Origin of the sequence: Neobacillus fumarioli NBRC 102428, assembly GCF_001591485.1 — a bacterium.
GTDB lineage: Bacteria > Bacillota > Bacilli > Bacillales > Cytobacillaceae > Neobacillus > Neobacillus fumarioli.
Window position 1 is genome coordinate 1 of the sequence record NZ_BCUZ01000010.1, and the last position, 51,906, is coordinate 51,906.

The 51,906-nt window shown below is 40.9% G+C and carries 51 protein-coding genes, 1 pseudogene and 2 riboswitches; of the genes and pseudogenes, 8 read left to right on the forward strand and 44 right to left on the reverse strand.

All coding sequences use genetic code 11. The features are described 5' to 3' along the window. Nucleotides 1–142 precede the first annotated feature (142 nt). The 6 genes from BFU02S_RS03475 to BFU02S_RS03500 all read right to left on the reverse strand — a co-directional run bounded on the left by BFU02S_RS03475 (nucleotide 143) and on the right by BFU02S_RS03500 (nucleotide 5,253). Complete coding sequence (locus tag BFU02S_RS03475) at nucleotides 143–1,306, reverse strand: thiolase family protein (protein WP_066366597.1); 1,164 nt, start codon at nucleotides 1,304–1,306, stop codon at nucleotides 143–145. A 67-nt stretch (nucleotides 1,307–1,373) separates the two neighbouring features. Beyond that, nucleotides 1,374–2,147 carry an SDR family oxidoreductase gene (locus tag BFU02S_RS03480; protein ID WP_066366599.1) on the reverse strand — a complete coding sequence of 258 codons (774 nt, stop codon included), beginning with the start codon at nucleotides 2,145–2,147 and terminating at the stop codon, nucleotides 1,374–1,376. Between the two features lie 183 nt (nucleotides 2,148–2,330). Next, nucleotides 2,331–2,732, reverse strand: a complete 402-nt coding sequence (locus tag BFU02S_RS03485; protein WP_066366601.1) for a MaoC/PaaZ C-terminal domain-containing protein — start codon at nucleotides 2,730–2,732, stop codon at nucleotides 2,331–2,333. After that, entirely contained in the window at nucleotides 2,729–3,178 is a 450-nt protein-coding gene (locus BFU02S_RS03490) for a MaoC family dehydratase N-terminal domain-containing protein (RefSeq protein WP_066366605.1), read from the reverse strand. Before BFU02S_RS03490 ends, BFU02S_RS03485 begins: the two co-directional genes overlap by 4 nt. Nucleotides 3,179–3,200: 22 nt before the next feature. Beyond that, complete coding sequence (gene fabG / locus BFU02S_RS03495; protein WP_066366608.1) at nucleotides 3,201–3,965, reverse strand: 3-oxoacyl-ACP reductase FabG; 765 nt, start codon at nucleotides 3,963–3,965, stop codon at nucleotides 3,201–3,203. A 109-nt stretch (nucleotides 3,966–4,074) separates the two neighbouring features. Next, the gene (locus BFU02S_RS03500; protein WP_066366609.1) at nucleotides 4,075–5,253 is read right to left on the reverse strand and encodes an acyl-CoA dehydrogenase family protein; all 1,179 of its coding nucleotides are present in this window, start codon (nucleotides 5,251–5,253) and stop codon (nucleotides 4,075–4,077) included. A gap of 217 nt (nucleotides 5,254–5,470) precedes the next feature. On the opposite strand from BFU02S_RS03500, the gene BFU02S_RS16235 reads away from it, so the two are divergent. The 3 genes from BFU02S_RS16235 (at nucleotide 5,471) to BFU02S_RS03510 (ending at nucleotide 8,074) form a co-directional block, all read left to right on the forward strand. Next, the gene (locus BFU02S_RS16235; protein ID WP_084360972.1) at nucleotides 5,471–5,626 is read left to right on the forward strand and encodes a YpzG family protein; all 156 of its coding nucleotides are present in this window, start codon (nucleotides 5,471–5,473) and stop codon (nucleotides 5,624–5,626) included. Between the two features lie 186 nt (nucleotides 5,627–5,812). After that, complete coding sequence (locus BFU02S_RS03505; RefSeq protein WP_174520324.1) at nucleotides 5,813–6,319, forward strand: GNAT family N-acetyltransferase; 507 nt, start codon at nucleotides 5,813–5,815, stop codon at nucleotides 6,317–6,319. Nucleotides 6,320–6,412: 93 nt separating this feature from the next. Next, complete coding sequence (locus BFU02S_RS03510; protein WP_066366611.1) at nucleotides 6,413–8,074, forward strand: PAS domain S-box protein; 1,662 nt, start codon at nucleotides 6,413–6,415, stop codon at nucleotides 8,072–8,074. A gap of 17 nt (nucleotides 8,075–8,091) precedes the next feature. Here BFU02S_RS03510 and BFU02S_RS03515 read toward each other — a convergent pair whose 3' ends face one another. Genes BFU02S_RS03515 through BFU02S_RS03525 form a run of 3 tightly spaced genes read right to left on the reverse strand, consistent with a single transcriptional unit; the run spans nucleotide 8,092 to nucleotide 12,029 of the window. Further along, entirely contained in the window at nucleotides 8,092–9,207 is a 1,116-nt protein-coding gene (locus tag BFU02S_RS03515; protein WP_066366614.1) for a GerAB/ArcD/ProY family transporter, read from the reverse strand. Nucleotides 9,208–9,228: 21 nt separating this feature from the next. Next, nucleotides 9,229–10,437 (reverse strand): Ger(x)C family spore germination protein, encoded by a 1,209-nt coding sequence (locus BFU02S_RS03520; protein WP_066366618.1) that lies wholly within the window; start codon nucleotides 10,435–10,437, stop codon nucleotides 9,229–9,231. Further along, nucleotides 10,434–12,029: a spore germination protein gene (locus tag BFU02S_RS03525; RefSeq protein ID WP_066366745.1), complete on the reverse strand. Its 1,596-nt coding sequence runs from the start codon at nucleotides 12,027–12,029 to the stop codon at nucleotides 10,434–10,436. Before BFU02S_RS03525 ends, BFU02S_RS03520 begins: the two co-directional genes overlap by 4 nt. Nucleotides 12,030–12,181: 152 nt before the next feature. On the opposite strand from BFU02S_RS03525, the gene BFU02S_RS03530 reads away from it, so the two are divergent. Next, nucleotides 12,182–12,412, forward strand: coding sequence for a YczF family membrane protein (locus BFU02S_RS03530; protein WP_066366621.1), 231 nt, complete (start codon nucleotides 12,182–12,184; stop codon nucleotides 12,410–12,412). A gap of 267 nt (nucleotides 12,413–12,679) precedes the next feature. Here BFU02S_RS03530 and BFU02S_RS03535 read toward each other — a convergent pair whose 3' ends face one another. Continuing rightward, the gene (locus tag BFU02S_RS03535) at nucleotides 12,680–13,738 is read right to left on the reverse strand and encodes an MDR family MFS transporter (protein ID WP_268872887.1); all 1,059 of its coding nucleotides are present in this window, start codon (nucleotides 13,736–13,738) and stop codon (nucleotides 12,680–12,682) included. A gap of 235 nt (nucleotides 13,739–13,973) precedes the next feature. Next, a complete protein-coding gene (locus BFU02S_RS03540) occupies nucleotides 13,974–14,240 on the reverse strand; it encodes a phage holin (protein WP_066366638.1) in 267 nt (88 codons plus the stop codon). A gap of 189 nt (nucleotides 14,241–14,429) precedes the next feature. On the opposite strand from BFU02S_RS03540, the gene BFU02S_RS03545 reads away from it, so the two are divergent. Next, complete coding sequence (locus tag BFU02S_RS03545; protein WP_066366640.1) at nucleotides 14,430–16,529, forward strand: transglycosylase domain-containing protein; 2,100 nt, start codon at nucleotides 14,430–14,432, stop codon at nucleotides 16,527–16,529. An 18-nt stretch (nucleotides 16,530–16,547) separates the two neighbouring features. Here BFU02S_RS03545 and BFU02S_RS03550 read toward each other — a convergent pair whose 3' ends face one another. The 26 genes and pseudogenes from BFU02S_RS03550 to BFU02S_RS03670 form a co-directional block, all read right to left on the reverse strand. After that, complete coding sequence (locus BFU02S_RS03550) at nucleotides 16,548–17,264, reverse strand: ATP-binding protein (protein WP_066366642.1); 717 nt, start codon at nucleotides 17,262–17,264, stop codon at nucleotides 16,548–16,550. Further along, entirely contained in the window at nucleotides 17,264–17,773 is a 510-nt protein-coding gene (locus BFU02S_RS03555; protein ID WP_066366645.1) for an ECF transporter S component, read from the reverse strand. The genes BFU02S_RS03550 and BFU02S_RS03555 overlap by 1 nt, the downstream gene beginning before the upstream one ends. Next, nucleotides 17,770–18,219, reverse strand: coding sequence for a bifunctional adenosylcobinamide kinase/adenosylcobinamide-phosphate guanylyltransferase (locus BFU02S_RS03560; RefSeq protein ID WP_066366648.1), 450 nt, complete (start codon nucleotides 18,217–18,219; stop codon nucleotides 17,770–17,772). The genes BFU02S_RS03555 and BFU02S_RS03560 overlap by 4 nt, the downstream gene beginning before the upstream one ends. After that, complete coding sequence (locus tag BFU02S_RS03565) at nucleotides 18,171–18,782, reverse strand: histidine phosphatase family protein (protein ID WP_066366757.1); 612 nt, start codon at nucleotides 18,780–18,782, stop codon at nucleotides 18,171–18,173. Before BFU02S_RS03565 ends, BFU02S_RS03560 begins: the two co-directional genes overlap by 49 nt. Continuing rightward, complete coding sequence (gene cobS / locus BFU02S_RS03570; protein WP_235841973.1) at nucleotides 18,740–19,534, reverse strand: adenosylcobinamide-GDP ribazoletransferase; 795 nt, start codon at nucleotides 19,532–19,534, stop codon at nucleotides 18,740–18,742. Before cobS ends, BFU02S_RS03565 begins: the two co-directional genes overlap by 43 nt. 40 nt (nucleotides 19,535–19,574) lie before the next feature. Beyond that, complete coding sequence (locus BFU02S_RS03575; RefSeq protein ID WP_235841974.1) at nucleotides 19,575–20,150, reverse strand: bifunctional adenosylcobinamide kinase/adenosylcobinamide-phosphate guanylyltransferase; 576 nt, start codon at nucleotides 20,148–20,150, stop codon at nucleotides 19,575–19,577. Next, nucleotides 20,129–21,208 carry a threonine-phosphate decarboxylase CobD gene (gene cobD / locus BFU02S_RS03580; RefSeq protein ID WP_066366661.1) on the reverse strand — a complete coding sequence of 360 codons (1,080 nt, stop codon included), beginning with the start codon at nucleotides 21,206–21,208 and terminating at the stop codon, nucleotides 20,129–20,131. The genes BFU02S_RS03575 and cobD overlap by 22 nt, the downstream gene beginning before the upstream one ends. Continuing rightward, nucleotides 21,165–22,148, reverse strand: coding sequence for an adenosylcobinamide-phosphate synthase CbiB (gene cbiB, locus BFU02S_RS03585; protein ID WP_066366665.1), 984 nt, complete (start codon nucleotides 22,146–22,148; stop codon nucleotides 21,165–21,167). The genes cobD and cbiB overlap by 44 nt, the downstream gene beginning before the upstream one ends. Continuing rightward, nucleotides 22,145–23,611: a heme ABC transporter ATP-binding protein gene (locus BFU02S_RS03590; protein ID WP_066366666.1), complete on the reverse strand. Its 1,467-nt coding sequence runs from the start codon at nucleotides 23,609–23,611 to the stop codon at nucleotides 22,145–22,147. Before BFU02S_RS03590 ends, cbiB begins: the two co-directional genes overlap by 4 nt. A 3-nt stretch (nucleotides 23,612–23,614) precedes the next feature. Then, entirely contained in the window at nucleotides 23,615–24,676 is a 1,062-nt protein-coding gene (locus BFU02S_RS03595) for a FecCD family ABC transporter permease (RefSeq protein WP_066366669.1), read from the reverse strand. Then, nucleotides 24,642–25,607: an ABC transporter substrate-binding protein gene (locus tag BFU02S_RS03600; RefSeq protein ID WP_066366671.1), complete on the reverse strand. Its 966-nt coding sequence runs from the start codon at nucleotides 25,605–25,607 to the stop codon at nucleotides 24,642–24,644. Before BFU02S_RS03600 ends, BFU02S_RS03595 begins: the two co-directional genes overlap by 35 nt. A gap of 328 nt (nucleotides 25,608–25,935) precedes the next feature. Then, a riboswitch (cobalamin riboswitch) is annotated at nucleotides 25,936–26,128 on the reverse strand. A gap of 81 nt (nucleotides 26,129–26,209) precedes the next feature. Then, a complete protein-coding gene (gene ribH, locus BFU02S_RS03605; protein ID WP_066366674.1) occupies nucleotides 26,210–26,677 on the reverse strand; it encodes a 6,7-dimethyl-8-ribityllumazine synthase in 468 nt (155 codons plus the stop codon). Between the two features lie 27 nt (nucleotides 26,678–26,704). Further along, the gene (locus BFU02S_RS03610) at nucleotides 26,705–27,898 is read right to left on the reverse strand and encodes a bifunctional 3,4-dihydroxy-2-butanone-4-phosphate synthase/GTP cyclohydrolase II (RefSeq protein WP_066366678.1); all 1,194 of its coding nucleotides are present in this window, start codon (nucleotides 27,896–27,898) and stop codon (nucleotides 26,705–26,707) included. A gap of 15 nt (nucleotides 27,899–27,913) precedes the next feature. Continuing rightward, complete coding sequence (ribE, locus tag BFU02S_RS03615) at nucleotides 27,914–28,573, reverse strand: riboflavin synthase (RefSeq protein WP_066366762.1); 660 nt, start codon at nucleotides 28,571–28,573, stop codon at nucleotides 27,914–27,916. Next, on the reverse strand, nucleotides 28,573–29,664 hold the full coding sequence (ribD, locus tag BFU02S_RS03620) for a bifunctional diaminohydroxyphosphoribosylaminopyrimidine deaminase/5-amino-6-(5-phosphoribosylamino)uracil reductase RibD (RefSeq protein WP_066366680.1): 1,092 nt from the start codon (nucleotides 29,662–29,664) through the stop codon (nucleotides 28,573–28,575). Before ribD ends, ribE begins: the two co-directional genes overlap by 1 nt. A gap of 234 nt (nucleotides 29,665–29,898) precedes the next feature. Beyond that, nucleotides 29,899–30,051, reverse strand: a riboswitch (FMN riboswitch). A gap of 139 nt (nucleotides 30,052–30,190) precedes the next feature. Then, nucleotides 30,191–30,661: a GyrI-like domain-containing protein gene (locus tag BFU02S_RS03625; protein ID WP_066366691.1), complete on the reverse strand. Its 471-nt coding sequence runs from the start codon at nucleotides 30,659–30,661 to the stop codon at nucleotides 30,191–30,193. A 384-nt stretch (nucleotides 30,662–31,045) separates the two neighbouring features. Continuing rightward, the gene (locus BFU02S_RS16625) at nucleotides 31,046–31,225 is read right to left on the reverse strand and encodes a hypothetical protein (RefSeq protein WP_157075843.1); all 180 of its coding nucleotides are present in this window, start codon (nucleotides 31,223–31,225) and stop codon (nucleotides 31,046–31,048) included. A 206-nt stretch (nucleotides 31,226–31,431) separates the two neighbouring features. Continuing rightward, complete coding sequence (katA, locus tag BFU02S_RS03630) at nucleotides 31,432–32,892, reverse strand: catalase KatA (protein ID WP_066366694.1); 1,461 nt, start codon at nucleotides 32,890–32,892, stop codon at nucleotides 31,432–31,434. Nucleotides 32,893–33,083: 191 nt separating this feature from the next. Further along, a pseudogene (locus BFU02S_RS03635) lies at nucleotides 33,084–33,859 on the reverse strand (Cof-type HAD-IIB family hydrolase). A gap of 75 nt (nucleotides 33,860–33,934) precedes the next feature. Further along, the gene (gene pssA, locus BFU02S_RS03640; RefSeq protein ID WP_084360974.1) at nucleotides 33,935–34,642 is read right to left on the reverse strand and encodes a CDP-diacylglycerol--serine O-phosphatidyltransferase; all 708 of its coding nucleotides are present in this window, start codon (nucleotides 34,640–34,642) and stop codon (nucleotides 33,935–33,937) included. 25 nt (nucleotides 34,643–34,667) lie between these two features. After that, nucleotides 34,668–35,330: a phosphatase PAP2 family protein gene (locus BFU02S_RS03645; protein ID WP_066366697.1), complete on the reverse strand. Its 663-nt coding sequence runs from the start codon at nucleotides 35,328–35,330 to the stop codon at nucleotides 34,668–34,670. 111 nt (nucleotides 35,331–35,441) lie between these two features. Then, the gene (locus tag BFU02S_RS03650) at nucleotides 35,442–37,130 is read right to left on the reverse strand and encodes a DUF6044 family protein (protein ID WP_066366701.1); all 1,689 of its coding nucleotides are present in this window, start codon (nucleotides 37,128–37,130) and stop codon (nucleotides 35,442–35,444) included. Between the two features lie 95 nt (nucleotides 37,131–37,225). Beyond that, entirely contained in the window at nucleotides 37,226–37,930 is a 705-nt protein-coding gene (locus tag BFU02S_RS03655; RefSeq protein ID WP_066366703.1) for a polysaccharide deacetylase family protein, read from the reverse strand. Between the two features lie 15 nt (nucleotides 37,931–37,945). After that, entirely contained in the window at nucleotides 37,946–39,193 is a 1,248-nt protein-coding gene (locus BFU02S_RS03660; RefSeq protein ID WP_066366766.1) for an MGDG synthase family glycosyltransferase, read from the reverse strand. A gap of 75 nt (nucleotides 39,194–39,268) precedes the next feature. Beyond that, nucleotides 39,269–39,964 carry a response regulator transcription factor gene (locus tag BFU02S_RS03665; RefSeq protein ID WP_174520325.1) on the reverse strand — a complete coding sequence of 232 codons (696 nt, stop codon included), beginning with the start codon at nucleotides 39,962–39,964 and terminating at the stop codon, nucleotides 39,269–39,271. Next, entirely contained in the window at nucleotides 39,933–41,408 is a 1,476-nt protein-coding gene (locus tag BFU02S_RS03670) for a sensor histidine kinase (RefSeq protein ID WP_235841976.1), read from the reverse strand. Before BFU02S_RS03670 ends, BFU02S_RS03665 begins: the two co-directional genes overlap by 32 nt. Before the next feature lie 249 nt (nucleotides 41,409–41,657). Here BFU02S_RS03670 and BFU02S_RS16240 point away from each other — a divergent pair, with 249 nt between their 5' ends. Continuing rightward, nucleotides 41,658–41,831: a hypothetical protein gene (locus BFU02S_RS16240; protein WP_084360975.1), complete on the forward strand. Its 174-nt coding sequence runs from the start codon at nucleotides 41,658–41,660 to the stop codon at nucleotides 41,829–41,831. 58 nt (nucleotides 41,832–41,889) lie between these two features. Next, complete coding sequence (locus BFU02S_RS03675) at nucleotides 41,890–43,965, forward strand: peptidoglycan D,D-transpeptidase FtsI family protein (RefSeq protein WP_066366716.1); 2,076 nt, start codon at nucleotides 41,890–41,892, stop codon at nucleotides 43,963–43,965. 40 nt (nucleotides 43,966–44,005) lie between these two features. On the opposite strand, the gene BFU02S_RS03680 is transcribed toward BFU02S_RS03675, so the two are convergent. The 6 genes from BFU02S_RS03680 to BFU02S_RS03705 form a co-directional block, all read right to left on the reverse strand. Further along, nucleotides 44,006–44,458 (reverse strand): (2Fe-2S)-binding protein, encoded by a 453-nt coding sequence (locus BFU02S_RS03680; protein ID WP_066366719.1) that lies wholly within the window; start codon nucleotides 44,456–44,458, stop codon nucleotides 44,006–44,008. A gap of 20 nt (nucleotides 44,459–44,478) precedes the next feature. Then, a complete protein-coding gene (locus BFU02S_RS03685) occupies nucleotides 44,479–45,315 on the reverse strand; it encodes an FAD binding domain-containing protein (protein ID WP_066366722.1) in 837 nt (278 codons plus the stop codon). Beyond that, complete coding sequence (locus BFU02S_RS03690) at nucleotides 45,302–47,632, reverse strand: xanthine dehydrogenase family protein molybdopterin-binding subunit (protein ID WP_066366726.1); 2,331 nt, start codon at nucleotides 47,630–47,632, stop codon at nucleotides 45,302–45,304. The genes BFU02S_RS03685 and BFU02S_RS03690 overlap by 14 nt, the downstream gene beginning before the upstream one ends. 3 nt (nucleotides 47,633–47,635) lie before the next feature. Then, nucleotides 47,636–48,256: a nucleotidyltransferase family protein gene (locus BFU02S_RS03695; protein WP_066366729.1), complete on the reverse strand. Its 621-nt coding sequence runs from the start codon at nucleotides 48,254–48,256 to the stop codon at nucleotides 47,636–47,638. Continuing rightward, nucleotides 48,238–49,248, reverse strand: coding sequence for an XdhC family protein (locus tag BFU02S_RS03700; RefSeq protein ID WP_066366732.1), 1,011 nt, complete (start codon nucleotides 49,246–49,248; stop codon nucleotides 48,238–48,240). Before BFU02S_RS03700 ends, BFU02S_RS03695 begins: the two co-directional genes overlap by 19 nt. 268 nt (nucleotides 49,249–49,516) lie before the next feature. Then, a complete protein-coding gene (locus tag BFU02S_RS03705) occupies nucleotides 49,517–50,329 on the reverse strand; it encodes an FUSC family protein (protein ID WP_066366736.1) in 813 nt (270 codons plus the stop codon). Between the two features lie 493 nt (nucleotides 50,330–50,822). On the opposite strand from BFU02S_RS03705, the gene BFU02S_RS03710 reads away from it, so the two are divergent. Next, nucleotides 50,823–51,173, forward strand: a complete 351-nt coding sequence (locus BFU02S_RS03710; RefSeq protein WP_066366741.1) for a hypothetical protein — start codon at nucleotides 50,823–50,825, stop codon at nucleotides 51,171–51,173. Here the strand turns inward: BFU02S_RS03710 and BFU02S_RS03715 are convergent. Next, nucleotides 51,166–51,798 (reverse strand): TVP38/TMEM64 family protein, encoded by a 633-nt coding sequence (locus tag BFU02S_RS03715; protein WP_066366742.1) that lies wholly within the window; start codon nucleotides 51,796–51,798, stop codon nucleotides 51,166–51,168. The genes BFU02S_RS03710 and BFU02S_RS03715 overlap by 8 nt on opposite strands. Nucleotides 51,799–51,906 lie beyond the last annotated feature (108 nt).

Here is a 51,906-nt window from a genome sequence, read left to right on the forward strand (position 1 = left end):
TACTAACTAGTTAGTATTTTTGATCACATGAATAGTATACATGAAATTTTTAGAATTTTCAACAATTTGCATCGAGCAAATTTCTTATAAACGCCGGATTAAAAGCAGAGAAGCTAACTCCCCTGCTCATAAAATCAGCATTTCAATCGTGTATTTCACCAATCCTTTCAATAATAGTCGCGTTAGCCATTCCTCCGCCCTCGCAAATGGCCTGTAGACCGTAGCGGCCTCCTGTTCTTTCCAATTCATGCATCATGGTAACCATCAAACGGGCACCGGTTCCGCCTAATGGGTGTCCTAAAGCGATCGCCCCTCCATTTGGATTTAGCTTCTTACGGTCAGCCTTCATTTCATCTAACCAGAGCATCGGAACAGGTGCAAAAGCCTCATTCACCTCATAAGTGTTCATATCTTCAATAGAAAGCCCCGCTTTTTCAAGAACTTTTTTCGATGCGATGGAAGGGCCTGTCAGCATTAAAGTCGGATCAGAACCGACAACAGAACGCGCCACAATACGGAACCGCGGTTTCAGCCCAAGCTTCTCTGCTTTTTCCCGTGACATTAAAAGGAGGGCTGCAGCACCATCACTCATTTGACTGGAATTTCCGGCATGTATTCTTCCACCTTGCATAAAGGCAGGTTTAAGGGATGCCAGTTTATCCAATGACGTATCTCTTCTCGGGCCTTCATCATGCTTGACTACGACCGTAGTTCCATCTTCAAGCGTTACTTCAACAGGCATAATCTCGCGGTCAAAACGGCCTTCATCTTGTGCTTTGACCGCTTTTTGGTGGCTCTCAAGCGAAAATTGATCAAGCTGGCTGCGGCTGTACCCCCATTTTTCCGCAATCCGCTCGGCGGATAAGCCTTGATGAATCATTTCATATTTAGAAGTCAACACGTTACTCCAAGTTGATTCCTTTCTGGATGACCCCATTGGAACTCTACTCATGCTCTCGACACCGCCGGCAATAACCACATCCATATCTCCGCTTACTATTGCCTGAGCGGCAAAATGAATGGCCTGTTGACCGGAGCCACATTGGCGGTCAATGGTCGTTCCTGGAACGTGTATAGGAAAATCCGCCATTAAAGCAGCAGTACGTGCAATATTTAATCCTTGCTCTTCTACCTGAGCAACACAGCCTAGAATCACATCTTCAACTAAACTAGAGGAGATGCCGGCACGATGGACTAATTCTTTCAAAACTTTTGCCGCCAACTCATCTGGACGGACTGAACTAAATAGCCCATTTCTCTTTCCTACAGGGGTACGGACTCCTTCAACAATCACAACTTCTCGCATAACCTATTGCCTCCTATTTACTAAAATTTGGACCATGTGATTCTTTTTTCTAAAAGAACAGTTCCAACTACATTACATGTGCGCCGCCATCGACTACCAGTACGTCTCCGGTCATAAAGTTTGATGCCGGTGCTGCCAAAAAGACTGCTACCCCTTTCAAATCTGAGTCAGAGCCAAATCTTCTTAATGGCGTTCCTTCAAGGATTTGATTTCCTCTTTTTTCAAGTAACACCTTGGATATCTTCGTTGGAAAAAATCCCGGAGCAATGGCATTAACATATATTCCATGATGGCCCCATTTCGTCGCCAGATCCTTTGTAAAGGTAATGACTGCTCCTTTGCTAGTGTTATAACCTATTGCATTCATGACGTTCGGATTGGAACCGCCAAGTCCGGCAGTGGAGGCAATATTAATGATTTTGCCGCCTTTTTGTTGAATCATTACTTTACCGACTTCCTGTGACATTAAGAAAGTGCCGGTGACATTCGTATTCATTACCTTATACCAGGCATCAAGCGGCATCTCTTCCACCGGAGCTCCCCAGGAAGCACCGCTATTATTCACAAGAATATCTATGTGACCAAACTGTTCAAGCGTTTGTTCCACCGTTCGTTTAACGTCTTCCGGATTTGTCACATCGCATTGTAACGCTAAGCTCTCAATGCCAAGCTTTTTCAGACTTTCGCTGACTTCCTCACAGGCCTCCAGTTTTCTTGAGCAGACAACGACATGTGCCCCTGCTTCGGCGAAGCCTTCTGCAATTTGCTGACCAAGCCCCCGGCCTCCGCCTGTAACAATGGCAACTTTTCCAGTTAAATCAAATAGTTCTTTAACGTGCATGAATGATCCTCCTAAGATTATTGGTACTTCCGTCATTCGTACCTACGGCGCACTTCATTCGAACTGTTTTGAAATTTCAATTATTTTTTTAAAACAAAAGATCCTATCCAATTTAGCAATAAACCCAGCATTCATCAGGAAACTTCCTGTTAATGCCGGGCCAATACTGGTCTATCTTTCGTATTAGTAAAGCTGATAAACAACATTGCCCGCTATTGTCACTTTGCCATGTTGATTAACGGCTTTAACAGAAAACTTTAGTGTTTTGTCTTGCTTTTCCTTTAATTCAGCTTTTAATGTTATTACATCATTCAAAAACACCATATTTTTAAAGCGAATAGAATAATCCTTCACAAAACCTTCTTCATAATATTCCGTAAAAAGTTTTGCCAGGTTGCCCATTGTCCACATTCCATGAGCAATAATCCCCGGCAAGCCTGCTTTTGCCGCCTCGTCATCAATGGTATGAATCGGGTTAAAGTCACCGGAAGCGCCGGCATATTTGATTAGGGCAATCCTTGAAACAGGCGCAAGGCTAACTTCATTTAGCGATTGGCCAACCTGTAATTCTGCTAGTCTACTCATTTCGCCAACACCTTCCTTACCGCTTCCGAAATGATGACAGTTGAAGTGGAGCTAAAAATGACCTTTCCTGCTGCATCTTCACCAATGTTCTCAATGACCAGGAATCCCATTTCTCCAAAGCTCCCTTTCTTTTCAAAATAATTCTTTATCGTTGTATAGCAATAAATTTCCTCGCCAACAAACAGCGGACGGTTATAGTGAAAACTTTGTTCCCCATGAATCAAGCCTTTATTCGGCAGGTGCAGACCTTCAATGAAACCGTAATCGAATACCCGCGGGAAGGTTGGCGGTGCAATATTCTTCTTATATCTTGACTTTTCCCCAACCTCTTCATCGTAATAAATCGGATGTAGGTCGCCGATTGCTTCAGCAAATTTCTTGACAACACCCCTTTCGACGATATTTTTGACTTTGGCAGATTTTTTGCCAATTTGATCTTTGAACAATATGCCTCACCTCACTTGTTTTTTAGCATTTAGGTCCACCGGCGACATAGATGACCTGACCGTTGATAAAGGATGATTTCTCATCAGCAAAGAATGCGACTGCGTTTGCGATATCTGCCGGTTTGCCGCTGCGTCCGACAGGAATATTGGCAACGCTAGCTTGAATAAGCTGTTCGAAGGAAATGCCGATTCTTTCTGCTGTTTGTTTTGTCATATCCGTTTCAATAAATCCTGGGGCAACACAGTTCGTTGTTATTCCATAACGTCCCAGTTCAATCGCCAAGGTTTTTGTAAAGCCCTGCAGCCCGGCTTTTGCCGCAGCATAGTTAGCCTGACCGCGATTGCCGAGCGCTGAAGTTGATGAAATGTTGATGATACGACCATATTTATTTTGCACCATATATTTTTGGGCAGCACGGGCAGCATGAAAAGAACCTTTTAAATGCACATCCATTACTGCCTGCCAATCAGAGTCCGTCATTTTGAACAGCAAATTGTCGCGGATCACCCCGGCATTATTCACCAAAATGTCCAAAGATCCAAATGTTTCAACAATTTCCTTTGCGACATTTTCTACTTCTTCAGCATTCACTACATTAGCCACTTTAGCATACACATCATGGCCTTTTTCTCTTAATTCATTGGCTGTTTGGCTTAAAGCTTCTTCATTTAAGTCAATAATCGCCACTTTTGCGCCTTCTTCTGCGAACAATTCCACGATTCCTTTGCCAATTCCCCTACTGCCTCCAGTCACAAATGCCACTTTTCCAGCAAATCTTCCTGCCATTATATCTCCTCCTATAAATCAAATTTTCTTTTTTCGTGATCTCCTATACCGGAAAAACACTCAGTCCACCTTTATTTTTCATTTAGATAACGCTTTTTCAATTTTCGGGTTACACGTATTGATCAATTTTCACATGACCTTTCAGTAAGTTTCGGGAAATGATCATGCGCTGAATTTCGTCAGTTCCATCGTAAATTCTCCACAGACGAGCTTCACGGTACCATCTTTCAATTGGCAATTCTTTCGTGTAACCCATACCTCCATGAATTTGCATGACGCGGTCAACGACACGATTCCCCATATTGGCGCCATACAATTTAGCCATTGATGCAAGGTGACGGTTATCTTCACCATTATCAAGTGTCCAAGCTGCATTTAATACTAACCATTTAGCTGCTTCAATTTCAACAGCAGAGTCAGCAATCATCCATTGGATTGCCTGTCGTTCAGCGATTGGTTTCCCAAAGGTTACCCGTTCTTTCGAATAGTCGATTGCCATTTGCAATAGACGCTCAGCCGTACCGACTGCTCTTGCACCGACAACCCAGCGCGCAAAGCCAATCCATTCAAGTCCCAGATTGTAGCCTTTGTGCAGCTCTCCAAGGATATTTTCTTCCGGGACACGGACATCATCAAACACTAATCCGGCTGGCCCCCATTCACCCATTGTATGTATGAATTCTGATTTCCAGCCCATATCACGGTCGACAATAAAGCAAGTTACTCCTTCGCGTCCTCTTGATTTTTGATGCAGTTCTTTATCCGTAATAGCCATTGCCATAACGAAATCGGCCTCATTTCCACCGGTAATGAAGGTCTTTTCACCGTTTAACACCCATTCATTTCCATCCTTTACAGCGATCATTTTAATATTGCGGGTGTCTGATCCGGCACCAGGTTCGGTCATGGCAAAACATGATTTCTTTTCCCCATTGATGGTTGGAATTAAATATTTTTTCTTTTGTTCTTCATTTCCGTAATAAAGAATGTTATCGGCAGATCCGCCAAAGGAGAATGGAACGAACGTTTTGGCAACTTCCATTAACACAATGGCCATCATCATTTGTCCCAAATTGGCGCCGCCGTATTCTTCCGGTGTATTGATTCCCCAGAAACCAGCTTCTTTTGCTTTTAGTTGTAATTCTTTCAATTTACCTGGAGGCAAGCTTGGTTTCCCTTCCCGTTCATTTCTTAACACATCATTTTCAAGTGGCATTAGCTCTTTTTCCACGAATTTTCTAATTGTTTGCTGCACCATTTTTTGTTCATCCGTCAGACGCAAATGCATACTTTTCACTCCTCTAGGAATCTAATATGTTTTATTTAACATACCCACCGGTTGGTATGTTTACTTTAATTTTATTTCGAACTTTCAGAAAATACAAGTTTTATTTTAAAAAGATTCCAATTCATTTTTCATGACTATTTACTTGAAAGCAAGCAAATGATAATAGTGATATTCATTTGAATATCTCGTTTCAAAGTATCCTACAAGAGGTGATTTGATGAGCTACAGGGACTACTTGGATTCACAGTCTGAGCGTTTTCTCTATACTTGGACAAGACCAAAACGCCAAAAATCTCAAGTAAAAGGCCAAACAAAGCTGTCACATAGCGGAATCATCTTAAGGAGCAATGCCAAAGCCCATCGCTGGGGGTAATGTTTTGGCAATGAAACGAAACACGCGGGATTGTCCGCGAACTTCGAAGCCTTTTTCCGATTCGGGAAAAGGCTTCTTTTTTTCATTGAAACTATTGCTTCAGAAGTTTTCTTGCATAAACATATTGCGCTAACTTGCTGATAACGATAACATATTTCTAGAAACTAGAAATCGGAGTGACAATAATTGAATACATTACACTTGCGCAATGCTGAACTAGAGGATCTGCCGGCTATTGTCGACATTTACAATTCAACGATTCCTAGCAGGATGGTAACAGCTGATACAGAACCGGTAAGCGTGGAAAGCCGTATTCAATGGTTTCATGACCATTCTCCAAAGTTTCGTCCGCTTTGGATAGCAGAATATAATGGCAATATTTGCGGCTGGATCAGTTTTCAATCGTTTTACGGAAGACCAGCCTATCACGCTACCGCAGAAATTAGTATTTATATTCATACGGATTATCGCGGGAAAAAGCTGGGGCCTTTTCTGCTCCAAAAAGCAATCGATGCTTGCCCTGGATTGAACATTAAAACATTACTTGGATTTATCTTTGCCCATAATGAACCAAGTTTAAAGCTGTTTCAGCGCTTTGGTTTTCAAAAATGGGGCCATCTCCCGAACATAGCAGAACTAGATGGGATTGAAAGGGATTTAATTATTTTAGGAAGAAGAATTTCTTCTTTATAACTTTTTCTATTATTTTAAGCTTCCAAACTTATTTATCATCTAGTAAAATATACTATAGTTGAAAAGATTTCCTAAAGGAATTGAAGATTTTACATGCAGAAAAAAAAACTAATTCTATTTTATATTATCTTTAGTATTTTGTGGATTTATGGTTCCAATTATGTAATTAAAGAATTTGTACCCCCTTTTATAGGTAAAATTTTGATTAGTTTAAAAGAATTTCTTTATGTTGTAACTACTGGCTGCTTTATCTACTATTCGATCAATAAATCAAAGCAGCTTCATTCTTGCAAAGAAGATCAAAAACGTTTATCAACGTTAATTAATTCCATGATTGACTTTGTTACGTTTAAAGACGGGGAAGGAAGATGGATTGAAGCAAACGAGTTTGGGTTAAAATTGTTCCAACTTGAAAATGTGGGTTATCGAGGCAAAAAAGACTCAGATTTAGCGGAATACTCACCATTCTATGCTGATGCACTCCGAAACTGTGAAGTAACGGATGAGGAAACTTGGAAAAACGGAACCATTACCCGTGCAGAAGAAATCGTTCCAATGCCGGAAGGTCCACCAAAAACATTTGATACGATTAAAGTTCCGTTGTTTCACACAGATGGTTCACGCCAAGGACTTGTGATCATAGGACGAGATATTACGGAAAAAATCCAATTAGCCAGGCAGCTTGAGGAAAGCCGGCAACAATATAAATCATTATTTGATTACAGCCCTGATATTATTTATATGCTCGATTTACATGGTAATATTATCAATTTAAATCCTCATTTTGAGGTCATCACCGGCTTCAAAAGAGACGAAATGATTGGTAAAAATATAGCAACCATTCTGCCTCAAAAGTATAATCGGCATCTTCATAAATTTATTTCAACCGTCACAAAAGAGAGTAAGCCAGTTATGTACGAGCTTAAAATCCCCGATGCACGAGAGAATATCATGATCCTGCAATGCACCTCTGTTCCGATTGTTGTAAATGGTAACACTACCGGAATTATTGGATATGGCCGGGATGTAACCGAAATGAGAAAGACAGAAGAACGGCTTAGACGAACGGAAAAACTATCTGTTGTCGGAGAACTCTCTGCCAGCGTTGCGCACGAAATTCGTAACCCGCTTACTTCTTTAAAAGGTTTTGTTCAGCTGATGCAGACCGATGATCAAAAACACCAAGCGTATTACCAAATTATGCTAGATGAATTAAATCGGATTAACCATATTGTCGGAGAACTGCTTCTGCTTGCCAAGCCTCAGCACCTTAAATTGAAAACAGCGGTCGTGCAAAACCTGTTAGACGATTGCATTTCATTATTACGCACAGAAGCAAGACTGTATAATGTTCAGATTGAAGCGTTTTTACCTGATGAAGACATTGTGATGGATTGCGAACCGAATCAACTTAAGCAATTATTTATTAATCTGATTAAAAATGCTGTTGAAGCTTCTGTTAATGGCGGGAATGTGATGGTTACCCTCGAACAAGCCGGGACAGATCAGCTACTCATCACCATTAAAGACAATGGATGCGGAATTTCGAAAGAAAGATTAAAGAGACTTGGTGAACCTTTTTATTCATCAAAAGAAAAAGGAACAGGGCTGGGACTAACTGTCAGCTTTAAGATTGTTCAAGCACATAAAGGGACCATCCATTTTGAAACCCAGAAACAGATCGGAACAACAGTTTCCATCTATTTCCCCTTGTCACAATCCGTTGAAAACATTGACAAACTGCCGATCACTTAGAGTTCGGCAGTTTTTTATTATTTAATGGAGACCGCTTCTTGCTGATTGTGACGATTACGAAAATAGGCAACTCCTAATAAAATGAGCGGGATTATAATCTGGAAGGGCCAATGAACATAGATCGGAACAACCCTTAGCCCTTCTTCAATATGTTCTGCGTAATTTTTCGCAATCATCATAGCAGTTAATAGGATGAAAAGGCCAATCGGTAAAGTTAGTTTTTTATGATCCTGAAATTGGAACAGATCCGTTGTTCCAATTATCGCTGCATAAGTGAAGACGGCTACTTTAATAAAACCGGCAATGATTAAATAAAGCATAAACAAGACATCAAGCCGCTCGATGAAATTGGCAAGCTCGATTTTACTGACGGTTGATAGCAGTGGATATGGAGACCGTATAAACAAGCCGGTTCCAAGAGTCGCGATATTGATTACACATGCAATCGTAAAGTTGATTCCGCTTAAGATGATGCCAGAAATACAAACTTTCTTTACTTTCTCCGGCTTATTTAAATAGGGAAGCACCATGGTAAATACGACCATTTCCCCAAACGGAAACGTAAGATTTTGGGTAAGAACACTCTTAAAAATCGGCATCAAGCCATTTTCTAATATCGGCCTTAAATTTTCCAAATGAATTAACCCGGAAAAAATAAGCAAGAAAAAGCCGCCGATCGCTATAAAATACACGACGCCAAAATAAAGCTCCCCTACCCTAGCAAGCACTTCAAACCCTTTATGAAGCGCATAAATAATGGTAAGAATAAGCAATGCCATGAGAAAAAAAAGAGGAGTTTGCGTATATACCGTCGCCGTAAGCAATTCTCCAAAATCTCGCAGCACTCTAGCAGCTAAATAGGCAAAATAAATAATATAGAAAAAGCCGATGAACCGACCAATCCATTTCCCCATAATGAATTGAACATAACTTGTCAGAGGGAGATTCGGATAGAACAAAAATAAACGATAATAGACGAGAAAAAGCAAGATGCCCCCTGCCATGCCAAGCAAAATAGCAATCCAGGCATCCTGTTTCAGTTTTACTGGGTACCCAACCAAAATTGCACTGCCCATTTCAAACAATACTACAAGAACAAATAACTGTCTTGCACTGATTTTGGCTTTTTCCATCGAAATCTCCCCCTTTCCCAATTACTGTTTCAAATCATTCCAAAATGGGTTATTACGTTTTCCTGCAGAACGGTAATGGGCATCAACTTTAACATGAATCTCCATTTTAGCAAATTGAGCATTCCAATCGCCTTTCATTTTCTTCCAGATATTAGGATTTACCCGATGTACATAGTCTCCAAATCCAAAAATATCCGCTTTTAAGGATTGCGCTTTATGGATCGAGCGTTCCACATCTTTCTTGATCTGTTCAGCTGTTTTTTTCTCGATCACATCCATGCTCATTGAATTTGTTACTTCATAAGGGACATTTATTTCACTAAGTTTAAACGAGGTTTCAATCAAGACGTTCATCGAAGGTTTTCCGTTTTTCGTCACTAGGGAAATTTTGGTTTTTGAGATAAAAGGGATTGTGCTGACAGCATCTTTTTTGCCCTCCCAATTAAAATTAATATCTGTCCCTTGCATTTTTTTCATGACCCAAACAGCCCCTTTCGCTTCGTTGCCGGTTAACCAACCCGCTAACTTTCCGCCTTTAAAAACCGCAAGACCATCTGCTGTAACCAACGCAGGAGGTTTTGTCGTAACAACTGATTGCGGTGTTGTCCCTTTTTTCGAATTTCCCGTTAATCTAAAGGCGCTAATGACTGGTTCTTTTCCAGGGTCGATAAGGTTTGCAAGAATATCATCAATACTTACTTTAATATTTTCACCGAGCATTCGTTCTGTTGCTTGTAGCGTTTTGATAAATTTTTGTACCGGAATTTTATCCAGATTTGTCAGCGTTGCGATAAAATCCTCTGCCCTGCCTCCTTTAGCAATCGTTACAAAGGTAGTGGTCCGAAAAACAGCATCTCGGTCCAATGCATCCAACAAATCCAAAATCCCATCTTTTGCCAGTTCCTCACTGATCACAAAGATCTTCGTATGGGCATAATATATTGACCGCGGAATTTGTTTAGCTGCTCTACGGCTCGCTTCTGTTAAATTATTCCCGGAGCTTTTATAAACAATAACGGGTGATCCTTGGCCTCCGCCGCCATTTTGTCCTGATGCCACACTGGCCGGAACGACCACTTGAAGGGAAACATCAAATTTTTCTTTTTTTCCTTTATCAACGCCCATTGCCATCACAAAGGCCAAGTCTGTTAGCTCCTGCTGATCCCAACAGCCACTTAGAAGGGTAACGGTACTAAGAAGCAGCAACACACAAGCAAACAAATTCTTCATGACTTTTTTCCTTCCGAATTTTGTGATTCTTTTACGTTTTGACTCGGCGGGGCTGGTTTTTGATTGGATCCTGTCCTTACGGTATTACCTTTACTAATAAATTGGGGACGATTTTTAAACGCCCAAATTGGAAACCGGATAAATACATCCTGCTGGTTCTCTGTATTAAACGGTGCCAGCGGCGCCATATAAGGCACACCAAAGGAACGCAATGAACAGAGGTGAATCGCCATAATCATAAGGCCAATCATGATGCCATAAAAACCGGTGAAAGCGGCCAGTGCCATCAGGACAAACCGAAGCAATCGTACAGAAATGGCCATTGCAAAAACAGGTGTTGAAAAATTAGCGATCGCTGTAATAGAAACAACAATGACCATCATGGGAGACACGATATTGGCCTGTACAGCTGCTTGCCCGATTACTAGCGCACCTACAATAGAAACTGCCTGACCTACTGCCCTTGGAAGACGCAAGCCGGCTTCCCGTAAAATTTCAAAGGTGACCTCCATGACCAATGCCTCGACAAAAGCCGGAAACGGAACATTTTCCCGCTGTGCAGCAATCGCAATCGCCAGTGTCGTCGGAATCATTTCCTGATGAAACGTTGTGGCCGCAATATACAACGACGGGCCAATCAGCGCAATAAAAAAAGCGATAATTCGTAAAACACGAATACCTGTTGAAAGATCAAAGCGAGAGTAATAATCATCCGGTGCCTGAAAAAACTGGACAAATACCGCAGGGACTGTTAGGACAAACGGACTGCCGTCAACCACGATGGCAATTCTGCCTTCAACAAGCTGCGAAGCTACGACATCCGGTCTTTCTGTATGATAGGTCGTCGGAAAGGAAGTAAAGGTTTGATCTTCAATCGATTGTTCAACATACCCTGAATCTATAATCGAATCAATATTGATTCGATGCAGCCTGTCCCTTACCTCCTGAATGATTTCTTCATTTGCGATGCCTTTTACATAAAGAATCGCAACATCTGTTTGGGTAATTGTACCAATTTTCATTGTTTCCACCCAAAGGTTCGGGCTTTTGATCCGCCTTCGGATTAAGGCAGTATTGGTCCTCAATGTTTCGTTAAAAGCATCTTTCGGTCCACGGATGGATAATTGCTGGGAAGGTTCTTGGATTGGGCGCCGATCTCCTCCCCTCGTTTCCCCGCTCAGTGCTTTACTATATCCGTTTAAAAAAATGACCGTACAGCCTGATAATAATGCATCGAACAATGCATTCCAGTTTCGAATGGTTCGGATGGAACCAACCGCCACGATTTTATCCATAACAAATTGAAAAAGGTCTGATTCCTCACTAATTTGCTTGGTTTCCGTAAATGATTCTAAAATATAATCGCTGATTCCTTTCCCATCTACAAGTCCATCGATATAAGCAAGTGCTCCCCCAATTTGCCCGATTTTTATTTGCCGAATAACGAGGTCGGAACTATTTCCCATTTCCTCTTGTAAATGTTTAATATTCATTTGCACATCTCGATCAATCGGCAAATCATCCGGCTTTAATGGATCCAGTATTTGACGGTAATTATCACTTTGCCTTCTTTGGTGTTTCTTTTTTAGCATTTTCGATAAAATCGACACTATTTCGGCCTCACTTATCAAGCTTTTATTAGTGGTTATGTTAACCAAAATAGCTCCATTTATCCACTAAATGGAAGATTAAGAATGTTTTATTTATGGAATAATAAGGTAAATGAAAGATAGGAGTTATTTGCGTGAAAGTATTCTTCGTCATGGTGCTTTTGTCTGTAGCTATGTTCATGTTTATCGTTTCATTAGATTTAATCATGCATTTCCCTCTTTCCGGAATCATTGAAAAAGAATTGGATCCATTTAGAGTAACAGAGGGAATTGAAATGATCTTCTTTTCGATTTTTGCTCTTTATTTTGCAATAAAAGCGATTTATGAGTTCGTGAAAAAGAAACAAAATAGCAACTCTTCTTAAATCAAGTCATATTGTAGGTAATGTAAAAAATGCCTTTGGTCCAGTTTTGACCAAAGGCATTTTCACAAGATAAGAAAGAAAATTTTGACTTCGAAAATTGTCCAGCTTCAGCGCCTAGCCCCTCGGGACAAATAACCTTCTACCCTAAAAGTCCAAAAACCAGACTTTTAGGGCAGAAGAACATTTGCCCGTCGGGGCTGACCAAGGCGCTTACGCTTTTCTTACAGACTATTGCCAAGCTCGGTTTCTCGTGATTTTAAATAGGTTTTATTCCCTGCCAAGAAAAATATCATACTTCCTAATGAGGGCAATGATCCAAAACATCAGTTGTCCGGATAAATGTCCCATTAAGAAGCCTCCAACAATCGGACCGAGAAAATTACCGATTTTTCGAAACTGGCCAGCTCCGAAATACGTCCCACGTAAATGTTCCGGAGCCAAGTGGTCCATCATCATGTTATTAGAAGGGAAAATTAATATTTCCCCTAATGTAAATAACACGCCTGAAAGAATTCCCATCATCCAGCCGTTAATAAAACTGAAACCAATTAACCCTGCAGAAATACAGATAGCACCAACCACCATTACTTGCATCAAACTGAATTTCTCTGCAAGATGACTGATCGACACTTGCAGCATGACGACCATAATGGCATTCAACGTTATCAGTACGGAAAAAATCGCAATACCATTTTCCACGTGTTTCGCTAAAAACTGCGGCAAATTCGAATCCATTTGAACATAACCGATATTAATTACTATAATTCCAAGTAAAAGGTATCTTAGGGCTTTATCTGTTTTAACCACATGGAAAGCATTAGCGAACGATACAATCTTTTTGTCAGTTTCCACTTTTGAAATAACCAGTTTTTTCATGAACCATAATAGTGCAAGACCATAAATCAAGTAAGTAGAGCCTGTCAAAAGAAATGACATCCTTGCAGATGTGTTTGCCAAATATGCACCAATTAACGGTCCAACAGAAGCACCAATATTAATGGCCGTATAGCGTAATGAATACACTATGATTCGTTTGTCTTTGTCGGTGAAATCAGCCATCATGGCCTGGGATGAAGGTTCAAAGAACGATCCGCATAAACCGTTAAAAGCATTTAACAAAATAAACCATCCCTGTCCATTCACAATGGTAAAACCATAGTAGACAAGGGCAAGTCCGAAAACAGATGTCAGCATGATCGGTTTTCTTCCAAACCGGTCTGATAAATGACCTCCGACAAATCCGCCAACTGTACCCATTAACGGGCTCATGGCAACTGTTAAACCAATAACAAGCGGTGAAGCATCCATATTCCTGGATAAAAAAATCGATAAAAAATGGCAGTGTCATAAAGACGGAACCGCGTGATAATGCGGTACCAACTAATAATACCCAAACAATCGGGTGGAACTGTGCGACATAATTTTTTACTTTGTTCATAGGCAGGTCCCTACATCTTATCTATGTACTTACTAGTTAACTATTTTACGGCATGAATGTAAGGAAATTTTTTCCTTTTTAGAAAAATTAAAACGCCAGCCTCCTACCAAGCTGGCTTATATGTTAATTCGGTTCTTTATATTTCATTGCTCGACTACTGTCGCTGATCCCCTTTGTTGTCGGGTCCTGGATGATTCCCAACATACCAAGAAGAACAAAAATAGCATTCACTAATGTTATGACCCAATCTTTAAATACATGGGTCAATTGAAAATTGGTTATACCCAGATAATGCAACCCAGTTAGAATGAGCTCCGCCACAATAAAAAGTTGTGAAATAAAGGCAATCACCCAATTCCGGTTTTTAAAGCGGACCTTCCAGTTGATCATCATCTCACCTCTATCGAAATACCTTTTTAGTAACATATGCTTGAAGTGAAAATGGTTGTCCACGTTTATCCTTCTTAGATAAAATATTGTTTAAGTGGGATAATAGCAGCAAAACACTTTTGTGGTCTTTTTAAGGAAGAGAAACTATAATATAAAAGTTATAAATCCCATTAAAGGTAAGGAGATGCAATGGACAAGTTACAGCCATATTGGGAAAAGGCCGTCCGGCTTTGGAAGAAACTCCATCTCACGCAAATTATTTTATTAATCATTCTTATTGTTGTTCTTGTAACCATCTGTTATTTTGGCTGGCTTGCTTCAAGAGCAAATGTCCAATCATTGAAGAAAGGCCTTAGCCAGCCTACCGTGATCTATGATAAAGACGGCCAAGTTGCCACCAATGTAACAACCAATCGTACGAGGGGTGTGAATATCAAAGATCTTCCCAAATACGTTCCAAATGCCGTTGTCGCCATTGAAGATGAGAGATTTTATGAGCATGGCGGCTTTGATATCAGAGGAATCGCACGCGCCTTTTTCGGCAATCTGTTAGCAGGTAGAATTACCGCCGGCGGCAGTACGATTACACAGCAACTGGCCAAAAATGCCCTTCTCTCACCTGAACAAACGTTTAGGCGCAAAATCGAGGAATTATTTTTAGCAGTGAAACTTGATAAAGTCTATTCAAAAGATGAAATCCTGCAAATGTACTTAAATCAAGTGTATTTTGGCAGTGGAGCATGGGGAATTGGCAATGCTTCAAGGAAATATTTCGATAAAAATATCCAAGATGTAACAATTAGTGAAGCAGCCATGCTTGCCGGTCTTCTACATGCACCTAACTATCTTGACCCGTATAAACATTACGATTTGGCGATGAAACGCCGGGATGTCGTGCTGGCCAAAATGAAAGAACTGGGAATGATTACGGGAGCGCAATATAAACAAGCCAAAGCGGAGAAAATCAAACTCCACGATGGAGGCGGCAGCTACATTGAACGAAAATATCCATACTACACCGATGCCGTATTAAATGAAGCCATTTCTCGTTACGGATTAACCCAAGATGAAATTTTAACCCGAGGTTATCGAATTTATACAGAAATGGATCAAAACTTGCAGGCGAATCTGGAAAGATTGTATAAACGAGATGACTTATTCCCAAGTGGAATGGGAGGACAGCTGGTGCAAAGCGGTTCCGTACTCTTGGATCCTGCAACCGGCGGGGTCAGGGCACTGGTCGGCGGACGCGGCAACTATGTGTTCCGCGGGTTCAACCGAGCCACACAGCTCGAAGCACAGCCCGGATCAACCATAAAGCCGCTTGTCGTTTATACACCGGCACTCGAGGCGGGATATACGTATTCATCAGAGCTGAATGATGAGCCCGTTACATTCGGAAATTACAAACCGGAAAATTTCACCAAAACCTATTCCGGCAAAGTTCCAATGTACAAAGCGCTGGAAGAATCACTCAATGTACCGGCCGTTTGGCTGTTAAATAAAGTCGGGCTTGATAAAGGGCTTGATGCATTAAAACGCTTTGGTATTCCTTATGGGAAGCAGGACGAAAACCTAGCCATCGCCCTTGGCGGGATGAGTAAAGGTGTTTCTCCGGTAGAAATGGCTGATGCCTTTTCCGCTTTTGCTAACGGTGGAAACAGGGAAGATAGCCATTTAATTACCAAAATTGTTGGTCCAACCGGCAATATTATTGTCGAACGAAAGCCGAAAATAACAAAAGTGACTTCGGCTAAAGTTGCGAACGAAATGACTTCCATGCTCCTAAATGTGGTGGAGTCTGGTACAGGAAGACGGGCATATATTCCGGGAGTGCAAATTGCGGCCAAAACCGGCTCAACACAGCTACCTTTCACCGAAAATGGTACGAAAGACCAATGGATGGTCGGATATATGCCTAATCTTGTCGGCGCCATTTGGCTTGGCTTTGACCAAACCGATCAAGAACATTATTTGCCAAGTTCCAGTTCTGCCAATGTCGTTCCGATTTTTAAAGAAATGATGAAAACTTCACTGCAATATATTCCAAAGCAAAACTTTGCGGTGCAGTCAGTAAATCAAGAGTTGGCAGGCAAATCGTCTCAAGGGTCATCCTTTGAGGAACAAGCACAAAAAATCGGGCAGGAATTAAATGAAAATGCAAAGAAAATTGGTTCTGTAATCAAGGAACAAGCCCCAACTTGGAAAAAAGGGTTGGATACTTTTATGAACAATGTAGAAGATGCAGTCAATACTTTGGTGAATAAATTGCAGGATATGAGAAGATAGCACGCCAGTCTTGGCGTGCTACTTTTTGATCTCCACAGGGTGGAAAAAACCTCTGGAAAGCTCTTTTATTTTGTCTTCATCATTTTCGTAATAGGCAACAACAAAACAAGTTGCAGGTCCGGAAGATTTCACAATATCTACATCAGTATTCACCATGTTTCTCGTAAAGTGAATATTCGAAAACATTTGGTTCAATTCAAATAAGATGCCCTTTGAGCCTACAGGCCAAATAGCCACATGATGAATCCTACTCATGTTATGAAAGATGGAGAGCGGAACGACATGTTCTTCTTGTTCGATGACTTCGTTTCCAACCAAAGGAAGCCCAATTACGGCTATTTTTATATTTTGGGAATACATCAGCTTAGTGGTTTTGGGGAAGGATGTTTTCCCCATCACTTGTATGCCGATTGCCGATTGCTTAAGCTCAAAATTACTTTCTGTACTGCCTGTAATGACAACATCCTTTAATCCAAGCTCATCCAACCCATTCTGAATCCCCTTCACAAGTTCTCCCCATGGTTCATTTCCACAAAAATTGTTCAGTACAACCGAAACAATCTCGCCACCTGCAGCGATCACTTCCATCGCTGCCACACGAAATGAATAATACGACACCATCTCATAGGGCACCCGGACAAGATCATGCTCCTTCATGCCGATGGCGCCGCTGTTGTCGCAGGCAATAAGCAATGAATCTTCTCCCGAAATCGGAATCGTCATAATATCCCTCATCACTTTACTTCCTCTTTGACCTTATACCGGGAAAAAATGGCCCCCATTTTCGGAATAACAGCCATTGCGATCACGGTATTGATGATTGAAGCAATCAACAAGGAAGGAACGATTTCCATATAAAAACCTTTACTAATTAATAGAATAAAGGGTAATGGGGCAATAAATGCGTTTCCTAGAATAAATATAAAAGCTGCTAGGAATTTTTTCCCCTTCTGATACATCACGCCAAATAACCAAACCAGTACAAACATCTCAGCAGCAATTAAGATGTGCATCGGCCCTAACGGAAATCCACCTAACATGGCTGATATGAAATGCCCCATTGCAGCCACAATTGCTCCTGCCACGCCGCCCATGATCCCGGCAGCCAAAAGTGCCGGAAATGCATCTAGTGCAACGCTCCCGACAATAGCAGGAAACTTAATTGCTGCACCAATGGCAGATAAAGCTGTCATGATCGCCAGCCAACTGATCCATTTCAACTTATTTTCCGTAAAAATGCTCATTGCAGCGTCTGTCCTTTCATGATTTGATTAATCCCATACCAGATGACATCTACCCTTTCAGCCTTCGCGGCAAGATCCTGATAGACCCAGCCGGTGATGTCTCTCCATAAGCGGTTTTCTTTTTCTAATGGAACAATTCCTTTACTTATGTCAGTCCCAATGATCACTAATTTACGAGATGGTTTTTCCATTTCCCATTCCAGCCAATGATGAATCCGATTTCTAAAGAAATCCCGGTAATTGTTAACATCTTCAGTTTGCAGTATTTGTTTCAGCCAAAGTTCGATTCCTTCTAACACAAGAAAGTCTCGATCTCTATCATTTATAGATGCCGGGAATGGATGGTTTTCATAAGCAGAGATCCAGCAGCATGCTTCGTGGACCTGATATAGTTTCTTTACCCATTTCCTTTTACCGTTAAAGGCACCTCCTGTAACAAAGTGCAACGTCCACCCCTCCTAAGTGCTTCCTTTGTAAAAATGAATTCATATCCCAATGTATACGAAACCTCCCATTCCCAAAACTCCTTTGCCGAAGGGGAAAATTCGGATAAGAGATATCTCATTACCCCGCCATGTGTCATGATGGCACAACTGGAAAGATTATGAGATAGAATGTACTGAATCACCCGATCCCAGCCTTTCATCACCCGCTTCGTAAATTGCCAGAAGAATTCTCCACCGGGAGGGCAATACCTATTCGGATCGGAAAGCCATTTCTGATACATCGGTTCATCCTGCAAATCTTCATATGTTTTCCCCTCCCACATACCAAAATTCATCTCCCTAAATTCTTGTAGATACCTTGGACAAGAATTGGGGAATAGGATGTTTGCTGTGGCCAGACATCTTGGTAAATCACTTGAAAAATACCCTTGATAGGTTTGGCTTATGGCGATTTCCCCAGCTTCAGGGCACAATGGAGAATCGTTCCAACCTAAATAAGCTTTTCGTTTATTTTCTTCTGTTATCCCATGACGAAATAATGCAATAACCACAAAGCCATCCATAAACACAACTCAGTCCCCTCAACAGAAGCGCCCAGCACATCCCCAGTAATCCCGCCAAACCATTCAACCGCTTTATACCGACAAAAAATAAAGCATACAATTGCAGCTATAAACAAGATCCCTAAAGAAAATATTGAAACCATATGAACATAGCAAACTAGCATTAGAAAAATGATCCAATACAAAGGATACATCCATAATGAATTGGGAGTTGTTGCCTTTTGAAACAGATAACCCAATCCTTCTTCTTTCGCTGGATTTACAGTTACTAACAAAGCGCCCATTACACTTTTACTTAAAAACGGGATCGCGGCAATGAGTACATACAATCCCAATGGCGGGTGGACCGTGAGCTCATCGATAAAGAAAAAACGGCTGCTTAAAAAAATCAAAATCGATAATACGCCAAACGCACCCACTCTAGGGTCTTTCATAATCTCAAGCCGTTTCTTCCGATCCCGATAGGAAAAATAGGCATCACTTGCATCCATCCACCCGTCTAAGTGAATTCCCCCGGTAAGTAGAATAATCGCTAACCACAGCAAGAAAGCCGCCGCTAAATGGCTAAAAGGAGAATGGTATAACAGCATATACAAAAAGGATGAATAAAGAGCACCTTGAAACAGCCCTAATAAAGGGAAAGCTTGGACAGCCCGTTTTAAGTGTTGATCATCCATAGGCAATTCACAGGGGAGCGGGATGATCGTAAAAAATTGCACCGTAATCAGGAATCCTTTTAAAAATTTCATCATACTGTTCCCCGTCGTTTATCATGTCCTTTATGTTTCACGCTCACGATTGATCCCCTTTCATCATAATGGGAATCCCCGCTTCCACGAGAAAAGCCTGATCAGATGCCCTGACGAACATCTGATGAATAGCCCCAAGCACTCTCACATAGGCCAATACCAATTTGTTTTCAGAAAAAGGCTCATGTAACACTTCATTACTTACAACAATTACCGTTCTCGCTTGCTTTTTAATTGTCAAAATTCCAGATACAATCTGATCTTTTACATTCGTGAGAAAGTTCTCAGTCCACTCTTGATTTGTTTGAAACAGTTCATTGTTTAATAGAGTTGTTACGCAATCCATTAGCACGATATCCTGGTGATCTATCACTTCAGCCATCTCCCCGATCTGGACAGTTTTCTCCAGTGTTCTCCAGCTTGCGTTTGAGCTTTCCCGATCCAGCTTATGTTTGGTAATCCGGTCCTTCATTTCTGGGTCAGACGGAACACCAGTTGCCAAAAAGGTAAGCCGTCCCCCGGTTTTGTGGGCTAATTCGATTGCCATCTTTTCGGCAAAACGGCTTTTCCCGCTACGGACACCACCAGTAATAAAAATTAATGATGGAATGAGCGCCACTCTGCCAGCACCTCCATCAGTCTAGTATTCTCTTCATAACTTTTAATCGCAAACCGGAGCCATCTGCCTTCCAACCCGGGGAAATTGAATGTATGACGAGGAATAATCCTTTTTTTTAAGAGAAATTCAAATAAGGCAAACTGATCTTCTAGCAACGAGTCCCGTAATAAATAAAAATTCACCATGGAATTAGAGACGATATATTGATATTGTTGAAAAAACTGGGATAGGCGATCCCGTTCATTCCGAATAAAATATTTGGTATTATGAATAAAGTCTTCATCCTCCAAACACCATTCTCCCGCAAATAAGGCGATCGTATTGACACTCCAATGAGATTGCAAGCGGCTAAGCTTGTGAATAATAGAAGGCGTTGCCACTAAATAACCTAAACGAACTCCGGGAATAGAGTACATTTTCGTCATCGAGCGAATCAGAATGAGATTAGAGAATTTAGATATGTGCGGAATCATTGACTCGTATTCTATTAAAAAATCATAAAAAGCTTCATCTATAATCACGATTTTATTTTGCCGATCACATTCCTCTATAATAGAAATAACTGTCGATTCTGAATACTTTACACCTGTCGGATTGTTAGGATTGCAAAAAATTAGCGCATCCGCTTGCCTGAGTTTTGAAAAAAGGTTAGGAAGCCGGATGGTAAAGTCGGGCTCTGTTAACTGCTCGTACAATATTTCACAGTTGTTAGCACTAAGGGCTTCTTCATATTCAGAGAACGTGGGCTGAATGAGTAAAACTTTCTTCCCTGCAAGCATCCTTGCAATTAAGGTAATAAGCTCAGCCCCGCCATTCCCAATTAAAATCGAATCAAGCGGGATTTGTTCCTTCCCGGCAATCTTGGTCTTTAATTTAGCAGCGTATGGATCAGGGTAGACGGTAATATGCCGATATAGTTCATTCCAATTTTCCTGCAAACAAGACGGCGGACCGAGCGGGTTGATATTGGCGCTAAAATCTAAGTAGTCTTCAGGCAGCCTAAGCCCCATCGCCTTAAAAAGATATTGCGGATTTGATCCATGTGAAGGCCATTTCAAGAATCATTCCTCCTATCCATAAAAAAACTAGAAATAAAAACACTGTCCTGCGTAAAATGACATTTGCTTTCAAAATATGATGGGCTTGAATCGGTATAATCGGTTCACCCATTTTCGCCCGATTAGAAATGATCCCTTTATAATAGTTTATACCGCCAAGTTGAATTCCTAGTAAGGCGGCGACCGCCGCTTCCCCCCAGCCGCTGTTTGGGCTCGGGTGTTTTCTAGCATCCCGAAACAAAAGCTTCCAAGCTTTTTGCCAGCTCATCTGTTCCGGGATTTTTCCCAGCAGCATAAAGATACCTGTGAGCCGACTAGGTATCCAATTCATAACATCATCCCATTTCGCCGATGCCCAGCCAAACTCCCGATACCTTTCATTTACATGTCCCACCATCGAATCACAAGTATTAGCAGCACGATAGACAAAAGCGAGCGGAGCTCCCCCCAAAAATGCCCAAAATAACGGAGCCGTAACTCCATCACTCGTATTTTCGGCAACCGTTTCAATCGCTCCCCTAGCAATTTCCGCTTCATCCAAAAATTCGGTGTCTCGTCCGACAATATAGGAAAGTTTTATCCTTGCCTTTTGAAAATCGCCCTTTATCAAGGGGTCATATACTTCGAGGGCTGCTTTTTTTAAGCTTTTTTGTGCAATGGCTGCTGCGATCACGATGGCCTCCAAACCAATCCCAATGTAAGGATGAATCTTGTAACCTATGAAAACCAAAAGGCTGACCACACTATAAACAAGACTTAAAACAACAAGGAGCATAAGAACCCCTTTCCATTTTTTCATCCTGCCTTGATTCCACCGAGTTTCAAGAAACGAAATGAATGAACCAATCCACTTCACAGGATGCGGCCAATGGGGAGGATCGCCGACAAGCAAATCTAGAAAATAAGCTAATGTGATCGAGATCAAATGATAAACTATCATCCTGTTACCCTCTTTCGCGATTTTTCAATGGCGTCTTTCGTACACTGATAAACCGCTTTACTGATCAGTTTTCCTAAAGGGGTAATCGTTCCGGCATATTGCAAAAACTTTCCAGATTGAGTAGCGGCAATTAAAATACTATCTGTTGAAGTACCAGTCGCGATGGTTTGCGTAACAGAATCAAGAACTTGCAAATCATGGGTCGCCTTCACTTTTGCCTCCGTAGCCGTCATAATTGCTTGAATAAATGCTTCTTCCGACAGCTCCCCATTGATGAAAATCCATGTGTTAATGGTTCCTGGAGTCATTTTAAATGAATGCTCTTCACTTTTGGAGGCATCTACAGCATTTCCTACCCCCGCCGTTATAACTGCAAAGATGGAAAAACCATCCCCATAAAACATCTGGCAGGAAAAATCCTCAAGTACTACTGCTGTCATCATCCCAACTGTTTCTGATGGCTCAAATCCTTTTGACTTTAAAAATGAAACCATTTCTCCATGATGATCACGAAAGTTATAGTCCTTAGGTACATGACGGTTGACAAAGGAATGATGCCACCCTGTTCCCGATCCTACCACACCTGAGGACATCGTTCGCAATCGTATCGGAGATTTTAACTCGATGAACTCATTCGTCACATGGAGAAAATCTTCATTAATTTCTACCTGATCAAGTTCCCACGGCTTTTCTGGGAGCAAAACCATTTGTGGAGCAGGAACGGTTGGATGTGGATGCTTTTTGATTTCCGTTTGATAAACTGCTTTAATCCGATCTTCGCGAAGCACTTCGTTTGGCGTATCATTACTATTGATTTTCCCATCTTCCAAAAGAAGCAGGCGGTCACAATATAGTCCTGCAAGATTTAAATCATGAAAAATAGAAATAACCGTTAATTGTTTTTCGATCGTCCATTGCTTTAATAGATCCAGTAATTCCTTTTGATAAGATAAATCCAAATGATTGGTCGGCTCATCCAATAGAAGTATTTCCGGTTCTTGTGCCAGTGCCTGGGCAAGAAACACTCGTTGTTTCTCACCGCCGGACAATTCCTGGATATTTTTATTTTGCAATAATGAAACTCCTGTTTGGACCATTACCTTTTGGACAATCTCTTCATCGTATGCACTCCATGTTTGAAACCAGCCTTTTTGATGGGCATATCGGCCGAGGGATACCGTTTCTTTTACCGTATAAGAAAAAGAATCAGCAGTATGTTGAGATAGGACGGCAACGGTTTGTGCTAATTGTTTGGCACTCAGGCTTTGCAAATCTTTTCCGGCAATTTCTATTTTACCGGATTGTATCGGCAAAATTCCGCTGATCATTTTTAACAATGTTGTTTTGCCGCTTCCGTTAGGTCCCAAAATCCCAAACAATTCTCCTTTTTTTACTTCAAAGGAAATGTCATGCAGGATTGGTTCTGTTGCATAGCCGCCTGAAACATGTTGAACATTAAGCATGATCTACCCACTTCTTTCCTTTCTTTTTCTTTGCAGCAAAATAACGGCAAATACTGGTGCGCCGATCAAAGCTGTAATAACACCTATTGGTAATTCAGTCGGGGAAATAATCGTTCTAGAAATAAGGTCCGCCAATATTAAAAAAGAACCGCCCGTTAAAATAGATAAAGGAAGAAGAAATTTATGATCAGGCCCCCATAATAATCTTGTCAGATGCGGAATGACTAAGCCAACAAAACCGATGGTGCCTGAGACCGCAACCGCCGCTCCAGTTAAGATCGAGCCAGCCGTCAAAATAATCAGTTTTCTTGATTGAACATTGACACCTAAGTGCTGTGCTCTTTCTTCGCCAAACGACATGGCATTTAATTCTTTGGCATTTGCCATCATAACAACAGTCCCGATCATAAAGAACGGCAACATCAGTTTTATGTATTCCCAGCCTCTCATGGACACACTTCCTAGCAGCCAGCCGATAATCTGCCTTAATTCATCACCAGTCAAGGCAATCATAAGGGAAATAAGAGCGCCCAAAAAGGAACTGAAAATGATTCCCGTTAGAATAATGGTTTCTACTCTTAAAGAGCGTTCTATCTTTCGTGCAAAAACAAGAACGGCCACAATAGATAAAAACGAAAAAAGAATACTGAGTAATGGCAATGTGAAAGAACCGATGAATGGGATGGACAGCTGAAAAAAAATAGTCAAAACCGCCCCTACTGACGCTCCTGATGACACTCCAAGCGTATAAGGATCTGCGAGCGGATTTCTTAACAAGCCTTGAAAGGCCGCCCCTGCAATCGCAAGAGCCGCCCCTACAAGACCAGATAAAAGTACCCTCGGTAATCGAATATCCATGACAATGCTGATATACATCGGGTCTATATCTTTAAGTGAAATAAAGCCAAAAAGTTTAGACCCTATTATTTGAATGATTTTAGGAATCGGCACTGAAACACTTCCAATCGAAATCCCAAGCAACATGGAAAGAATAAGAAACATTCCTGCCGTAAAGAAGGATGCGTATTTATTATTTAAAAACTTCCGGATAGATGGCCTTGGCAAAATCCTCTACTCCTTTAACAAGCCTAGGACCCGGACGTGATACTTCGTCAGAATTCACATCAAATACTTGTTTATTTTTAATGGCGCTAACATTTTCCCAACCTTTTCTAGATAACACTTGTTCAACTGGGTTCTTCACATAATTTCCATATGTCGTAATAATCACATCAGGATTTCGTTTGATCATGGCTTCCTGATCGACTTTGATCCATCCTGTTTGATCGCTTGCAATATTTTCTGCATTAATGGTTTTTAACATATCATCCATAAAGGTGTTTTTTCCAGTTGTATAAATGTCCGGTGCCGGTGAAACTTCAATGAATACTTTTTTCTTATTTTTTATTGATTGTGCCTTGGCTTTTATTTCAGCCAATTTGTCTTTCATGCCTTTAATAATCTCGGCAGCCTTCCCTGTTTCTCCTGTTGCTTTTCCGATCATATTAATGGAATCATATACTTGATCAAAATTTTGTGCATTAGGTACAACTAATACCGGAATTCCGGCATCTTTGAGCTGTTTTAATCCTGCCGCGGCAGTATTGGCAGAAGAACCGTGAGCCAGTACTAAATCCGGCTTCAAGGCAATGATTTTTTCGACATTAAAATCCTGACCGCCGATTTTTTCTTTTTTTGCTGCTTCTTGAGGATAGTTATCAAAATCAGTTACACCTACGATTTCCTTATCAAGCCCTAAATCAAACGCAATTTCGGTATTGCTTGGCATAAGTGAAACAATTCTTTTCGGCTTCTTGGCTATGACAACTTTATTATTCAAAGCATCTTTAATCGTTACTGGAAACGTAACTTGTTCTGTTGTTTTATCAGCAGTTGTCTTTTGCTTCTCGTTTCCCTGGTCTTTCTTTTCTGCACAGCCTGCTAATGCTCCTACTATTAACATTAGTACGAACAGCAGCGAATACAACTTCTTCATCTGATTTCCCCCAGCTTTCTATGTAATGGAATAACAAAAAATTGGGCTAGCACCAAGTTTAAATAAGAAAAGCGCAAGCGCCTTGGTCAGCCCCGACAGGCAAATGTTCTTCTGCACTAAAAGTCTGGTTTTTGGACTTTAAGTGCAGAAGGTTATTTGTCCCGAGGGGGTAGGCCGCTTGCGCTGGACAATTTTCAAAGTCTATTTATACTTTCTTATTTTACAATAAAAAACATCCCCATACATAAAAGGGGATGTCGGCATGATTAGATTTAATTACAGACGTAAATTCATCCAGTCTTCCACACCCCCTATCCTCGTAGGTTCCTTGGTGCATACAAAATAGGCAGGTTTCCTGGCTCATGATCATCGCTCCCTCCCGTCTTCCCATCCATCAGAACAGTGACATTTGGCAGGTTGCTCCCATATACAGTGGCGGGACCGCGTTGGCATTTCACCAACTTCCCTTTTAAGCTACAATCCAATGAAGGATGAGTAGCACCTATTTTCCCATATTCATTTTCTGTCCTATTCATTATAAAAAAAGGCGACTGATTTGTATATGTTTTTTTCAATAATTTTAGTATTGAATCTTTCGATGATTATGCAAAATTCCGGCAAAGGTTCGCCATTTCAATGGCAGCTGAAGCGGCTTCCCAACCCTTGTTTCCGGCTTTTGTACCAGCCCGCTCGATTGCCTGTTCAATGGAATCGGTCGTTAAGATTCCAAAGATCACCGGAATGCCGCTGTTTAATGATGCTCGTGATACCCCTTTTGCTGCTTCGCTGCAGACATAATCAAAATGTGGTGTTGCGCCGCGGATCACTGTGCCGAGTGTAATCACAGCATCATATTTTTTGCTGTCTGCCATTTTTTGTGCAATTAACGGAATTTCAAATGCACCTGGAACCCAGGCAACATCAACATCTGCCTCACTGACCCCGTGGCGTTTGAGCGCATCGTGTGCACCTCCGAGCAATTTGCTCGTAATAAATTCATTAAATCGGCCTACGACAATACCAATTTTTAACCCTGTACCAACTAAATTTCCTTCAAAAATCATTCCCATCGTGTGATCCCTCCAAATGTAATTTTTTTAATAATGAAGCAAATGCCCCAGTTTATCATGTTTTGTTCGTAAATATTTTTCATTTTCTTCACGCATTTCCATTTGCAGTGGAACTCGCTCGACGACTTCCAGACCGTATCCTTTCAAGCCTTTTATTTTTCTCGGGTTGTTGGTTAACAGCTTTATTTTTCTAACTCCTAAATCTTTTAAAATTTGCGCACCAATTCCATACTCCCGTAAATCGGCGCTAAATCCAAGCTTTTCGTTAGCTTCAACGGTATCATAGCCTTGTTCTTGCAGCTTGTAAGCCCGAAGTTTGTTCAACAGCCCAATGCCACGGCCTTCCTGACGCATGTATAGAAGGACACCACTGCCGGACATTTCAATTTGTTTTAAGGCTGCATGCAGCTGCGGTCCGCAGTCACAGCGATACGATCCAAAAACATCTCCGGTTAGGCATTCCGAGTGAACCCTGACCAAAACGGGCTGGTCCGAATCAATTTCACCCTTGACTAAAGCAACATGTTCTTTATCATCTACGAAATTGGAATAGCCAACAGCTTTGAATTCACCATATTCAGTCGGAAGTTTGATTTCCACTTCCCGTTTTATCAATTGATCTGTTTTATTCCGATAGGCAATCAAATCTTTAATGGTAATCATTTTCATGTTCAGTTTGTCGGCAATCTTTCTGAGCTGTGGAACACGGGCCATCGTACCATCTTCATTCATGATTTCGCAGATAACTCCAGCCGGCTTTGCTCCGACTATTTTCGCCAAATCAACCGCTGCTTCGGTGTGCCCTGTTCTTCTTAATACCCCTCCGTTCTTTGCGATGAGAGGGAAAATATGCCCCGGCCGTTTAAAATCAGCTGGTTTTGCATCGGGATCAAGCATGCTTAAGATCGTTGCCGACCGCTCAAATGCAGAAATGCCTGTGGTCGAAAATTTATGGTCGATGCTGACTGTAAATGCCGTTCCATGGGGATCTGTATTTCTTGAAACCATTGGCAGCAAGTCCAGTTTTTGTGCAAGTTCTTCTTCGATCGGCACACAAACAAGACCGCGGCCGTGTGTAACCATAAGATTAATCACATCAGGTGTTGCTTTTTCAGCTAAGGCGACAAAATCCCCTTCGTTTTCTCGATCCTCATCATCACAGACAATGATGACTTTTCCTTCCTTTAACTCAGCTAATGCTTCTTCAATTGTATCAAACATGACTCATCTCTCCTTTTAAAGAAAACCATTTTCCTGCAAAAAGGCAGCTGTGATCCCAGAATGGCCTTTTTGAGCTTTAGTATCCGAAAATTTTTGCATAAAATGGCCGACATATTTGCCAATCATATCGCATTCCAGATTTACGATGTCGCCGGGACCTTTCAATCCTAAAACGGTTTCCGCTAGTGTATGTGGAATTAATGACAATGTAAAGCTCGTTTCTGTTACCGCAAAAACCGTCAAGCTCGTTCCATCAACAGCGATGGATCCTTTTAAAATGACATATTGCAGAAGCTTCTCTTCGGTTTCTATTTCATAATAAACGGCATTTTCGTACGCCTTCTTACTCTTGATAACACCAGTACCATCGATATGCCCCGAGACAAAATGACCGCCAAATCTTCCGCCCGCTGCCATGGCTCGTTCCAAATTGACCTTTGAGCCGCGCCTTAAATCCTTTAAACTGGTGGTCTTCACTGTTTCCGGCATAACATCTACCGTAAATTGATTTCCGGTAAACGAAGTAACTGTCAGACAGACACCATTCACCGCGATACTGTCACCAAGGTGCACATCCTCCAAGATTTTTTTGGCCTCAATCGTCAGGACAAACGATTCCCCTGTCCGCATTATTGCTGAAACTTGTCCAATTTCTTCTATGATTCCGGTAAACATCATTCATCTCCTCCCGGTTCAGCAATAATCCGGAGATCCCGGCCAATTCTGTCCACTTGTTTCATTTCCAAGTTGATTGCCTCTAAAATATGTTCAATCCCCGGACCGCCAAAAGAAGTTGGGGCAAGTCTTCCGCCTAATAGCTTAGGCGCAATGTAACAGATAACCTGCTGAAAGGCACGTTCTTGCAAAAAACTGCCGTGTACCTCCGCCCCGCCTTCGACAAATAGTGAAGTTATGCCGTGCTTACCAAGGACTTCAAGCATTTCCTTGATTACAATATTTGGTCGTTTCAGTTTGATTACTTGAACCCCAAAATCATGGAATGCTGCTTCACGTTTCGAGTCAATCTCAGAACCGGTGATGATCCAAGTAGGCGCCGCCTTATCGGTTACAATTGCCGCTGTCAGAGGCGTGCGGAGGTGTGTATCTAAAATAACTCTAACCGGATTTTTTCCCCCTCCAGGAAGTCTTGTTGTCAAAGATGGATTATCAGTTATGACCGTATTAACACCAACTAATATTCCATCATGCTGATGCCGGAATTGATGAACATCGGCACGTGCTTCCTCCCCGGTAATCCACTTGCTTTCTCCTGATACCGTTGCTGTTTTTCCGTCCAAACTGACGGCTGTTTTCAATGTTACATAGGGCAGACCGGTTTGAATGTGATAGAAAAATACTTTATTTAACTCCTGTGCTTCCTGCTGGAGCAATCCGACTTCCACTTCAATACCGGCATTTTTCAGTTTTTCAATCCCTTTGCCCGCTACTTTTCGATTAGGGTCCGTTGTAGCGATCACTACTTTTTTCATCTCAGAGGCCACGATCAGATCAGCGCACGGCGGGGTTTTGCCGTAGTGGCTGCACGGTTCAAGAGTTACATACAACGTGGCTGCCTTCGCTTTATCCCCCGCCATACGGATCGCGTGTACCTCTGCATGCGGTTCGCCGGCTTTTAAATGGGCACCCATACCGACAATCTGGTGATCTTTTACCACAACAGCCCCTACCACGGGATTCGGGGAAGTCTGCCCAAGTGTCCCTCTAGCAAGATGTAAAGCTAATGTCATGTAATATTCGTCATTCATCTTTCATTCTCCTTATCAGGAATGCAAAAAGGACCCTGAAAGGTATTTTCTTCAGGGTCCTCAAAAAGGCAATAACAAACTAGGGCTTAAAAACAGGAATTTTTTGACCGATAGGAAAGCTTCGCAAGCGTGAAATCACAGTCGAAACGCTGTACTTGCGGACGTATTTCGCCTGATGAAGCTCCCAGTCGGACTCGCCATTCGCGAGTTTCAAACCTGGCCTTAAACCTTTTTCCTTTCCTTCTCCCATCCAGACTTTAACTGTCGGCCCTGGAATTTCACCAGATCCACCGTTTAGCAAGACAATCATGCTAACCGGGTCACGGACTAAGAAGCAAAAGCTTCATCACCGCCGGTTCGGAATTTCACCTGACCCCGAAGGAAACCGTATCTTAACCGATACGAGTTTAATAAATATTCAATTGTTTATTATATTCATCTTACATCAGAATAGTTTTACTTGCAATGAGAACGCACAAATGTAATAAGGAGAAGTTGTTCCCGCTTCCCCCTCAATTTAATAAATTTACTTATTGTAAGTTTTCACTGGTAAATAAATATCAAAATGAAGTTCACCATTCACATTTTTCTCTTTATGCTCCTCTTTATATACTTCGAGACTTAAGGCAGAGTGGTCATGTTCATAACCATAGTCTTTCATCCAGATGAAAATTTCTCGATAAGTTTTTTCGACTTCTTCCAGCTTTCCTTTATGGGTCGCATATACATAATTTTTACGAGGGATCGTAAATCCTACCATGCCTTTCGGAATCTTCTCCAGTTTTTTAACCGGGGCTGTGACATAATAGGTGAATTCTGTTTCTCTACTATGAAATGGTGCAATGAAAACAGGTTCTTCTGTCCGATTTGCTATTTCTGTAAGGCGTTTTTCCAACTCATTAAATAGAACGGGTATAGTTCTTTTTTGCGAATAATTACCGTTCCATGAAATTCCAACAACTTTTAACTCATCTTTTACTACAACTTGGATGCCCAAGCTAAAACCCCCCTTTATAAAATCAGCGTATTTTTATAATTCAAAAAATCTTAAAAAAATCCTCTCAAAAAAATTCGACGAAATCACTCAATTTATTATTCTGAGAAAGGGATTTTTTACCTATTTATTGTTGTTATGTTGTTTCTATTTCCAATAAATTCAATACGATATGTAATAAATGAATAGTATATAGAAAACTATATTCATGTGGTGTTTTTATTTTAATAAAACGGTTATAAAAATACTGTCATAATTTGTCTTGTAGATAAAATTTTTAAAAGATTAGAAAACTTTCCTGTGGGATAGACCTTTTAGCATTCGTGAGCAATTCTTGTACCTCCCTGGTTGGGTACCGGATGATGCATACTTTCTTGATCTCTAGTTTCAAACGTCTTGATTATTACAGAACCAAGATTCTTTTTCTCTGCTTCCGGCCACAATACCTTGATTGGAACTTGAATCGGGAGTTTTTTCTCTGCTTCCAGTTCCAATATCCTTGATTGGAACTTCAATCGGAAGTTTTTTCTCTGCTTCCGGTTCCAATACCCTTGATTGGAACTTCAATCGGGAGTTTTTTCTCTGCTTCCGGTTCCAAATACCTTTAATTGGAACTCAATCGGGATGCTTTTCAGTCAATTCCAGAATATTGTGTGTAATTGTTTTTCTACAATGTTATCAACTACTTTGTGACAAAAAATATCACAACTTCATTTTTGTATCTGTTAAAAAAGACCATTCGAAAAATGAATGGCCTTCTCCTTTTTTCTATTCTATTTCACCTCTTGAGGAATTGGCAGATTCAATCCTTTTGCGACCCTCTCACCATATTCCGGGTCTGCTTTGTAAAAATGCTGTATTTGCCTAAATTTAATATCATCACGTTCAACAGGTTTCATGGCTGCTACAATATTTTCCACTAATCGCGTGCGTTCTTCCTCAGACATTAAGCGGTATAAGTCGCCCGGCTGGGTATAATGATCTTCTTGGTCATATGCTGTTTGGCCTGCATTTCCCGAAACTGTAAACGGAGTTTGTCTGTGTTCCGGAACTTCTTGCGGTCCGCCATAACTATTTGGCTCATAGTAGACCGAACCGCCTCCGTTATTGTCGAGCCGCATGGCACCATCGCGCTGATAGTTATTTACTTCGACTCTTGGACGGTTAATCGGCAGTAAATTATGGTTGGCCCCCACACGATAGCGGTGAGCGTCGGAATAGGCAAACAAACGACCTTGGAGCATTTTATCCGGCGATGGTTCAATTCCCGGCACCAATGTTCCCGGAGAGAACGTTGCCTGCTCCACTTCAGCAAAATAGTTTTCTGGGTTCCGATTCAGGACCATCCGTCCGACTTCGATAAGCGGATAATCTTTATGCGACCAAACTTTTGTTACATCAAATGGGTCAAAACGATAAGAATCGGCATCTTCTAACGGCATGATTTGAACATAAAGCTTCCATGCAGGGAAATCGCCTTTTTCAATGGCATTAAATAAATCTTCTGTGTGGTAGTCGGGATTTTCACCCGCAATTTTTGCTGCAACATCCGACGCCATATTTTTAACAGTCTGCTCTGTTTTAAAGTGATATTTTACCCAAACTGCCTCCCCTTTGGCATTCACCCACTTGAAGGTATGGCTTCCATATCCGTTCATATGCCGATATGTTGCCGGTATGCCGCGATCGCCCATTAGATAAGTGACCTGATGCAGTGATTCTGGTGACAGGGACCAAAAATCCCAAACTGCATTTGGATTTTTTAAATGCGTTCTTGGATCTCGTTTTTGTGTATGAATAAAGTCCGGGAATTTAATGGCATCGCGGATAAAGAAAATCGGCGTATTATTTCCAACAAGATCATAATTTCCTTCTTCCGTATAGAATTTAACAGCAAAGCCGCGGGGATCACGGACCGTATCTGCCGAGCCCAGTTCGCCGGCTACGGTTGAGAAGCGGACAAACAGTGGAGTGCGTTTTCCAAGACCATTAAACAGCTTTGCCTTTGTATATTCAGACATATCATTGGTGACTTTAAAATAGCCATGAGCCCCTGCACCTTTGGCATGTACAACACGTTCTGGAACCCGTTCGCGGTTAAAATGGGCCAATTTCTCCAGCAAATGAATATCTTGAATCAGTGTCGGCCCGCGGGAACCGGCTGTCATCGAGTTTTGATTGTCACCAACTGGTGCCCCGGTTGCAGTTCTTAATGGATTCGTTTCCTTACTCATTTCCTCACCTCGTAAACTATTTTTAAAGACTTCAAATTTATTATGATATTATTTTATTAAAAATCAATATCAAATTAAAATAATTATAATTTGATATTGATTAAAAACAAACTTGCTTGTACCAACTATTATATAGGTATTAAAAAAAAAGGGCGTTATTCCCTAAAATTAAGAAATAACATCCTAAATTTTTAATGTAATGCCCACTTACGAATCGCTTTTGCTACCCCATCTTCTTCGTTTGTTGCAGTGACCCAGTCGGCTACTTTTTTTACAGCCTCCTGAGCATTGCCCATTGCAACCCCAAGACCAGCAGCTTTAATCATCGCCAAATCATTAAGAGAGTCACCGGCAGCCATTACATTTTTCATCTCAATACCAAGCCTTTGGCAGACCAATTCCAATCCCTTTGCTTTCGTGATTCCCTTAGGATTCACTTCAATATTTTTTAATGTAGAATTCGTAAGTTCAAATTCCCCTTTTGCTTCCAGCTCCTTTAAGATCAATTCTCTTGTCGCATCATCATCAATCGTAAAGCCAAATTTCAGCCATTCTTTCGTATGTAAGTCTTCCGGCATTTCATTGTTCCAATTTCGTTCCGTATTGATTGCCCAAAATTTGGTGTTATGCTGTTTGGATAACTCCCACATCCATTGAATCAGTTCTGCTTTCACAAGTTTTCTTTCCACCAGCTCGCGTTTTTCATCCCAAATTTCACTTCCGTTTGCTGTGACAAGGTAGGATGTCAGCTGAAGTGAATCGGCATGATCCCGGCTCGTGTGGATAGACCGCCCGGTGCTTAGAACGACGAATATACCTTGTTCCTGTGCTTCTTTAATCGCCTGCCTGTTCCTTCGGAGATTTGCCCTTTATTATTCAGCAATGTTCCATCCATATCGAGTGCAATTAGTTTAATATCCACATCTTGTTTAAAATTTTCCATGCTGGTAAACGCCCCCTTATGCATTTTCCTTTCTTAAGGGTAACAAAACATTCCGACATTATCAAAAATACTGTTTTTGCAAAGAAGGGTGACAAGCACTTATTTGGTGCCTGTCACCCTTCTTCTTTTCCTTTTGACCAGCTGATAGCTGATGAATGCGATATAGAGCGGGATGGCAACGTAAATGAAGTATGGAAAGCGATGATGTTCCTTTTTGAATACTATGTAGATCGCATAGCCAAGAAAGGCTGTAATAATGATTCCGTATTTTGGAAGTGGAACTTCTTTCAAACTTGGAATTTTAATCGTGCTGACCATTAAGATGCAAATTGCAAAAAAGGCAATTGGAAGAATGATGGACGGCATTTTTCCATGGAACAGTGTTAAAAAAGTCAAGATCCCTCCACCTGCGGTAATCGGAACACCAGAAAAATACTTTAGCGATTGCTTAACGGCATTGATATTAAACCGGGCCAAACGGTATGCACCAAATAACGGAAACAATCCGGAAATGGCCATCCCAATCACGCCAAATTGAGCAAAATACGCATAATACGCCATCATAGCCGGAGCAACACCAAAGGTGACAATGTCAGCAAGGGAATCCAATTCTTTCCCGAATTCGCTTTGAACCCTTAACATCCTGGCAAGCCGACCATCCATACTGTCGAGCATCATTCCAATTAAAATAAGAATCGCAGCGTTCCTATAATCTCCTATTGCCGAATACATAATGGATAAAAAACCAAAAAATAAATTAAAAAGCGTAAATAAATTAGGAATACTATTTCTTATAATATGTATCACTCCATTTTATAAGGTTAACAGATCATTAACCTTCGTGCTTTTCCCTCTTATTATAACGTTTTTCTTTATAATATTGGAAAAACCAAATGGCAACGGTCAGCCAAAATCCGCTTGCCAAGTATCCTCCAATAATATCACTAGGATAGTGCACCCCCAAATAAACCCTGCTGATCCCAATCCCTAAAATCATCACCGTACTAAAAATAATCAGCAAAGTCCTTCCCCATCTACTCGGGATGTGGCGCCAAAGCAAAAAGGATAGAATCACATACACAGTAAAAGCACTCATAGCATGGCCGCTAGGAAAACTGTATCCGGTTGCCTCAATCAGGCGATGAAGGTGAGGACGTGTCCGCCTGAATAGATGTTTTAAAATTTTATTTAAAACAGCTGTGCCGCCCAGTGCCCCGATAAATAAAATTAATTCTAACCGATGGTGCAAGACCTTGTACAGGAAAAAAATCAGACAAAGACTGAGAACGATGACAAAAGGAGTAGAACCAATAAATGTTAGCAATTTCATCAAACTGGTCAAATACGGCGATTCTAATCCTTGAATTTGATCAATCAACGTCCGGTCAAAGCTGATAATTTTATGATCGCTGATGAAAAGGGAAATCAAACTAAAACCCACAATGCAAAAAACGCTAATGATAAATGCAAGCAGAAGGTGCATTTTTAAATTCATTGGCAGACTCCCTTCAAAATCATTTTATTAAAAACATAACATAATTTCATCATGAAACCAAAAAAATTCCGAAAAAGCTGCTGAAGAATTCAGCCGCCATACTTTCATATGTTATTTCACTTGATAAAGATAGATTCTCCAGGCAGAATCTTTTTGGTCGAATGCCTTTTTAAATTGCAACCCATCTTCCTCGGCATTAAGAATAGGTACGGAAGAAAAAATATATTGCCCACCCATGCTCTTAAATACCTTTGTATTGAGTTCCAAATGATGAATTACTACTTGTGATGTCTTTTTAAACATATACTGTTTCCCTAGTTCTGCAACAAAGAGATAACATCTGCCGCCCCATTGATCAAAGTATCTTTTCAATGTCGGACTTTTATCCAATTCCTTGGCAATGATTTTTCTAAATTGATGCTTGTACGACAATGGATAAAAATTATTGTACGTATCAAGTGTATAAAAACCATTATATTGGGCAATCGCCGGATAAAGCCCAATACTTGCTACACGGTAGCTGCTTTTGGGCTTGCCGATGTAATCGGCAATTTCTTCAAATTGCTTTTGGGCATAAAATTGTTTAAATGTTGGCGTACCAGCTTCCCGATAATAAATTTCGTTATTATTCATGAAAACTACGACAAGCTGTGCAGTGACACAGAGCCAGACAATGTACTTCCACCATTTTCCCTTTTTCCACAAAATATATAAACCAACGGCAAACATTAAATAAATAATCAACGGTCTTAGGAAATGGAACCTGGAAAAGTTAAACGTCCTAAGTAAGGATACATGTGCCTTTATAGGTTCCCATCCTTTATAGAACCAAAAGGCATACCAGACAGAAAGAACGAAGTTTAGGATGAATAAGGAAAGATATCTTTTCTCAAGCAAACCTTTGTCCTTATACTTCATAATGACCAAAACTAAAAAGGACAGCGGGACAATCACATATGTATGAAGTGTCAGAACATGGGTATGTCCATAAAAATAATTCTTAAACACCAACCTGACTGTAGACATGAAACGAAGGATAGATTCCTCAAACTCATCGCGGTTTGTTAGGCCCTGCGGAACAATTAGCGAATAAACAAGACGATATTCAATTAATAAATAAATGGCCGTCATGAGGGCAATACTTCCAAGAAAAGCACCGTTAAATCGCTTTTTCACCCAAACATCCCGCAACCATAAAAGACCCATCGCTGTCAGGAAAAAGAAAAATCCGAGCACAAAGCTGGAATAAAACGGCAGCAATATAATCGTCAACCATTCTTTCCAAGTCTGACTCCCTTCCCTAATCGCTAAAAATGCCCAAAGTGCCAAAGGCATCCCTAATGTACTCAGCATGCCCGACGGCCAAAATGGTGTTAGAGCAAATGCAAGGGATACCCAAACACGGATTGGGTAGGCATCGGGTGAGGTGACAAAATACCTTCTTAACAAAAGGTACATGCCCAAAAACGCAAATACACGAGTGATCAATTGGCTAATGGAAAAAGCAAGCATCGAAGGAAACAGGTTATGCAGCCATTCAATTCCACTAAATTCTGTTCCAAAGGCATAGCGAGGCAACCCGTTAATGATTTGCGGAATAACAGAATGAATGCTGCCGAACAGCTGGCCGCTATCCTTTAATACTTTGTACCAAGCAATATTGGAATCTAAATTATCGTGTACCCGGATATGAGAATTTTCTCCGAGAATAAACAGCGGTGATACATAGACGGCTAATAGAATCCAGGCCAGCCATAAATGGTATTTTTCCTGCCGCCAAAACTTCGCTAATTTTCGCACTTACAAAACACAACCTTCAAATTTTACTAAAAAAGAAGTATTTAGATAAAAAAACAGGAATGGTACCAATATGTCATTGGTACCCAAGAATGTAACTATTTATTGATAGGAACCATCTCATCAATCCTGACACAAGAAAGTCCTTTAGTCGCCATTAGAGGCAGGGCATCCTTTAAGGCATCGATCGTATAGAGGGGGGCATCGGAATCAGCCCCCGGCGTTTCCCCGCAGTCATGCAGGAGGATCACATCCCCGCCTTTTATTTTGTTAAGTAATTTCTTTTTTATTTTAGCACTTCCTCCTTTAGATTTCCAATCTTCAGCCATAACAGACCAAAGAATGATGCGATATGACTTGAGCATAAAAAAATCGCCTAAATTTAATAGACCCCATGGCGGTCGGTAAATGGAAGGGCGCTCCCCTGTGATTTGTTCAATAATGGCTGCTGTTTGATCGACGCCTTTGCGGACCTTCCATGGTGACATCAGCCAGTTGGATTGATGAATGTAATTATGAATTCCTATTTGGTGGCCTTCTCGTTTCATTCTTATAAGCAATTCAGGATACTTCTCTGCCCGTGATCCAACAACAAAAAAAGTTGCTTTTATATCATGCTGTTTCAGTAAATCTAACAGGATGGGGGTATAAGTAGGGTGTGGGCCGTCATCAAATGTGAAGGCAATTTTTGTTGAATTACAACGATATCGCAACACACCAATTTCAAACCCAAAAGTAAGCAGAAAAGGTAAAGCTGTGTATAATAATAAAACAATGATAACACTAATAATGACTACGACCATTTACGTTCACCCTCATTAATTTCTAAAGGAATGCTTAGCGGTAAAAGGTAAACATGACGGAAGATCAATTTCGTTAAATGCTTGAACTCTTTCCATCGGGAAGCGGGCAATATTCCTGGCTTTTCTCGCACAATTAATGGAATGAACGATAACATCGACAGCTTCCAGTGCTGATGTCTTCGATTGCAAGATCCGAGATTGTTGTTTCATTGTTTCTAAAAGATCTGAATGATTCATTGCCCGTTCAATTTTTACTAATAAGTCCTGTTCATTTTCCGCAAGAATAGCCAAACCAGCATTGACTAAATAATTCGCATTGTCTTCTTCCTGTCCAGGAAGAGGACGGTAAATAACTAACGGCAATTCCATCGCCATGGCTTCCGAAGTAGTGACCCCACCAGGCTTTGAAATCATGACATCAGACACAGCCATCAATTCGTGGACATTTTCACAATATCCCATGATTCTAATCGAGTGTTGCGACCATTTCAATTCCTCTTGCAATTTCTTGTGCAGCTTTTTATTTCGGCCGCAAACCACAACGATCTGCACCTCTTTCGGCAGTTGTTCCAAAGCCTGAAACGTCGATAAACCTTTGCCAATGAAGCCATCGCCGCCACCCATAATTAAGATGGTAAAGCTTTGCGAATTTAAGCCATATTTTTGCGCCAACATTTTTCGGGATTGGGCTTTGTTAAATTTCTGCCGAATCGGAATACCGGTGCAATGAATGATGTCCGGTTCAACTCCTAATGAGATTAAACGCTGCATTACGTCCTCAGAACCAACAATATACTGATCAGTGTATGGATGAATCCAATAAGAATGATCGGTGAAATCAGTGATGATGGTAATGATCGGAATATGGATTAATCCTTGTTCTTTAAGTTTTGACATCATACCAGCCGCAAATGGATACGTACTGACAATAGCTGAAGGATTCATTTCTCTTATGATTTCTAGCATCGAACCAAGACCCAATGTAAATAATGTATTCAACTTGATAGATAAAGAATTTCGTTCACGTGTTCGTTTATAAAGATAACTGTATACTTTCGGAAAACGTTTTATAACTCTTTTATAAACATAAGTGCTTATAGGGTAAAGATGCGGGTGAAGCCATTCCATTATATCTAAATGAATAGGTTCGAAATTTGGAAGAGAATTTTCGACAGCTTCGCCTATTGCATTGGCCACTTGTTTATGCCCATCGCCAAATCCGGCAGAAAGAATCAGAATTTTTTCCTTGTCTTTTTTATTCATACGTAAAACAAACTCCTTATGCATGATTTTCCCTTCCTGTATATCATTGTTTTCATTTACCTAAGTGCCCCATTTTTACCCTTTGAACCGATAACCTGCACCCCAAACCGTTTCAATATATTGCGGATTTGAAGGATCTGTTTCAATCTTTTCACGGATTTTTCGAATATGAACCGTCACAGTGGAGATATCACCAAGGGAGTCAAACCCCCATAACCGTTCAAATAACTGCTCTTTACTAAATACATGGTCTGGATGTAAAGCGAAAAATGTTAAAAGGTCAAACTCTTTCGCAGTAAAAACAACTTCCCTGCCGTTGACAAAAACCCGTCTGGATGATTGATCAATCTTAAGACCTCGAAACATAATCAACTCTGATTGTGATTCCTTGCTAATCAGTCTTTGATAACGTGCCAAATGTGCTTTCACTCTAGCAACGAGCTCACTAGGACTGAACGGTTTGACAATATAATCATCTGCGCCCAATCCCAGTCCGCGAATTTTATCAATATCTTCTTTTTTGGCTGATACCATGAGAATGGGAATATCTTTTTCCGTTCGGATCGCTTTGCAAATTTGAAATCCGTCTGTACCAGGAAGCATAAGATCAAGCAAGATTAAATCTATTTCTTCTGATAAGGCTTTTTCTAGACCTTCATCGCCTGTTAAAGCTATATCAACCGAAAATCCGTCAATTTCAAGATAGTCACGTTCAAGTTCCGCAATACTTTTGTCATCTTCAATAATTAAAATCCGTTTCACTTTGTTCACCTGCTTTTTTTAACGTAAAAAGGATGGTCGTTCCCTTGCCAAGCTCACTCTCAGCCCAAATGGAACCGTGATGTTCCTCAATAATCCGCTTAGCAATCGACAGTCCTAGACCACTGCCGCCCTTTTCCGTTCCTCTGGCCTGATCAGCGCGGTAAAACCTGTCAAAGATTAATGTTAAATTTTCTTTCGCGATTCCTGGACCGTTATCGGTCATTTGGAAGAGAATATGAGAATCCAAGGAAGATAAATGGAACGTCAGATGTTTGTCCACCTTATCGTTATATTTCAAGGAATTATCAACGATATTGGTAATGACCCGTTTTATATGTTCCCGGTCACCGATTATCAAATAATCGCCCTTTTCGATTGTTAACTTGATTTCAACCTGTTTTTCCTCTAAGTCAAAACGAAGCTCTTCGACATAATCCTCAAGATAATGATCAAAATGAATTCTTTCAAATTGGAATGGAAGCCGCTGCAGATCCAGTTTGGAATAAAGAAATAATTCATCAATCATGCGGTCCAAGTCCTTAGCTTTTGTAAAAATCGTTTGAATGTATCTGTCCATCTTTTCCGGACTGTTGGCTATACCATCGCGTATCCCTTCAACATACCCCTTTATGGTTGTAATCGGGGTCTTTAAATCGTGAGAAATGTTTGCGATCAATTCTTTTCGATTTTCTTCATAAGCAATCTGCTTTTCAATTGAATCCTTCAATCTGATTCGCATTTCTTCAAATCCTTGGGCAAGCTGCCCCAATTCATCCTTTGATTTAACCTTAATCGGAATGGTAAGATCCCCTTCCTTCATCCGTTTTGCTGCTTTTTGCAGTTCACGAACCGGACGGATGATACTTCTTGAAACAAAATAGGTCAAGAGTCCATTGGTCAAAACGAGGATGATAATTAAAGCAATAAATAAAATCGGAAATGAGGAGCGGACAAATTTGGCAAAACTATTGGCATTCGTGATAAAAAACAGCGATCCTTCGGAATCATCCGGATAATAAAAGTCAATTTTTTGGATGGATACAAATTGATCATTTAATTTTTTTACAGCATCAATATCACCATAAAATCCGAAAGCCGGAAGTTCGTCCGTATCCATACCTTTTAAGGCCGGAGAGAGATAAATAACATGCTGTCCTTTCCTTACCACTAATTCAAAATTTCCCATTTTATTAAGCTTTCGGTCAAGATTTCGTAAATAATCCTGGTTCGAAAACTGTCCGGGATGTTTCAATGTGTTTTTTTGTAAATCTATAAAAAATTGTTCGTGTTTAGAAATATGATGGTGCTCTTCCGGAGGAAGATAAATATTCAGCAGTTCCATGATATCACCTTTGAACAGCAAGGCAACCAAAAGAGCAGATACCACCACAAAAAAAACCGGTACAAGAATCATTGCAAGATAAGATAATAAAAGTCTAAGCCGTATGGACATCCATTCCACAACTTTCCCTTATGAGAATTCTTATTGGCTAAATTTTATCATAGCCCAAAGATGAATGTTCGTAAATAGCATAGTCAACCTGACTAAACAAACCATTAATCAAATCTTAATATTTTCTTAAATCTTGTCTCCCTGGAAGCGAGACATCTTTCATTTACATAATTTTCACATCATCATGAAACACTAAACATTAGTTTGGAAAATCGTAGAATATAAGAATCGATCTAGAGGTGGCACACAGTGCATGAAAATTCATGGATGTCAGTTGGCAAGCCGGAGCAAAGAATTGATGCAATGGAAAAAGCAGCTGGAACCGTTACATATGTTGGGGATTTTAATGCTCCCGGCCTCCTTCATGCTAAATTGGTCACTAGCACTGAGGCACATGCCAACATACAATCAATTGATGATTGAGGCCATTTTAAACGATCCATCTTTATTGGTATGAACACCGTTCGTTTGAAGGATGTGAATGTTTTTGGAAATGCAGAAACCAAAAAAATCCTATTTACCCTTCCGCATGAATATCGTTTTTTTTGTTGTCTTTATCCTGTTTTCGATCTTAATTTTAAGACTTGGATGGATTCAGATCGTTCAGGGTGAAAACTATCGACGGGATTTAGACCGAAAAGAGGATTATACCGTAACAAATCCTGTACCTAGAGGAAAAATGTACGATCGAAAGTTTAGGGTTATCGTCGATAATGTTCCACGAAAAGCGATTACCTTTACAAATGAAGGTTTCAGCCAAAACGAGATGCTGGAAACTTCCAAGAAACTCGCCGAATTAATTGATCAAAAAATCGACAAAATCACTGACCGGGACATGCGGGATTTCTGGATATTAAAAAACCCCGAACGTGCCACTGCCAAAATAACCAAGAAGGAACAGGCGTTATTTGCCGCAAATCAATTATCTGATAAAGATCTCTATCATTTGAAATTAGAACGAATAACTTCCAGAGAATTACAGGAACTCACCAACGAAGAACTCGAGGTTCTGGCCATCTATCGGATTATTAGCAGTGGTTACAAATATACAACACAAATCATTAAAAAAGACGGCGTAACGGACAAAGAATTTGCCCTGGTTAATGAAAACTTGCGAAATCTACCTGGGGTAGATACTACGACCGACTGGGATCGGTCATATCCGTTTGAAAATACCTTAAAGTCTGTTTTAGGAAATGTGTCCAATTCAGATGAAGGACTGCCTGCTGATCAATTAAATTACTATTTGGCCAGAGGTTACAGTCGGAATGACCGAATTGGAAAAAGTCAATTAGAAGCTCAATATGAGGGGGTCCTTCGCGGGAATAAATCGAAAGTCAAGAATCTAACGGATCATACAGGCACAGTGGTTGAAACACAAACAGTCTATAACGGCGAAAAAGGAAAAGATCTTGTGTTAACCATTGACATGGATTTACAAAAAGCAGTCGATAAAATCGTTGAAGAAGAGCTTTGGGCGGCCAAAAAACAGCCGGGGACCAACTTGACGGACCGGGCCTATGTCGTCTTAATGAATCCGCATACCGGAGAAATTTTAGCTATGTCCGGAAAAAAAATTGTTACCAATAAAAATACCGGCCAGCCAGAAATGGAAGATGACGCTATGGGCACTTTTACTACTACATATAATGTCGGTTCTGTCGTCAAAGGAGCGACCATTTTAACAGGCTACAAAACAGGAGCCATTTCCACTGGAACTATTTTCAATGATGCCGGGATCAAAATAAAAGATACACCGCTTAAAAAATCTTATATCTATATGGGAAACATTAATGAAATCGATGCGCTAAAAAAATCATCCAATGTCTATATGTTTCACACCGCCATCAGAATTGGAAATGGACATTACGAATATAACAAACCATTAGATTTGGATACAAAAGCATTTGATACAATTCGCAATTCTTTTGCCTCCTTCGGTCTGGGAACAAGAACAGGAATCGATTTACCGAGTGAACAAATAGGTTTTAAAGGATCAAGCAAGCTCCCTGGTTATTTGCTCGATCTTGTAATTGGCCAGTACGATACCTATTCTACTATGCAGCTAGCCCAATATGTCTCAACGATTGCCAACGGAGGCTACCGAATGCAGCCCCATATTGTAAAACAAATCCGCCTCCCTGCAGAAGGAAAGGAAGAAATAGGTCCTGTTAATCAAGTCATTAACCCTGCCATATTGAATAGGATTGATGCAAAACATAACTGGATTTATCGTGTCCAATTAGGCTTTAAAAAAGTCATGCAGGAAGAAGGAGGTACCGCATATAAATATTTCAAAGGTGCAGACTATTCTCCTGCTGGCAAAACGGGTACAGCGGAAGCGTTCTATGACGGACCGCTCCGTAATCATTTTGGCAAAGAGCCGCCTCAGGTAATGAATTTAAGCCTTGTGAGTTATGCCCCAAGCTACGATCCAGAAATCGCTTTGGCCGTATTAGTGCCATGGGCCTATCAGGGAAAGGAAGATCATAAAGCCAACCTCAAAATTGGCCGCAGAGTGTTAGATGTCTATTTTCAAATGAAGAAAAAACCATAAGGGAGCCTGTGTAACGGGCTCCTTCTATTGTATTGATTGATCATTCTTTCCGCTGTAATACTGATTTAACAGCTTTCTCAATCTCTATATAGCTGGTACAGCGGCAAATATTGGATTCAAGCCACTCCCTGATCGTTTGATCATCTGCATCCGGGTGCTGCTCTATTAATGCTTGACAATTCATAATAAATCCGGGTGTGCAATATCCGCACTGAAAAGCAAAGTTTTCAACAAAAGCCTGCTGGATGGGGGAATTTTTCAGCCCTTCGATAGTCGTAACTTTCTTTCCAATCGCTTCCACACCCAGCATGAGACATGATTTCATCGGCCAGCCATCCACGTTTACAGTGCAAGCGCCGCAATCGCCATTTAGACACCCGGGCTTTGCACCTGTCAAACCAAGCTTGCGAAGGGTATATAAAAGCGTGTCTGCCGGCCTAACCGTGACGATTCGCTCTTCTCCATTAACATGAAGCGTAATCGAATACTCCACTCTCCATCTCCTCCCGGCATTTAGATTCTTTCTTTTTCCAGCTTATAAAGCGCATCCGTTAATATATTCCTAAATACAAATAAACGGTAATCAGCCGATCCTTCAACATCATCCAAAATCGGCCGTGGTAAAACACGGAGAGCTGCTTCCACCCTTGCTTCAATCGATTGCCCGCTGTTTAGCGCTATTTCAACCTCTTTTGAACGAAAGGGAAATGGACAAAGACCGCTGACAGCTACCCGAACCTTCTCATCTATTTTTAATGCCGCAACTGTAATAAGCGGATAACCGGTTTCCCATTGCTGCCGGCGCTTTATAGCGAAAAATGGTGCCCTGATAAATCGGCTTTCGGTGATGGTCTGAACAAGTAGTTCTCCCCTATTCAATAAAAGTTGTTCATGAAAAATCTCATGAATGGGTACGGCTTTTTTTCCTTCAGGTCCGACAATTACTACTTGGGAGTCAGCAAGTAAAAATGGCAGAACAGCCTCACGGTAGAAGATTCGAGCACAAATATTACCGCCTAATGTGATCTTTACGCGCGCCGTGTGGTCCGCTATTTCACTGGCTGTTTTTGTTAACAGAGGAAACAGATTGGTTTCTTCTATTTCCGTTAATGTAAGTGTGCTTCCAAGCAGCAATTGTCCCCCGTTCAAAGACATTACCCTGCAATCGGCGATTTCCTTAATATCAATAACAGCTTCCGTATAGGCTAAGTCAATTCTGCCAAGTGTAATCAGCTCGGTTCCACCTGAAAAAAACATCGGCTGTTTGCCATTATGATCCAGGTATTGGAATAATTCAACAGCTTCCTCAAGTGTATCCGGTTTAAAATAATCAAAATCAAAGGGGAGCACCGTTCGCAGCCTCCTTTGCCCGCCAGATCAGTTCCGGTATTAGCGGCAGGTGATGAAGCGATACACCGGCTGCAATTGATAAAGCATTTCCTAGTGCTCCGGGCATCCCCATCACACCATGTTCCCCAAGCCCGCGGGCACCATATGGCCCATCAATCTGGGGTGTCTCTACAAATCCAACCAAATATCTTGGATTTTCTCCATACCTTAACGGACGATAAGTACGCAGCTGTGGATTTAACACGCGACCAAGCTTATCAAAATAAAAAGTTTCCCTGCTGGCAAATGCTAAGCCCATGCTCATCGCACCCATTACCTGGCCCTCTGCCATTTTTTGATTCATCACCCTTCCGCAGTCAACAACGGTTGCTGCCGTCAATAGCTGATAAGTATAATCACGAAGATCAAATTCAACCTCTACACCATAGGCTGCAACTGTCCACTCCGGCCCCGGCCTGCCTTCTCCTGTTTCAGGGTCCAAATTCGATATATGTCTTAGAACATAGTGACCTCTTCCGATAATTTGCCCGCCAACTGAATTCCCGTTCGGATATTTATAGCCGAAGCTAATATCTTTAAAATCCAGGCCGATGGAAGGGTCATCTCGCAAGAATACACGGCTGTTTGCAATTTCTAAATCTTCCTTTGGCGCCCTTAAGACACAGGAAGCAATTTCTTTCAGCTGTACAATCACATCTTCTGCTGCATTTAGCACCGCCCTGCCAGACATAAAAGTCCCACGGCTTGCCACTGTTTTCCAATGCTGTGGAGTCGTTTGTGTATCTACTTCCATCCGGACATGAATTTTATTGACATCCATTTTTAACCGTTCTGCCAGAATTTGCGCGAGAACCGTTTTCGTTCCGGTTCCAATTTCGATCACACCTGCCATAAGATTAATGCTGCCATCCCGGTTAAAAGTCAGAATGGCTCCAGACGGGGCATTGGCATCTATTGTTGATGTTTTCCAGCTGCAACTGACTCCTTTTACGCGAATCAGCCGGTCGTTTACCCGGGAAATGGCCCCTTCATCCCATTTAATGAGTTCCCTTACTTTTTCAATGCATTTTTGCAAGTTGCCAACATTGCTTTTATTTAACAGAACCCTTGTCGGAGTCGTGTCACCTGGCATAATGGCATTTATATATCGAAGCTCTAACGGGTCCATGTTCAGTTTCTGTGCCAAAAGATCCATCGTCCGTTCAATCGCGAAGGACAGTTCTGAATGGCTAAAGCCTCTGAAAGGCGCTGCATAAGGATGATTCGTATACATGCAATAGGAATCACACCATACATTGTCAACCCGGTATGGTCCTGTGCAGTCAACGGCTCCTGCTCTTGTTACATCGATGGCTTTATCGGAATACGCGCCCCCATCCCATAAAAAAATAATTTCTGCAGCCTTTAACTTACCTTGCCGATCTGCGCCTAATTTAACAGTTGCATCAAGACCGATATGACATGGAGAGGTGAGTATATCTTCTTCTCTCGTATTTAATATTTTTACCGGCCTCCCACCGACTTCCTTCGAGGCCAAATAGGCAAGAACCTCCAACTGTACCGATGCCTTTCCCCCGTACGCACCGCCTACCAGCGGTGTGCGAACAATAATCTTTCCTAATTCAATATTAAAGTAGTCCGAGAGTAATTGTTTAACCATAAAAGGGGCCTGTGATGAGGTCATAATCTGAACTGTTCCATCAGGCTCGATTTCCGCAATGGCACATCTTGTTTCCATTGCTGCATGGTCGGAAGGAGCGAAGGAAAAGCTTGCTTCAACAATCGTTTCACTCTCTCGCCAGCCCAACTCCATATTTCCTTTGCGAATTTTAATATGGGTGGCGATGTTGGTGCCAGGTACCGGATGGGAATCTTCTTCCTTTTCATATTCCCCTAAACGCTCATGAACGAGCGGAGCGTTTTTTTCAAATGCCTGAGTTGGTGAATTCACGACTGGAAGAAGTTCATATTGTACTTGGATCAGGTCTGCAGCTTGCTTGGCTTGGGCAGGCGTATCAGCCACGACAAGGGCAACGGGTTCTCCATGATAGCGTACTTTATCAACGGCAATCGGCGGGCGGTCGCGAATCGATTCACCTACTAATGGAAAGTGTTTTCCTGCAATAATTGCTCTGACTCCCGGTACCTTCCAGGCCTCTTGTGTATCGATACTGACAATTCTCGCATGACCGTATGGACTGATGACGATTTTTCCCGAAAGCATATGAACAGTTTGATAATCATCGGTATACATTGCTCTGCCTGTCACCTTGTCTAATGCATCCTTACGAATCACACTTTTTCCGATAACGTCCAAGATTTATCCCTTCCTTCCCCTGAGGATTTCCCAATTATTGACAATCAATCGATAATCCTCTGGTGTATCCACATCAAAAAAATAGTCGTCTTCTGCCGTAATCAGTTTCCCCGACCCAGAAAGCAATTTTCTTGCTCCTTGATCACCATTAAGCTTTAAGACAGCCGGGAACAGGCATTTTGCCAAGAGAACAGGCGGTTTAGGGATTCCTTGATGTAAACAAGCGATAAATGGCGCGAAGGGAGAAATATGAAACTCATCTATTAATTGATTAATTAGTTTAGAAGGTACTAGCGGCTGATCACCGAGGATCACGATCACACCTGCTGCATTTTGTTTTTGTGCTTCCTTAATTCCTGCTTTCAGTGAAACGCTTTGACCTTTATAGGCATTCTCACATTCTAGAAGTTTATCAATCTTTTGATTGGAAAAGGAAGCTAACCAATGTAACGGACTATCCCTCTTTGTTACGATCATAATTTTTTGAAGTTTGGATTGTAATGCTTCCGTAAGGGCCATACTTCCCAAATACGAATCCCCAAGGGGTAAATTTAATTTATTGCAGCCCATTCTTCGGCTGCTGCCGGCTGCGAGATAAATCCCAATTAATTCTGCGGCGTCCATACAAGTTCCGTACTTGCCCGAATAAATTTTCTCCAAACTTCAATCATTTCCGCTACAATACTGACAGCAATTTCAGCCGATCCTTTTGCTCCAATCGGTACACCAATTGGGGCGGAAATCCAATCGGGAATATTTTCGCCGTAGAGCAGCCGTTTTGTTCTTTCCTTTGGCCCTAATATTCCTAAATATTTTATATTCTCTGAAAGTAATACCGATAAAATTTCCCTATCCTTTTGAAAATGGTGTGTCATAATAGCAGCAAAATCATTAGGGGTAAATGTAATCTGTTTCATTATTTCCTTAGGATCCCCCAAAATCAGCCGTTCGGCCTTCGGGAAATTGTCTTTCGTGCAAAAACTTTCCCTCCAATCGCAGACATAAACAAAAAACCCTGTGTCCGCCGCCAAATTCACAAGTGGCTGGACATCAGGTCCCGCCCCGAATACAAACAACCTTGGCTTAGGCAGGTAAGTATGCAGAAATATCTGCAAATCTGAGGATATACCGCTTTTTACATTTAAATGGCTTGCCGGAATTGATCCTGACCAAATTCCAAACGGCTTTTCAACTTTAGATAGAAATATATACTCTCCTAAATGTTCAAGACTTTTCAAACAGAGCACAGGAGATTCTCGAACCAGCAGCTCTTTCAAATGAATCAAATCCGCTTGCAGTTTATTAGAAACCGGCTCCAGCAAAATATCAATCGCTCCATTGCAGCCAGCTCCTTGCCCCCAACCAAGGTCATCCTCGGCAAACAAATCGTATTGAACCATCATCGGCTTCTCTGTTTCCATAACCTCTTCTGCCCGAAGCGCTAAATCGGTTTCCAAACAGCCGGCACTCAAGCTACCTGCCTGTTTGCCATCTTCCGAAAAAACCATCAAAGACCCTTCCCGTTTATAGGCAGACCCTTTCACGTTTATGATCGTTGCTAATACTTTTTTTCCAGGAAGAATGATGTCCTCAAAAATTTGATAAAAGTCCTCCATGGTATTCCCCCGCTTTGACAGTTCATTCCTACTCTATTTATATTAAAGGGGGAGCTATTCCTAGAATGGAAATTTCTAAAGGCAGCTTTCTTTAGTATTTAGCTAACAAACTTTTCGTTTCTTGATATAACGATACTTGAAATTGCTTATTCTCTATTTCAGGGGAAATATGAACCATTAGAACCTCATCTGGCAATGCGGGTTTCGTTTTAGTTCCAGGCTGAAAATAAGGAATTAATGCCGTAAGCTGCCCAGCCCACGCCGACTGCTACGATGTGGTGATGGTTCCTTTCTTAGACCAATTTTGAAATATTTCAATAACATTGGCTAAATAAGCATAACCTTCTGATAAAAATTCAATATGTAAATTCAAATCCTCTAATTTTCCTTTGCTTTTGTTTGCGATGAAATTAAATTTCAAGCTGTCAAGTGCATCCTGAACAATATTATTCGTATGATGTAATTCGATCAGAACTTCCCCTATTTCTTTTCCAAGAATATTGCCATATTGTTGATCAAGTCCGGTTTGAACCCAAGTCGAAACTTTTGTAATGGCTTCCGTCATTTTTTTTGCCAGATGCTGAAAGCTTTTCTCAGCTTGCTTGACGAAATTTGGAGGAAAAAAGAACATATGGAAAGCACAAGCGGTCAAAGCACCGATCAGGGTGTTGCGAAAACGATCAAATGGATAATCACCAGATTGGTGCCCTACGACGAAAATCAGCACAACTGCGAGTGCTGCGTGATGAATAGTTGATTCATCTAATCGCAAGGTTTTGGCAATAAATCCAGCAGCCAAAATAATAATCCCGAGTGTCCATACGGAAACATCCAGATAAGGCAATAAAAGTTCCGCAACAATAATGCCAATAACTGTTCCAGTGACACGGTGAATAGAATAAAGAAGCGATCGATTAATGGTTGTTTGCAAGCAAACGATAACAGTAGAAGGGGCCAAATAAGGATGATGGGAACCGAAAAACTTGGCAATTTCCCATGAAACAGCAGAGGGGATGGCCATCTTCCAAATCAAGATTGTTTTATAGACCATTTCCTCTTTCAGCTGCCGGTATGTTTGCATGATTATTCTCCCCCTATAAAGTGAAAAAGATATCTATAAAACCTATTTTTCCCTTTGGGGCAAAACATATCCTATTTTTATCTTTGTCTGGTTCTGTCGATTAATTTCTTAACATGTTCTTTTGGATCCCAGCAATTGAATTTGTAATGTGTTTTTGTTTCATATCCTAAACGGCTGCATTGATAGCGCATTCCTTTGTCTGACTTTTCGGCTTTAAAATGCCGGCACGTTGCACAACAATGGAAATCTTTCATTATTTCACCTTTTTTCCTAAACTATTAATCTTTCTTTCATAGTTTGTTAATATTTGTCCATTAGTATGAAGTACAGGTTCACCATGAACCTATAACCTCCGCCCCCCTTAACATAGATTTGTATGGTTACCCGGTTTGTAAGCCGGGTAATTTTTTTTGCAGTCATTTTTTACGTCACGTATACATCGCTTATTCCCTGTCAATAACAATATCAATTAAACAAATAGGTGGTATAGTTTATGAAGGGAATTTATTTCATTAACGATCAAATTCGTTTAAACGGACTCTCAAGAGAAGAAAGTCTCCTGCTGCAGAAAAATTCAATTAAAACATTGATGATGAATGAAAAAATACAGGCTGAAAAGCTAAATCCTAATCAAATTAACGAATATTACACAATCCCCCATGCTCTTCTTTATGATTTGAAAAAGGCAAATCTTTATTTCGATTGCTTCATTTACTATTCAGAAGAAGTCATGGAGGACTTTATTTTCAGCTATCCGGCAAAATGGCTGATCTTAAAAAGTTTTTTCAAAGAGACCATTAGAATCGAAAAGCAAAGCGGGCAAAATAGTCGTCAAATTATTTAGTGATCCGTTTGTTCCTGGAACTGCGATATACAATCGTCAGGCTAATAAAAAAAATAATCAGCACATAGATTCCGTATAAACTGAGAGAAAATAGTTTATGATCCTGAAACGATGCTCCTGCATAGGATAAAACAAAAATGTTTGGAATTTTTCCAATAACGGAAGCACAAAAGAAGGTATACCATTTCACCTTGCTTAATCCGCAAACGGAATTAAAGACTGGCGCCGGAATAACAGGAATTAATCTGCACAATAGGATCACCATAAAGGAATTGCGTTCAAGCAATTCCTCATATTCCTTGACTTTTGGATATTTCTGTATTTTCCGTTGGGCAAAATCGCGAAAACCATATCTGCATATAAAGAAAAATCCCATTGTTCCGGCCATTGCCCCAGTTAAGGAGATCAGCAGCCCATGTGCCGTTCCAAATACCGCTCCAATCACTCCTCCTAATACCGTAAAGGGAATGACAGGAAAAAAGACACAGATCGCTACAAATAACATGCTGACAAATATAGAGAGCATACCGCCTTCTTTAATAAGATGAAGGAGTTCCTCCTTTTGCCAAAATCCAATTGCAACAGTGATTAATAAAATACTAATACTTATAATTCTCTTATTCATCCATTTCCACCGTTCGTTCTATTTCTTCATTCGTGCTATTTTAAGTATAATGCGGATAATCGATAAATGAAACTACTATAAAAAACCTTCTATCAGTAAGATAAAAGG

Excerpts from the sequence above, each read along its gene's own strand:
- BFU02S_RS03475 (WP_066366597.1), bottom strand. The coding sequence starts at position 1,306 with ATGCGAGAAGTTGTGATTGTTGAAGGAGTCCGTACCCCTGTAGGAAAG.
- BFU02S_RS03480 (WP_066366599.1), bottom strand. The coding sequence starts at position 2,147 with ATGCACGTTAAAGAACTATTTGATTTAACTGGAAAAGTTGCCATTGTT.
- BFU02S_RS03485 (WP_066366601.1), bottom strand. The coding sequence starts at position 2,732 with ATGAGTAGACTAGCAGAATTACAGGTTGGCCAATCGCTAAATGAAGTT.
- fabG (WP_066366608.1), bottom strand. The coding sequence starts at position 3,965 with ATGGCAGGAAGATTTGCTGGAAAAGTGGCATTTGTGACTGGAGGCAGT.
- BFU02S_RS03500 (WP_066366609.1), bottom strand. The coding sequence starts at position 5,253 with ATGCATTTGCGTCTGACGGATGAACAAAAAATGGTGCAGCAAACAATT.
- BFU02S_RS16235 (WP_084360972.1), top strand. The coding sequence starts at position 5,471 with ATGAGCTACAGGGACTACTTGGATTCACAGTCTGAGCGTTTTCTCTAT.
- BFU02S_RS03510 (WP_066366611.1), top strand. The coding sequence starts at position 6,413 with ATGCAGAAAAAAAAACTAATTCTATTTTATATTATCTTTAGTATTTTG.
- BFU02S_RS03515 (WP_066366614.1), bottom strand. The coding sequence starts at position 9,207 with ATGGAAAAAGCCAAAATCAGTGCAAGACAGTTATTTGTTCTTGTAGTA.
- BFU02S_RS03520 (WP_066366618.1), bottom strand. The coding sequence starts at position 10,437 with ATGAAGAATTTGTTTGCTTGTGTGTTGCTGCTTCTTAGTACCGTTACC.
- BFU02S_RS03525 (WP_066366745.1), bottom strand. The coding sequence starts at position 12,029 with ATGCTAAAAAAGAAACACCAAAGAAGGCAAAGTGATAATTACCGTCAA.
- BFU02S_RS03540 (WP_066366638.1), bottom strand. The coding sequence starts at position 14,240 with ATGATCAACTGGAAGGTCCGCTTTAAAAACCGGAATTGGGTGATTGCC.
- BFU02S_RS03545 (WP_066366640.1), top strand. The coding sequence starts at position 14,430 with ATGGACAAGTTACAGCCATATTGGGAAAAGGCCGTCCGGCTTTGGAAG.
- BFU02S_RS03550 (WP_066366642.1), bottom strand. The coding sequence starts at position 17,264 with ATGAGGGATATTATGACGATTCCGATTTCGGGAGAAGATTCATTGCTT.
- BFU02S_RS03555 (WP_066366645.1), bottom strand. The coding sequence starts at position 17,773 with ATGAGCATTTTTACGGAAAATAAGTTGAAATGGATCAGTTGGCTGGCG.
- BFU02S_RS03565 (WP_066366757.1), bottom strand. The coding sequence starts at position 18,782 with ATGGATGGCTTTGTGGTTATTGCATTATTTCGTCATGGGATAACAGAA.
- cobS (WP_235841973.1), bottom strand. The coding sequence starts at position 19,534 with ATGATGAAATTTTTAAAAGGATTCCTGATTACGGTGCAATTTTTTACG.
- cbiB (WP_066366665.1), bottom strand. The coding sequence starts at position 22,148 with ATGATAGTTTATCATTTGATCTCGATCACATTAGCTTATTTTCTAGAT.
- BFU02S_RS03590 (WP_066366666.1), bottom strand. The coding sequence starts at position 23,611 with ATGCTTAATGTTCAACATGTTTCAGGCGGCTATGCAACAGAACCAATC.
- BFU02S_RS03600 (WP_066366671.1), bottom strand. The coding sequence starts at position 25,607 with ATGAAGAAGTTGTATTCGCTGCTGTTCGTACTAATGTTAATAGTAGGA.
- ribH (WP_066366674.1), bottom strand. The coding sequence starts at position 26,677 with ATGGGAATGATTTTTGAAGGAAATTTAGTTGGTACAGGGTTAAAAATT.
- BFU02S_RS03610 (WP_066366678.1), bottom strand. The coding sequence starts at position 27,898 with ATGTTTGATACAATTGAAGAAGCATTAGCTGAGTTAAAGGAAGGAAAA.
- ribE (WP_066366762.1), bottom strand. The coding sequence starts at position 28,573 with ATGTTTACCGGAATCATAGAAGAAATTGGACAAGTTTCAGCAATAATG.
- ribD (WP_066366680.1), bottom strand. The coding sequence starts at position 29,664 with ATGAATGACGAATATTACATGACATTAGCTTTACATCTTGCTAGAGGG.
- katA (WP_066366694.1), bottom strand. The coding sequence starts at position 32,892 with ATGAGTAAGGAAACGAATCCATTAAGAACTGCAACCGGGGCACCAGTT.
- BFU02S_RS03645 (WP_066366697.1), bottom strand. The coding sequence starts at position 35,330 with ATGAATTTAAAAATGCACCTTCTGCTTGCATTTATCATTAGCGTTTTT.
- BFU02S_RS03655 (WP_066366703.1), bottom strand. The coding sequence starts at position 37,930 with ATGGTCGTAGTCATTATTAGTGTTATCATTGTTTTATTATTATACACA.
- BFU02S_RS03660 (WP_066366766.1), bottom strand. The coding sequence starts at position 39,193 with ATGAATAAAAAAGACAAGGAAAAAATTCTGATTCTTTCTGCCGGATTT.
- BFU02S_RS03670 (WP_235841976.1), bottom strand. The coding sequence starts at position 41,408 with ATGTCCATACGGCTTAGACTTTTATTATCTTATCTTGCAATGATTCTT.
- BFU02S_RS03675 (WP_066366716.1), top strand. The coding sequence starts at position 41,890 with ATGTTTTTGGAAATGCAGAAACCAAAAAAATCCTATTTACCCTTCCGC.
- BFU02S_RS03695 (WP_066366729.1), bottom strand. The coding sequence starts at position 48,256 with ATGGACGCCGCAGAATTAATTGGGATTTATCTCGCAGCCGGCAGCAGC.
- BFU02S_RS03700 (WP_066366732.1), bottom strand. The coding sequence starts at position 49,248 with ATGGAGGACTTTTATCAAATTTTTGAGGACATCATTCTTCCTGGAAAA.
- BFU02S_RS03705 (WP_066366736.1), bottom strand. The coding sequence starts at position 50,329 with ATGCAAACATACCGGCAGCTGAAAGAGGAAATGGTCTATAAAACAATC.
- BFU02S_RS03710 (WP_066366741.1), top strand. The coding sequence starts at position 50,823 with ATGAAGGGAATTTATTTCATTAACGATCAAATTCGTTTAAACGGACTC.
- BFU02S_RS03715 (WP_066366742.1), bottom strand. The coding sequence starts at position 51,798 with ATGAATAAGAGAATTATAAGTATTAGTATTTTATTAATCACTGTTGCA.